Source organism: Myxococcales bacterium (assembly GCA_022563535.1).
Lineage (GTDB): Bacteria > Myxococcota_A > UBA9160 > UBA9160 > UBA4427 > DUBZ01.
Map to the genome: position 1 here is coordinate 1 of JADFNE010000028.1, position 54984 is coordinate 54984.

The following is a 54984-nucleotide window of genomic DNA, read 5'->3' on the forward strand; positions in this document are numbered from 1 at the left end:
AGTGATCGTCGCCGAAGGTTTGAGAGCCCCTTGACAACACGCAACGTCACATGGGCGGGAGTAAGTTTCTGAAAACTAGTTCGTTGTCGATGAGGCACCTGGCCCCGCCCAACCCGTTTGGCCCCAGCCCCCCATGCCCAGAGGTCATGCGCTTCTGCAAGACATAGTCAGCGAGTTCGAGCTGCTTGATTACTGCCATGCCTCTACTGTAGCAGGAACCATCGCCCTTATCAACCCAATAATGCGTCAGATAAACAAAATAAATACAACCACAACCCGTAAACTTTCATTCACCCCCTGTCCGCGCCACCTCCACACCCCGCACCAACCCACCACCCCCCAACCACCCTTTCCCTCATTGCCCAAATGGCACCCAACCCCCGCCAAGCAAACCCCCCCACGCCTCACCCCCAAAGTCCCGCAACAACCTCACCCCCTCAACCCACAATCAACCCTATTTCTCGATCCCAGCTACAAGCCAGCCTCAGCTGGCCTCACCGCGTGAGCTGTTCAAAGAAGGAGGGGTAGTTAACACTCCAATGACAGCCCAAATCCTTGTTCGTAGCGGGTTGGGACTCGGTATTTGTCTCGGATTGACTTCCAGTGTGACGATTTGCTTGCCTATCCCGGGCATGAACTGCTAACTCCCTGACACCTCCCTCAGACCCGCCACCAAGCATCTCAGTGCTGATTTTTCCAAATAGGAATAGAATGCCTATGAGTTCGGCGGTACAGACCCAATTTGTGCGCTTCCCGGTCATTCTCATCAAGCCCTCGCACTACGATGACGACGGCTATGTGATCCGGTGGAAGCGCTCGGTTGTTCCTTCGAACACGTTGGCCACCTTGTATGGGCTGATGACGGATTGCATCGAGCGGCGCGTGCTCGGTGACCACGTCGAGATCGAGTGCCACGCGCTGGACGAGTCCAATTCGCGCATCGATGTGCCAAAGATCATTCAGCAGATTCGCAGCGCGGGGGGTGGCCTGGTTGGACTGGTTGGTGTTCAGAGCAATCAGTTTCCCCGCGCCATGGATCTCGCTCGCGAATTTCGGGCGGCGGGAATCTCGGTTTCGATCGGCGGCTTTCACGTGAGCGGCTGCCTGGCCATGTTGCCGGGGGTGCAGCCGGACCTGCAAGAAGCCATTGACCTTGGTGTGTCGCTCTACGCCGGAGAAGCGGAAGGTCGTCTGGACGATCTGCTGCGCGACGCCGCAAACGGTGCAATGAAACCCATCTACAATTTCCTGAACGACCTGCCGGGACTCGAAGAACAGCCCGTCCCCTTCTTGCCCCGAGATGTCGTCGTTCGCGGCATGGGAGTACAGACTAGCTTCGATGCCGGTCGGGGCTGTCCGTTTCAGTGTTCGTTCTGCACGATCATCAACGTGCAGGGCCGGAAGTCTCGCCGCCGCAACGCGGACGACATCGAGCGCATCATCCGCTCGAATCTCTCGCAGGACGTTCACAACTTCTTCATTACCGACGACAATTTTGCGCGGAATCGAGACTGGGAATCGATCCTCGACCGACTGATTCAGATCCGAGAACAAGAGAAAATCAAGATCAATATTACGATCCAAGTCGACACGGTGTGCCACAAGATCCCTGGCTTCATTTCAAAGGCGAGTCGGGCGGGGGTCAACAAGGTATTCATCGGACTCGAGAGCATCAATCCAGATGCACTGAAGAGTGCTGGGAAGAGGCAGAACCAGTTTTCCGAGTACCGGGCGATGATGCAGGCCTGGCATGATCAGGGTGTAATCATATTTGCGGGCTACATCATTGGCTTTCCGGGTGACACGCCCGAAACGGTGGCCCGCGATGTCGAAATCATTCAGCGCGAGCTGCCGGTGGACATTCTCGAGTTCTTCGTCCTGACGCCTCTGCCCGGTTCTCAGGACCACAAAGAGCTCTTTGACGCGGGTATCGCGATGGATGCGGACATGAACAACTACGACACATTCCACGTGACCACCGCCCATCCACTGATGTCGCCAGAGCAGTGGCGAGAAGCCTATCGAGTGGCTTGGAGTCGCTACTACACCCCCGAGCACATCAAGACATTGTTGAGACGCGCACGTGCATGCGGCATCAAGACCCGAAAGCTGTCCAACATGGTGCTGTGGTTTCACGGTGGCTTGTCGATCGAAGGGCTGCATCCGCTCGACGGCGGCTACTTTCGCATGAAGTCACGCCATGAACGGAGACCGAGTCTGCCGGTCGAGAGCGCAATTCGCTTCTATGCTCGTTATGGCTGGGAGATCGTGAGCAAACACGCTCGCTATCTGGTGCTCTTCGCGCAGCTGCGGTGGTTTGTCTGGAAGCTCAATCGCGACCCAGACGCGGTGAACTATCGCGACGCTTCGAGCGCGGTGTAGGACCCTGCGTCGGCTTCGAAGTCAGCGCTCAGCCGGAATCATCAGTATAGGGGCGGGGTACTACGGAAAGGCAGAGATAGAGAGTCAGCGGACAGAACGCCACTTTTGCATGGATGATTGCAGCTGCGATGTCTGGCGTGGGCGGAGGGACGCCGACACCTTCTCTGGGAATGATGACGGTTGGGATACCAATTTCCATTTTGACCGCCAGCTGCTCTAAACACCGAGTTTTGATGTTGCCAGCGATGATGTTGCAGAGTTCACCAAACGCGTCGCGAATCTCGGGGTCGGTCAGGTCTTCGTGTTTCTCTGCCTGAAGGAGTGCTCGACCGATATGGCCGGCCAGGGCTTGCGACGCGTGTAAGGAGATCAGTCCAGAGACCTGGCCCGAAAGCGTGATGACGCTGGCGATGGAAGATTCGGGGGAGCGGTCGATTCCCACCTCGCTCTGGTGGATCCTGACTGGAACGTCTTCAAACAGGCCCTCGAGGGATTCTACCGTCGCCGCTTCCGCTGCTTCGACCACGTACCGCAGGGCGATCGAATTACGCGCAAATCCTCCCCCCGTCATGCTCACGATATGTCTCCAGACACTCCAGTTCAATCCTCATTGATCGGAAGTACCGTATCCACGCTTCAACACCTAACTCGGGGGTGTCAATGGCTGGTGGAGTCCAAAGTAGTCTCGGGGGAGACCGGGATGGATTCTCGAAATGAACGGCCTCTTTGCTGTTGTCCGAAACGGCCGCCGCGCTGGCAATGAGAACGCTAGAAGCGCTTGTGGTGTTTGTTTTGCAGCGGATTGGCGTCGCCGCGAGAAAGCTCCACGGTCTTTTTAACGACGGTTCGCGCGGCTTCGGCGGCGGACTTGAAGGATTCGCTTGCGAGTTGCTGCTTGGCAGCGCGGAAGTCGTCGGGTCGAAACGAAGTTCCGACCCGGGGTCGCAGTGCGAAGACATGGCCCATGTTGACAGCGAGGGATGAGAAGCCGGATTTTGCTTCCTGCTTTGCAGCCTTTGCCCTTTCGGCTGGCGCCTTGCTGGCTGTCTTCTTCACAGCCGTCTGCTTTTTGCTCGCCGACTTCTTGGCCGTCTTCCTTGGCGCTTTCGTAGCTGATTTCTTCGTCGCCTTCTTGGTCGTTTTTTTCGCGGCTTTTTTCGCGGCTTTCTTGGCGGTCTTCTTGGCTGTCATGTCGCCGAGCTTAGCGCGAACTCAGGCGATCGGGGTCCACTCCCCGCGTGCGGCCACGCCGATGGGCCGGTTCAAGGCGGCAAGTCCATCCAGGGGATTGCCGTCGACGATCAAGACATCGGCACAAAGTCCTGTCCGCAGGGCGCCCGTCTCGTCAGCGAGTCCGAACGCATTGGCGGACTCGGAGGTGGCGCTGCGCAGTACGTCGACCGGCGAGCCCCCCGTGTACTTGGAAAATACCGCCAGTGCTTCCGGTAGCTTGTGATGCATCACGCCTGGGATGCCGGCGTCGGTCGATGCGATCAACCGCACACCCCCCGCGATGAGCTGTCGAAGTGCGTGGGACATTCTTCGAAAAAAATCGGTCGGCGCCCCCTCGTGCTCAATTCGCTTTCCCCAGCCCGAGTTCACGGTGGGGGATACCCAGAGATTGGCAGCAGCCATCCGCACCACGAGTGCCGGGTCGAACGCGCTGCCAAAGCCGCCCGCTCCGGCAAACGAGCAGTGCTCGATCGTGCGAGCGCCCGCTGCGATTGCAAACGCGATTCCCTCACTACCGTGACAGTGCGCGGCCACGGGCCGGTCGTGCTGACCTGCCAACTCGACGAGTCCGCTGAGTGTTTTCAGATCGAATTGCGTGCCGCGCGGTGACGAACCCGGTGTAAACACGCCTCCAGTCTCCATAACCTTGATCCAGTCGACCTCATGCTCGACCTGTCGTCGAATCACCCGTTCGATGTCCTCGAGGCCGAGCGCTTCTCCACCCCAGAAGTGGCAGTGTCCTTTGGGCGTCGTGATCGGTTGCCCCGCGCAGAGAAGTCGTGGGCCGGGCAGTTTGCCGGCGAGTATGCGGTCGCGTAGCGCGATCTCCGACCAGTCGCCGCCGCCGAGATCTCGGGCCGTGGTAATCCCAGCCGTGAGCATTTCGGCCGCCCGTCGCTCCATTGCCTTGCGCCGTACGTCGGGTGCGACCGCCAACTGCTCGTCGGGAGTTTTGAGTTGTGGATCGAGGTTCAGGTGCACGTGGGCGTCGATCAGGCCCGGTATCGCCGTCGCTCCCTCAAAATCCAGAACGCGAGCATTACGTCGAAGTGAGGCATCGGTCCCGATCCCCGCGATGCGATTGCCCTCGATGCGCAGGGTCTGAAGCACTTCGGTTGCGTGCTCGGCAACACCGTCCCAGATCCTCACTCCCGCGATTGCGATTGCCACCCCTGAAGCCTAGCAGTCCGTCCTCGATCCCCCGCGGAGACGAAGCCCAACGAAGGCTATTCTGTGCGACAACGATGTAGAACGGATTTAGGCATGTGGCGCAGTGATGCCTTGACGAGCTTCGCTCGTAGATAGGAAGTCCATACGAGATGAGGAAACCCAGTGAAGTACGACCCCTACGATTGCGGAACTGGATGCGAGTCCTGTCTGCGTCGGGTGTCAGGGATCGCTCGATTTGAGCGCTGATCAATCAACCGCTCTGCCCGAACCCGGTTGGCTCGAGCGCTTCCGCGGGCGCGATCACACCCAGGGAAGTATCTATGGCTCGCTCGCGGTGCTTTCGCTTCCCATGGTGGCAACGAGTCTGTTCGGTGGAGTGATCTTCCAGATCGGCGACCTCAAGCTCATCAGTGGTCTCGGCACTGACGCGATGACGGCGATCATCATCACCAATCAGACCCTGCGACAGGTATTCATCATGGTGGTGATGGGGGCGAGCTTTGGAGCCCAGGGAATGGTTGCCCGTGCGATTGGCAATGGAGATCAAGAGGCGGCCGATCACGTGGCGGGCCAGGTCATTCTTCTCGGAGTCGCACTGTCGGTTGTCATGGCCAGTCTCGGGATCTTCTTTCCCGCGGCAATGTTGAGGGCGATGCACGTTTCTCCTGAAGTTCTCGAGGTTGGCATTCCATACGTTCAACTCGTGATGATCCTGAACTTTGGGATGATCTTCGTTTTATTGACCAATTCAATTCTGACCGGCGCGGGCGACACCACGACCCCCTTCATGGTGTCGGTGACGCAGGCTTTGGTCGCGCTCTTTGCCGAGTATTGCCTGATCTACGGAAACTTTGGTCTGCCGGCGTTTGGCATCAGAGGTGCGGCGCTCGGTCTGATCTGCGGCCATCTGGTTTCGACTGCGATCATCGCCCGCGTCATCTTCCGGGGCAGAGCCCGGATCCATCTTCGGCGCAGACACCTGAGACCAGACGCCAAAGTACTCAAAGACATCATCAAGCAAGCCTGGCCCCCAGCCATGCAGATGCTCAGCGCCTTTCTCGTCACGATCTACTTCGTGCGCATGATGGGAAGTTTTGGGGACACCGCACAGGCAGCCTATTCGATTGGCCTGCGCCTGGGTATGGTGGGTCCCATGATCGCATTTCCGCTCGCGGGTGCGACCGCGACTCTGGTTGGGCAGATCCTCGGGGCGGGGAATCCAAGGCGAGCGTGGAAGTCTCTCTGGGTGGGACTCTCGATCCACGCGACATTGATGATCACGATGGCGATGGCTCTTTTCTTCTACCGCATTCCGTTTTTGGAGGAGTTCAGCAGCGACGCAGCAGTGGTCGAGATCGGTGACGAGATGCTCTTCTATCAATTGCTGAGTTTCATCTCTCTCGCCAACTCGATATTCAACGTGGCGCTCGGGACGTATCTCGCCGTGGGTCTCGACTACGGACCCAGCGGGATCTTCATTTCAGGCCTCGTCAGCTCGGTTTTCGTCACCATCACTACGGCGGGTTGGATCGCGACGGGACGCTGGACACGGAGAGGCGCGCAGCCGTTCGATGCGCCTTGTTAGCGGTCCCAGTCCGCCCCGGGCGATGAGACTGCTCTGGTCTCGGCATCGCTGCCCGGGCTTTGTTCTTCAACCCAACCGCGAAGCCAGGCAACGGTTTCGGGACTGATGGATGTTCCGTCGGCGGCCGAAGTCTCGGGCGCCTCGAGCCACACTTCCATCGCCGACAACAACTGGCCCGCCTTCTCGCGGTCGAGCGTCCGGAGTCGTGTGTAGCTGTGGCTCGCATCCTCGAATCGGCCGAGGGCGAGATAGGCTTCGGCTCGGTATTCGAGGGCTTCGGGGTAGCCCGGTTTCAATTTGAGTGCGAGATCATACGAGGCGATCGCTTTGTCGTACCGACCGAGTTTGCGCAGGGTATATCCGAGGCTCGAGTGTGCCTGATAGTACTTGGGCAACTGCTTGATCGCGGCCCGATAGTATTTTTCCGCCGCGGACCAGTCCTTGACCGCCTTGGACAGCTGCTTGTCGCGTTTCTTTTCAGAACTGGCGCTGATTGCCCTGGCTTCGTGCTTCAAGGCGCTGTCGCGTCTGCGCAACCCTCGGTTGTAATCCCTTTCGGCGAACCTTTCTGGACCGCGAGCGGAGCTCTTGTTGCCGCCGGCAGATCCAACACCACCATATCCCCCCCCGGCCGCGAAAACTGAGATCGGTGAGAAACACAGAGTGAATGCCACGACCAAGAGCAGGGATCGAGACGAATCTATCCGCATCATGGCTTCAGTACTCCCTGGGCGCCAACGCCTGCGAGTAGCTGATTATGCCAGAATCGACATCCGATCGCGATTCATTCGCCTGCTGCCCTGTGTCACTCGCTCGGATCACCCGAGTCCCCCATGACATTAATGAGCGAGATGAGCAGATCGTCCTTGCTGATCGGCTTGGTCACCACCCCGCCCATTCCCGCTTCGAAGCAGAGATCGTGATCCTCCGCCATGGCATTGGCGGTTAGTGCGATGATGGGCACGTCGCATGTCGGGCTGGGCAATTTTCGAATTGCGCGAGTGGCGCCGTAGCCATCCAGGACCGGCATCATGCAGTCCATCAACACCACATCAAATCGCACTCGCTTGACGAACTCCAGCGCCTCACGTCCGTCATCGGCAGTATCCACCCGACAATTCCAGCGTTCGAGAATGCGTCTTGCGACCGTCTGGTTGACGGTGTTGTCGTCCACCACCAGCACCCTCAAGCCGTCCACCTTCTCGTGCATCCGATCGGTCTGGAGCTCCGCGGCGACATCAGGTGACGCTTGACCCCTGCCCATGGTCAAGTCGATGGTGAATGTCGTCCCTCTGCCCGGAACGCTTTCAGCACTGATCTCGCCCCCCATGAGCTCGACGAGTCCCTGGGTGATCGCCAGACCTAATCCCGTACCGCCGAATTTTCGAGTCGTGGACCCATCCGCCTGGGTGAACCGCTCGAAGATGTGGCTGAGGGCTTCAGCCTCAATGCCGACTCCTGAATCCGATACTTGAAAGGACATCCGCACCAGGTCGTCGGCCAGGGCCTCTTGCCGGAACTGTATGGTTACCGTTCCCTCTCGCGTAAACTTGAGTGCGTTGCTCAGCAAGTTGCAGAGTATCTGCTGTAGTCGCGTGCCGTCTCCGCGAACTAGGCAATGGGATCCTTCGTCCGGCAAATCCAGCGAAAAATCGATTCCCTTGGATGAGGCTTGTCGTTCGAATAGGCTTGCGACATCGTGAAGCGTCTGAACCGGGTCGAAGTCTCTGACTTCGAGGTTGATGAAGCCGGCTTCCATCTTCGAGTAGTCGAGGATGTCATTCAGAATGGCGAGTAGAGATTTTCCGGAGTCTACGATGGTATCGAGGTCGGCCTTCTGTTCGGGCCGATCTTCGATTTCGGCAAGGGACTCCGCGAGGCCCAGCACGCCGTTCAGTGGTGTTCTTATTTCGTGGCTCATGTTGGCGAGGAACTCGGATTTCATTCGATTCGCGATATCTGCCTGTTCGCGCAGCTCCTCCGAATTTATCAGCGCGGCCTGGAGATCTCTCTTGGTCGCCAGCAGTTCATCGGTCAGCCGGAGGAATTCGGGTTGCATGGCGTCGACGGAGACGGTCGCGTGAAAAATCCCAAAGTGGGTCTCGAGCGCGAAGGTCTTCAGAACCACGTTGGGGAAGCGAAGAGTGCCGTAGAGAATCTTGGGGGCGTACATGGTCACGAGGGAGTTTTCGCCGACCTGCAAGAGCGAAAGGCACTCTCCCGCGGCGGTGTTCATGGCTTCTGCAAAGAGGCCTTCGTATTCTGCTCGTTCGGCTTTCCGCTCATGAATGGCCGGCAGATCATCCATGCTCAGAATTGAAGCCAGCGTCTTTTCGTCAGTAGAGACCATGAGGTTTCCGGTTTTGGTTCCGGTAAAATCAATTATGGTGGCGAGGGGTTCTGTAAACTTTTGTTCGACGTCGGACGAGATTGTGCCGACTGCACCCATGTCGACACCGGTCATGCCGGAAATGCACTGAACGAGCTGGACAAGCAAAGCTTTGCCCAGTGCGTCGAGATCATTTTCTTCTGCCGGCATGCGCTCTTTCAGTCCAGTCGTACGCGATCAAAGCAAAAAAAGACATTTGATTCTTCCCGCCGACGTTGCCAGAGCCGACCGGCGGATCTGTAGGCGTCCGTAGCTCATCTTTCCGTAGCTCACCCGCGGTGTGCCAAACTTGAGGATTCCGAGTTCTTCGAGTTGAATTACTGCTTGGCCCACTACGCTGTTCAAGAGCTCCGAGAAAGCGTTGCTATATTCCTCTCCGACCGATTCAACCTGGGAACTCGTCGCATCCGGAGAAGTGATTGCACACGATGCCGCGGCCACGCGTTCGTCTGTGGCGATGATGTACTCCCCGGTTGTCAAGATTTCCTTCCCGATTCCGGTGAACTGGATTCGCACAGAAAAGGGCATTTCGGTCAGATATTTCTTGCTGGCCTGCTCAGCCTCATCCGTTGTCACCTTGGCCCCACACGCGAACATGTCTTCCAGTGCATCTTGCGTGAGTTCTCGGAAATAGCCGACGTGCTGGGCGATGACATCGTCGATGGTCATTTTTCGATGGCCTCCAGAATGACCCTGCGGAATTCGTTGCAGAAGGCTTCGTCACTGAATTTTAGTGGCTTTTCGATAAAGCCTCTTGCACCGAGATTCAGACAGCTCATGATCATCTTGCGATCTTTCACCGCAGAGACGATCACCGCGCGTGCGCGGTCATCCGCTTGCAAAACCTCTTCCAGGCATTGGCGACCGTCCTTGTTGGGCATTGTGATGTCCAACAAAATCAAATCGGGTCGGTGTTCGAGATAGAGGTTGACGCCCTCGATTCCGTCTTGACCCTCGGCGACCACTTCGTGGCCCTCGGCTTCGAGAAATTTCCTGATCTGCTTCACCAGGAAGGGGCTGTCATCCATCAACCAGTATGATACGTGCCAAAATCATCTCCTTTGTCTTTATGTGCTACCCGCTCGAAAGCGTGTTCGCGTTCTTCATTCATAGACTCCGGGCAGTTCGGGCTTTCGAATGGAAAGCCGAATGGTGACTTCGACCCCTTCACCCAGACGTGATCGAACTGCAATGGTGCCGCCCTGCCGCTCTACGGTGTGTTTCACTGCATCCATCCCCACTCCTCTGCCGCTGAGTTCATCCACGCTTTCACGCGAACTCAACCCGACTCGGAATACGAGATCTAGCTTGTCCTGATCGCTGAGCGCTGAAGCCTCCGTCTCGCTGAGGTGCTCTGCTTCGAGGGCCTTTTGGACGAGGCGTTCGGTATCGATGCCGGCGCCGTCGTCTGACACCGAAAGAACTGCCCATTCGTCGCCGATCTCCGCCGAGATGTCGATCTTTCCCCAACGGGATTTTCCGCGTGATGCTCGAGTCGCGTCGTCTTCGATTCCGTGGGCGATGGCGTTACGAATCAGGTGGACTAGACAGGTATCGAAGACTCGGACGATCGAGCGGGGTATCAATTGCTTGGCGCCGTGAATGTTCAACTCCGGTTCGGTCTTGCCGAGTCGTTCGGCCTGAGATTTGAGTAGCCGCGGATAGTGGGCACAACATCTGCTGAAGGGCACGGCGTCGAGCGCTTCCAGGCGTAGTGCAGCGGTCGGTCCATCGATACCTTCAGCGTGAAGCAGGCCGAGGATCGAGTCGAATCGCTCGCGATTGACCGAGAGTGATCCGGCAGAGCCTTCATTGCGCTTCTCCCGCAGGCCCTCCAGGCGCTCGATTGCACCTGCCAACTCGGGGAGTAGTCCGCGCCATTTCTCCCAATCGCCGGGATCCGGATGGGTGCGAACGCTGGCGAGCAGGTCTTCGAGGGCGCCCGCCGCACTTGCCAGGTGATCAAAGTCCAGGGTCCCAGAGTTGCCCTTCAGGGTGTGGAGGTCTCGGTGGAGCTTGCCCCCGGGATCTGCGAGATCTTCCGAGGTTCGCAGCCCTTCGGCCTCGCGCAGGGTTTCCTTGGCGACATCGGCCAACTGCTCGAGAATGGCGGGCTCAGTGCTGAAAGCACTGTGGAGTTCGCGCACTTTCGTGTCACGTTGTTGACGGGGCTTCTCGAGTGCAACTTCTGCCAGCCGAGTCTCGGTGATGTCGGTGGTGAGGATGAGGATTCGGGCCAGCTGCCCGTCCTCGAGCACCGGCCGGTACTCCAGGGAGAGCGTACGCGTCTGATCCCCAGATTTGATGGTGCGCTCACGCAGGGGGTTGAGTTTTTCGTATTGGTCTCAGCGCTTTAAAAAACGCGGTTGCTGGACGAGTTCAATCCAGTTGTCCAGCTCCTCTCGTTCGCTCTGGTTCGAGTTGAGCAACTCCGCGATGTGCACGCCGTGCAAGTCGCGTCTACCCAGCATGGAATTGGCCTTGCGCGAGTGTACGGGGCCTACGTGACCGGCTTTGTCGAAAGTCAGCACGCCTTGCCCGAGGTTGTCGAACATGAGTGAGAGCTCACCCGATACCGAGCGAATTTCTCGCTCGCCCTTCTGCAGCTGTTTTTCCATCCAGGATAGGAGCCAGGCAATCAGGGCCGTCACCGGCAAGAGAAGTGCCAACCCGAGCTTGGCGGTAAATACGAGAGCCTCGGCTGCATCTCGATGAATCTGCTCTTCGCTGAGAGCAATCAAAAAATGCCCCATGGCTTCGCCTTCGTGACTGAGAGAGGCTACCCGATAGGCGATGTCTTCATCACGACCGGTGCCTTGCGAAAGAGTCGAGCGAAGCATTTCGTCGCTCAAGGTAAAGCTCGAAGGTACGGAAAGGATGGCGTCTCCATCTACATCTAGCAGCAGACCACCGGCGAAAGCGGCATCGGATTGCAGGCTCAGGAGGAAGGCTTGGACCGCCTGGATGTCTCCGCTCTTGAGCCCCAGCTCCACGTTGGCGGTGGTGAGGATCGCCATGGTTTCTTGCCGATCTCTCGCTGAGGCGAGTGCGTCGCTCTGGCTGCGCTTGGCCAGGATTGTCACGGTGGCGGTGGACGCCCCGACCAGGAGCAAGAGAATGATTACGAGGATCGCACGGCGCACTGCGCACACTCCTCGATTCGTCGATGAAAGATCGAACGGTTGAAGCCATGTGCTGCCGGTAGCAACGCGGACACGACTTGCCTCTCGTTTGCGAAAGAAAAAAATCAGGCAATCCAGATCTTTCCAACCCGGTATCGCCTTCGCGCTCTCTCCAATATCGACGTGAGCCGGATGGGGCTTGAGATGGCGAAGCGATCGAATTCGATCTCGTCGTCCTGCACAGTTCAGTCTCAATCGGTCCTGAAGCAGGTGCTCAGGTGTTCTACCGAGATAGCCAGGATGGTGTGCCGCGGTTGCGAACGAAAGCTGGGAAACCCAGGCAACAGGCTGCTAGGGCAGCACCCACACTCGGACAAAACCGAATACCCAGCGGAACAAGTCGCCAAACAAGGTCCATGCGAGAAGCAGCCCAATCCACCCAAACATTGGGCGGCGCATCGCATTTTGAACGCGGCGCGCGTTGTCGTCCGAGAGCAACAGGGCAATGGCCATGCTGCCGTCGAGCGGGGGCACGGGCAGCATGTTGAAGACGAATAGAATCAGGTTCATCGAGAACAAGATGCTCAGCACGTGTGCGACGGAGGGCCAGATCCCCTCGTTCAGGGCCCCTACGAGGTGACCCAGCTGCAGTGAAGCACCGGAGACGAACAGTCCCGAAGCGGCGCCAGCCTGAAAGCACAGAGCACAGAAGACAACGATCGCGAGATTGGCCCCCGGCCCGGCCAGCGACATCCACGCCGCGCGTTTTGGGTGGCGATATGCCCATTCGAGGTTGTATGGCGCGCTTGCAAATCCGAGCGGCCAACCGATGTACATGATCGACAAGATCGGCATCACCACCATGCCAATGGGCGAACGCCGAATATGCGGCTCGGGGTCGAGCGAAACTTGCCCGCCCAGATAGGCTGTCGGGTCGCCACCGCGCAACGCCGCCCAGGCGTGCGCTGCCTCGTGACAGGTCACGGAGACCAGGAAGGCCAGGTACCACAACACCCCATCGCCCCAATTATCCAACGCCACTCTCCGGGTTCAACATCATGGGTGGAGACTAGTCATGTCCGGGGGAGTCAGGGGGAATCCCGGATTGCGTCAGATCGGAGTGTGGATCCGATTTACGGCTCCCGAATACGCGCTTGAGAATCCCCCCCGCTCCGATCAACAGTACGATGGCGTACTTTTTGAATACCAGGAGCAGCGGCGCAAACTTGGCCAGGAGTCCCGCCTTGGCGGCCAGCTTGCCCGCGACCAACGCGCCAATTCCGTATGCGGCGACGGTGTCGACATCCGGGTCGAAGTCGACATAGCGACTCCCCACATCAAACTCGATCAACGGCAGCAAGCCCTGCATGGCGCTCTGCACTTCCCATAGCTGGTCCGTCGTAGACACCGCGTTCATGACCAGCACGCCGCGTCGACTGAGCGCGCGAATGTTGTAGTTGAGGGTGTGTCGCTCCGCATCGCCAAAGACCAGTTCTTTGGCCCAGTACAGCTGGTGGGTGTCGACGTCGTAGTACGGTGGTTCGGCCCAACCCACGAGTTCGATCCGGCTGTAGCCCGCGTGCTCTCGTTCGTCGCTCGCGGCCCGGGTTTCGGCTTGCATTTCGACCAGGAGTTCGTCGTACCGAATGTCGGCCGCGTCCTCGTCGGAGACGTAGCCATCCTCGTCGAACGAAAGGATGACGGCCCAGGTCTCAGAACCGAATACTGAAAACTCCGCTGGAACGATTGCGCCGAGGGTCTCGGCACCGGGCGGGTTGCCCCAGGCTTCTACGAGTATGCGCGCAGTTTGTTGCGGGTCGAGATAGCGATACGCGGAACTGAGGTGCAACTGCGCGTTGGCAGCCTCGAGTTCGATGTCACCAGACTGATACTCGAGCGCTGCTTCGAACTCTGCCGCCCAGCGCTGCGCTTCTTCATCGCTGGGTTGTGCCGCAGCGACGAGAGGTGCTGCGGCCATTCTGCAGAGCAGCAGTGCCGCGAGCGCGGCTGCCGCCCAGCCGTTGCAGGTGAGAGATCTATTGATGTCGAATCGCTGCATCAAAACTCCAATCGTAGGGTCGCGGAGTGTAGGCAAAACGGCCGCCGACCTCGCACCGGACTTTTCACGGACCGCATTTTCTCGGCGACTCGTTCGATGACCGGCAACCCCCCGTCGTTACTACTGAAAATCCCTCGAGAATCAGCTCAAGATAGACTCGGTCGCGCCGATCCTCGGAGGCAGATGGCGCACGAGAAAATCACGGCCCGCGGGTCGTGGAAGCTGTCGCAGTACTCGTAGACATAGGTCGATTTTCTGATCGGCGTACCCGTCGATGTTCTTGTCGAGATAGGAGGACGCTCTGTCGTCCGCGGTTCGCATAAAAAGCCTGGTCGAAGCCCTGATGTTCGCCACCCTCATATTGGGCGCGCTCGAACTCGCAGGTTGGGGTTACAACCGCTACGCCCGGGCCGTTGCCTACGGCGACATGGGGCAGGAGAAGATTCAGCTCCTGGCTCAGCTCCCCAATGCACAGATTGAAGACTTCAAGTTTGACCCCGTGATCGTGGTCGGGGCGATTTCGCGCGAATTGCATCCCTACTTTGGTTACGTCACTGGCCAGGATACCCCGGGGATCAACAACCAGGGGTTCCGCAGCGACGTCGACTATCCCTACCGGTCCGCGCCAGGTGAGTTTGTCGTCGGAGTCTTTGGTGGCTCAGTCGCGATGCAGCTCGCCGGGGACGAAGCCAGTCGAGAACGTCTCGAAGCGGGGCTGCTCGAAATGCTCGCGGGTCGCGGAATTGAGCGCGTCACCGTGCTCTCGCTTGCCAACGGTGGTTGGCGTCAGCCACAGACCTTCAACACCTTTGTCTACTTCGTCGATCTACTCGACGCGGCGATCATCCTCGACGGCTTCAATGAGATCACTCCGCTTTACCGGCCTCATGCCAATCATTGGCCGACACGTTTTCCCTGGAAGAAAGTCTTCTCCCAATTTTCCCAACCCAATACCACCCCAGCTCAACTCATGCTGCTCGGCGAGCTAACCCAATTGAGTCATGCCGCCAAATCATGGACGCGGCTATTTCAACAGCCCGTTCTAAAGAACAGTGCCATGGCACATGCGATTTGGAACGGGCGGGCGAGCCGGTATTCGCAGCGCATTCATGAAATCCGCAAAGCGCTCGGCAACAACGACGAGGTTGAAACTGGGTTCGCGCGGCTTGCGCCTCAGGACGAGGTCGAAGCAAAGCAGCAGATCGACGACTACTACGCGCTCTACGCTCGACTGTCCAGGTGGCAGGGGCTGATCGCCAAGGATCGAGGAGTTTCGCTATTTCATTTCATCCAGCCCAACCAGTATGTGCGAGATTCAAAGTCGTTCAGCGACGAAGAGCTCAAGCGCTTCGTGACACGCAGCGCGGTTTGGACCGACCACGTGACTGAGAGCTACGAGGCTCTCGATCGCGTACTGGCGGAGTTGGAACAGGCTGGGATTACCACCCAAAACCTGAAGAACGTCTTTCGGCCGCATTCCGAGACGGTCTATTCCGACGATTGCTGTCATCTGCGGAGGGTGGGGTTGGTGGCCGTCGCAGACGCGATGCTCGTGCGCATAGCCGAATCGGGGGCCCTGACCGACGAGACGATCGCCCGGTCGCCCAAGATCGCCTCACGGGGACACCAATAGACCGGCATTAGAGCCTCCATTGGCCGGAAAACCCTCAGAATATTCCTAACATCGGGGGGCAATTACGCCGATGTTGGCTAGACGATGGTCCCCGGCGAACCCACACTTTGGCGACGTTTGCGACGTGCCGCGCTGACCTCACTGCGCGGTTCTCACGCCTACTTCCGCTTCGAATCTCGGCATGCCCGGATCAATCCGGAACTCGCCAGCCTGCGCGGGAGTGGGAAGGGCAAGCGCTGCGTGATCATGGGCGGAGGCCCATCGCTGAAGGCCGTGGACCCCGATCTCTTGAAGGACGAGGTGACCTTTGGCGTCAACGGCATATTTCTCATCGAGGACTGGCTCGGTTTCCTTCCCACCTATTACGTCGTAGAAGACGCACTGGTCGTCGAGGATCGCGCCGACGCGATCGCTTCGCTCGAGGGCCCAACCAAGATTTATGGTTCTGTTTATCGCAACAGAATTAGAGAAACGGGGGACGTGCGCTATGCGAACGTCCTCTACGACTATTCGGCCTATCCCGAGTTTCCCTATTTCAGCGCAGACGCATCCCGTTGTCTCTGGGTAGGGGGGACGGTGAGCTATCTCTGTCTCCAGCTCGCCTACTACATGGAATTCGATCCTGTCATCCTGGTGGGCTTCGATCACAACTACAGCGAACCCGCGGATGTGGTCAAGGGCAGCAACCAGAACGAATGGACTTCTCAGTCCGACGATCCCAATCACTTTCACCCCGACTATTTCGGCAAGGGCAAGCGCTGGCACGCACCGCGCACCGACCGCATGGAACTCGCCTATGAGAAGGCTAGGGCGGAGTTCGACAAGGTCGGGCGCAAGGTCATCAATGCGACCGAAGGGGGCAAACTCGAGGTCTTTGAGCGAGTGCCGTTCGACATGTTGTTTGCCCGAAAGGTTGGCCAGTGAAGGATCCTGTGCTCAGCCTGTGCGTGTGCACTCTCGACGGAGCCTCTCGCATCGCCGACACCCTCTGGAGCCTCGTCTGCCAGAGTGCCGACCCGGATCGCTATGAAATTCTCGTCATCGAGAACGATGTTCAGGCCCAGGCCGCTACGAAGCGTGTGGTCGATGACATATGTGGGACGGGACGTGAGATCCGACTGGTCATAGAACCCAAGCTCGGTCTGTCGAACGCGCGCAACCGCGCAGTGCTCGAGAGCCGAGGCGACTTTGTCTTCTTCATCGACGACGACGCAACCGCGTCGCCCCGATTGGTCGAGAGTTACATCCGTGCGATCGAGGAACAGAGTCCAGACGTGATCGGGGGCAATATCCAGCCTTTGTTCGAACAGCCACCTCCCCCCGAGCTGGAGTACAGCTGGTGGCCCCACTGGTCTCTCAAACACTTTGGCGCGCAAGACCGTTGGCTTGCCACCGACGAGTATTTCTTGGGTACCAACGTCGGCGCCTCGCGCACGTTGCTGATGGAGCACGCCTTTGATGCGCGGCTGGGGCGCACCGGTGAGGATCTGACCGGAGGCGAAGAGTGGTATCTCGGCGATCAGCGCTTTCGCCGCCGCTTCGTCGCCGCCGCAACCGTGTTTCACCAGGTTCCAGTGGAACGCATGCAGCCGCGATATTTCGTGAAACGCATGTACTTCGGCACGATCTCACGTGCGCGCATTACAGATCCGAATGCAAGCCTCCCCACGCTCCCACGGGTCGAGCGTTTGCGCCGGCACTTGCGTCGACCCGCTGGGCAGGCGGCACTGCTATTTCGCAAACTCGTCTGGGCTGCGCGCATCGCCTTTGAGCGCCGCCGCTTCATCCGAGAGAAGATCCGAGAAAAGAACGCGAGCGAAGAACGCGGAAACGGAGGTGTGAAGTGAGCGATCCTTCGCTGCCCCGCCCCGATCCCGAACTCCAGGCATTTCTCGAACGCTTTCGCCTTGCGAGTCCTACGGGGATGGATGATCTCGCCGCGCGTTCAGCAGCGTCGATCGGAGAATCCCCGATCCGTCGAGCTGCGAAGGGCGGGATCGAACCCTTGGTCGAATGGGACCACTACCCGATCAGCATCACCTTTGATCCGACTGGCCGCTGCAATGTTGTCTGCGAGATGTGCGATTTCCATCGCGTTCGCAGCGACAAGGGCTGGAAGGTTCGACAGATGCCCGAACTCGATCCCGAAGTTTTGCGTGCGCGTTTGCGCGAAGAAGTACCCATGCGTCAAGTGATGTTCAGCGGGGGTGGGGCTGAGTTCTTCGTGCATAAGCGCTGGCCCGAGCTCGTCGAAGCGGCCCGGAGTCGGGCGCGGGAGATCGCTGTCATCACCAACGGTACGGCGATCACCGAAAAGGTGCGCGAGCGAATCGTCGATCTGCAAATGGAAGTGATTCGAGTTTCGCTCCACGGCGCAACAGCCAAGACCGCGATGGAGATCATGCGCGGTTCGCAGTTCGAGGCCGTAAAGGAGAACCTCTCCAAACTCGTGCGCCTGCGCGACGAACGCGGCGTTCGCTATCCGCGCCTGCATATCTCGTTTGTGGGTATGAAGAAAAATATCGCCGAGTTCCCCGACTTTGTGGAACTAGCAGCGGATCTCGGCGCCGATTCCGTGACCCTGAGCAGCTTGATGGAGCGCCCGGCCGACGGCATGGAACACACCCAGGGCCAAAGCCTGGTGCACGATCCAGATCGCCTGCGTGAAATCTGGCGATCGGCGTCGGCCAACGCCAGCAAGCGCGGCATCTCGTTGCTCGTCAACGAACCGTATCGAAACCTCGTCGAGCATGTTGCGGAAGGCGTGGCCGTGAGTGACGACGACGACTTCGACGACGAACCGCATTCTCCGGTGAGTCGCGGCGAGACGAAGCTTTGCCTGTTTCCCTTCGAGAAGCCCTTCGTAGGCTTGAACGGAAGCGTAGGCTTGTGCTGCTCGACCACGGGTCGTGATGTCGAGATGGGCAATGCCGACGTTTCCTCCTTCGGTGCGGTATGGCACGGAGAATCCTACACGGCGTTGCGCCGTTCGCTCTTGACCGGAGAGAACCTGCCCGGTTTTTGTGCGCAGTGCCCTCGCGCCCCAAATGTAAAGCCCAAGACGATGGAGCTGCACGCAGCACTTCTCCACGCGCGCACGACCGGGAGGTTTACCGGCATTGCGATTGCATTGCGGAACCTCGCTCACTACCGCCGCTACCGGAGCGAATTGGCGCAGCTCCACATGCCACACATCCGCGTGATGTCGATTGCAAAGTCGGTGGTGCGTCGACTGCTCGGGATGGAGGTGTAGACCGTGGCTGAAATCCCCATTACCTACATCAACCCTGAATCGGTCTCGGCCCGGCACTTCCTGGGCGAGTACTGGCACTATCGGGATCTGCTCTACTTCCTTACCTGGCGCGACGTCAAGGTGCGGTACAAGCAGACGCTGCTCGGCGTAGCCTGGGCGGTGCTCGTTCCCATGATGCAAATGCTGATCTTTGGTGTGATTTTTGGCAAGGTCGCAAAACTTCCGTCAAACGGTCTCGACCCATTTGTCTTCTATTTGTGCGCGCTAGTTCCCTGGCAGTTCTTCGCCAATGCCCTCACCGCGTCGAGCGGTTCATTGGTCGCGCAGTCACATCTCCTCACCAAGGTCTATTTCCCGCGACTCTTCATCCCAGTGAGTGCGTGCGTGGCGAGCAGTATCGACTTCGCGATCTCTTTTGTGATGATGCTCCTGGTCATCATCGCTTTCGGCATCGTCCCCGCCGACACCATTGTCCTGATTCCCCCGATCATGCTCCTCTTCTTCTTGAACGCGGTTGGGGTCGGGACGCTGTTTGCCGCACTCGCAGTGCGCTACCGGGACGTTCGCTTCGTGGTGCCCGTGCTGGTGCAAACCTGGATGTACGCGTCGGTGCTCCTTCCTTTCAATCAATTGCCCGAGAGTTGGGGAGTCTGGCGATATCTCTATGCCCTCAATCCACTGGTCGGCGAGATTGAAGCCTTTCGCTGGTGTCTCGTGCATCACGAAATGACGGATGCCAGCCCGCCCTGGATGCTGCTGGCGTTGGGAGTGCCCGCCAGCGTGTTGTTCATGGTCGTCGGGCTCCGCTATTTCCATCGGATGGAACGGAAGTTTGCCGATGCGGTCTGATCTCGTATAGGAGTCGAGCACGCGATGAGCAATGACATCGCCATTCGCACCGAAGGACTCGGGAAGTGTTACCGGGTTGGAGAAGCTTCCGACCTCACCCTGAGCTTTCGCGAAGCCGCCATGGGTCGGCTGTGGGGCCAACTCCGCCGGTTCGTTCCGTCGATCGGTGGCAATGCCCACGCTGCGGTCGAGCGCGAGCTCTTCTGGGCATTGCGAAACTTTGATCTCGAGGTGAAGAAAGGTGAGGTCATCGGGATCCTCGGTCGCAACGGTGCGGGCAAGTCGACACTGCTCAAGGTGCTCTCGCGCATCACGGCTCCAACTGAAGGCCGCGCTGAAATTCACGGCAGGGTGGGATCGCTACTCGAAGTGGGAACCGGGTTCCATCTCGAGTTGACCGGACGCGAAAATGTATTCTTGAACGGGGCCATCCTCGGGATGCGCAAAGCCGAGATCAAGGCTCGCTTCGACGAGATCGTCGATTTCTCCGAGATCGGAACCTTTATCGATACGCCTGTGAAGCGCTACTCGAGCGGCATGCGGATGCGCCTCGGATTTGTGGTCGCGGCTTTTCTCGAGCCCGAGATCCTCTTTATCGATGAAGTATTGGCGGTGGGAGACGCCGAATTTCGACGCAAGTGCATGGGGAAGATGGATTCCATCGCCGGGGAAGGGCGGACCATCCTCTTCGTGAGCCACAACATGTCCGCAATCTCGAATCTCTGCACTCGTGCGATCCTGATCGAGGATGGACGCTGTGTACTTTCTGGCGAACCCCAGGGCGTCATTCAGGATTACCTCGATCGGTCGGCCGCGGAATCGAGCGAACTCACTCCCGGCAGCTTCGATCTATCGGCTCGCAAAAACGCTTGGTCGGGGCCCGATCTGATCATCCGCAAGCTCGAGTTGCTCGATGCTGAGATGAACCCGCGCAGCAGCTTCGCAATGGGAGAGAAGCTGTTCGTGCGCGTCCACCTCGAAGGAATGTCGGCTTCCAAGGGGGCGAGCGTCAGTTTGATCGTGAAGGACGGTAATGACCGCTGGCTCTGCGACCTCAATACGGCGATGAGCTGCAGCGGGATCAAGGAACCGAGGTCCTGGTCGGAAATCGCGACCCTCGAAATCGACCGCATTCCCTTTGTCCCAGGGCGCTATCCCCTTGCGATCAGCGTGGCCAGCGTCGGCACGAAAGGGCGGCTCGATTATGTCGATCGGGCAGCTGTGCTCGAGGTTACCGATGCAGATGTCTACGATAGCGGCTACAGCCTGAGCCGTTCGAAGGGCGTTCTCTATCTCGAGGGTCGCTGGAGCATCGAGGGCGCGCAGGACGACGAACCGTCCAGCGAGTAACCGCCTCTACCTGAGGGCGGTTTGCTAACCTCGCACGTGCATTGGGTTGCCAATCCGGCAACTGCCCAATCAATAGACATCAATAGACTCACAAATATGAACGGCATCAGAACGGAGGGCCGACCGATTCCGGAAGCCAGGGACGACAGCGATCGAAAGGTGATCCACGACGTGAATACTCACGGGTGGCACGTTGTGAACATCTTGCCAGAAAACGAAACCCCGGGATGGGCCTTCACGATCGGCCTTGAGCAGAGCCTGAAACATCCCGAGATCGTGGTCTTCGGCCTCGACTCGGAACTTGCCCATCCGCTCCTCAACGATCTTGGCGATGCAATTCGCGAGGGCCAGGTCTACGAACCGGGGCGCGAGTACGCAGGACTTCTCGAAGGCGTGCAACTCACCTTTCGTCCAGTGCTGCCGGTCTGGTACCGGCCGTTTCTCGGAACCGCCCTCTGGTTCAACGACGGACCGTCTTTTTCCACTCTCCAGCTACTCTGGCCCGACAAGGGCGACCGCTTCCCCTGGCAGGACGGCTTTGACCCAGACTGGACCTGGGCGCAGCCCATGCTCTTCGAGTCCGATCCGGTCAGCGCAAATGTCGAAGCACTTTTGCGTTCACTCGGAGACCCGCAGTAGGGTCGTGAGTAGGGTCGTGCATTCGGGGTTTGGTAACGTTCTGGTGGCGCGCCGATCGCCAGCGCCACACTGCGCATTGGAGGTGTCATGCCAGAAGACGGACCAAAAGACGGACGACCTGGCGTGTGGATTGGCCACGTTGAACTCCCGACCCAGGACGTCAAGACGATGTCCGAATTCATGGTTCAACTCGGTATGCGGCTGCTGATGGAGGGCGATGAGTTCGCAATTCTCGAGCTCCGCGGTGGGACTCATCTGGTTCTCACGAACTGCGACGAGCCCGCATCGGGTGAGGCTCCCTTCGATCTGATGGTCGAAGATCTGGACGCCAGCTACGAGCGAATTCGCGCGCTCAATTATGTCACGTCGGAAATTGAGTCGGGGGAAATCCACAGTTCCTTCACGGTTACCGCACCATCCGGACACACGATCAAGTTCAACTCAAACCACGTATCCGACCAGCCGGTCTAGACGCCAACATGGCCGAGAACTGATTTATTCACGAGCGTATCGAGGCGGGCCATGTCACCTTTGAAACTCCTGCTGGTTGAAGACAACGAATCACATTCGGTGCTCATGACTGAGCGGCTCACGGGACTTGGGGCAGAGGTTGTCCCCGTGCGTACGATCGCAGGCGCGATCCGGTTGCTCGAGACTGAATCTGCATTTGACCTCGCAGTTCTCGATCAAAACTTGCCCGATGGGTCCGGGTTCGAAGTGCAAGACTTCTTGAGCAAGCGCTCGAACCCCTTGCCCGTGCTCTTCGTAACCGCTGACGACCATGCGGAGCATGCGGTGCGGGCGATGAAACGGGGAGCCAGGGGATACGTCGTCAAGAGACCCGAGTATCTCAGCGAGCTGAGCGAGGAAGTTTCTTCGATCATCGATCTACACCAACTACACGAGAGACAACCCACAAGTTTCGTGTCCGAAACTCGTAGCGAGTACGAAATACAAGAGCGCGGCAAGCTGGCCGAAGCTCTCCAGCGAAATTGTTGGAACGTCTCGGCCACAGCCCGAGAGCTGGGCATCGGTCGAGGGAAGTTGCGCAGTCGCATGTCTACGCTGGGACTGGACGAGTAACGCCAGCCGGCGACGTACTCGATCCTGCGTTCGTTCAATCGACCAAGCCACAGCCAATCCGAGCCAATTGCGACCAGACCCGACCAACTGTGGAGCAGGGCGCTCGAGCCCGCATCCAGGCATGTTATAAGCAACACGCGCGAAATTTCCGGGGGGGGGGCGTGACTGCATCGGATGCCGTGTCACCGAGTTTGCTCATCGTTGAGGATGATCCCACTACAGCAACCTTGATCACCCAAGCGCTGTCCGCGATCGACATTCGGCCCGAGATTGCTTCCAACTGTAGAGATGCATACCGCGCACTTCATCGCAGAGAGTATGCCTGTGTGGTGATCGACCTGGGCCTGCCCGACGGCAGCGGGCACGATATTCAGAAAACGATTTCTCGCAAAGGGAACCCACCGCCAGTTGTGTTCGTTTCTGCAGATGATCAAGCCGAATCTGCAATTCAGGTTCTCCAGGCGGGTGCCGCGGAGTATGTGGTCAAACGTCCTGAGTACCTGGATCTGCTCCGAGACACGGTGATCAATCTGGTGAATCTCAACGTAGACGATCGAACTTTCGCTAAGTCTCCGGGTGAACAGAGGAGCGGCGGTTCTGCCTCATGCACACTGATTGGAAACAGCAGGCAGATGCGCGAGGTGCGAAGCCGGATTGATCGCTGCGCCAACGGTGATGTAACGGTGCTGATCACCGGCGAAACCGGAACCGGAAAAGAATTGGTTGCCCGCGCAATACACCGCGCCGGACCCGGCGCCGACGCGCCGTTTGTCGCCGTCAATTGTGCGGCGATCACGGGAAGTCTTTTCGAAAGTGAACTCTTCGGGTCGATTCGCGGCGCCTTCACCGGAGCGGTTCGCGACCGACGGGGGCTATTTGCGGCCGCGGGCCGCGGCACGATCTTTCTGGACGAAATCGGAGAGTTGCCCCTCGACGCCCAGGCAAAGCTTTTGCGGGTGCTCGAAGACAAGAGCTATCGACGTGTAGGAGATACGCGAGAAATCCACTCCCAGGCTCGAGTCGTCATTGCCACGAACCGCGACTTGCTCGAAGAAGTCGAGCAAGGAAATTTTCGAGAGGATCTGTTCTACCGGCTCGATGTCATGGGCATCGCTGTCCCGCCCATGCGCGAGCATCTGGTCGATCTACCGATGCTCGTGGATCACTTTTTGGCTGCCGAAGCCGGGGATTTCGGATTGCGGCGCGCATCCACACCGGCGCTGGACCAGCTTCGAGTTCACTCCTGGCCGGGCAATGTTCGAGAGTTGCGTCACGCGATCACCCGCACCTTGTTGTGGACCGACGAAGTGGAGATCCAGCGTTTCGAACTTCGCTCCGGCGGCAATTCGCAGGTTTCCTCCCAGAACAGACGGGGGTTGGGATGGAGCCAAGTGGCTGCGGCCCTGTGCGCGCACAAAGGTCGCCTGGGGCCAACGTCCGAAGCCCTCGATGTGAGTGTGAGGACGCTTCAGCGGCGCATTCGCGATCTCAGAATGAACACGCGAGATTTTCGCTAACGGTTTCCGCGCGTGAGAGGGTCGGGCGCTTCGGTGCGACGGTAGATGGCCATCCAACTCGATGACCTGGGCGGCCAGATCGTGGGTCTACCCCAGTGAACAGCTGACGCTTTGGCGCCCGCTTCAGTCCACCCCACGATCTGATAGCGGTTCCTGTACTCCGAGAGCCAGTCGAAGATCAAAGTGGAAGATCGCCTGTTCATCATCCACGAACTGGGATCGTGGACGTAAACGAGATATTTTGGAGAGGCGGCTTCGATTTCGCGCGCCATTTCCAGCTGCATCGTCGCGGCCTGAGGACGGTCTTCCATCAAGGGATAAGTGAAAATATGACCCGTGGCAGATTTTCGCTGGGCATAGAAGTAGATCTGCGGTTCGGAGCCGATCACCGCAATGGTTTCGTCCCATTGGGTGTGCTCTCGCAAGTAACTGCCAATCGAGACCGCCTCGGAAAAGGAATTGATGCCATAAGTCCTGCGCAACAACTGGTCGGGGGTGGCGTGGAGCAGGTCGCCCTGGTTCACCGCAAGCGTGACCAGCACGACGATCAGCGCGATGGCGCCGGGCAGGGCACGAAGCAGACTGTTGTGAGTGAAATCGCAAAGGATTTGATAGCAACGATCCAGACTGGCCCCGGCGAGCATTGTCGCAGCAGGCAACAGCAAGACAAAATCGTGGGGCCGAAAGAAGAGCCCCGGGCACACTGCCAAGAACGACAATAGAGCGAACAGAAGAAGGCGCATCGAAGCAAAACGACGAGCCGGAGACCAGTCGAGACACAGCGGAGCTACTGCAGCCAAGAGTCCCACAGCGGTTGCCTGCTGCCAGACCGCTCCGCCCGTGTGCAAGAAATTGAACCAGCCGCGCTCGAAGCTGTTGCTGACAGTGTACGGGGACGCGAAGTCGGTCGTCCAATACAAGAATTTGTCAAAGCTACCCAAGGCCAATGCGATCAACGCCATCAGTGCAATGGGAAGCGCAGCGCCTCCTGCGAGACTGGAAAATGCACGCATGGCGGTTTGCCACTGGCCCGTCCGCGTGACGAAGAGCTTCCATCCGAGGCATAGTCCCACAAACAACAGGAACGCGGCGCCCTGCTGTTTCATCAAAATGCCACAGCCGAGTAGCAGGCCCGAGATCAGCAGATCTCGGTATCGCGAGTCGTCCAGCCAGCGGAAGTACGCCGTGATTCCCGCCAGCGCAAAGGGCAGGACGAAGTGTTCGGCGTTGGCCCACAACCCCTCGACTGCGGGCAATGTCGAAGTTACGGCGAAGAAAGCCGCCGCCGAAATCCCGGAAAATTTTCCGATCAGCCGCCGGCCCACTGCGAAGATCAACCAGCCCGTCAGGGCATTGATCAGGAGCAGGCCGAAGTGTATTCCAACGTGAGTCTGCCCAAATGGCAACATCATGCTGGCGTAGACCGCCGGCACGCTGGGAAGTTTCATCGTGTATGCGAGTTCGTAGGGTGAGATGCCCTGGAGCATGAGCTGCCCCGCGTAGGCGTACTCGCCCTCGTTTCGTTCGAAGGGCAGCGAGAGCAGGCGAAAACGTAGCGCGGCGCCCAGGGCGATGGCGGCGGCCAGTAGCCATGCCGTACCACGAGCGCTCACGAGACGCCGGATTCGCTCGCTCCTTGGCCGCCCCCAATCGCCCGTCATCCCGTTCTCTGCTCCTCACTTCCGCGCGCTCATGTGATCCCGGTTGCTAAAGATCCGTCCCCGTCGCCGCACTCGCAATTTTCCACAAGCGCAGAGAGAAGTTGGTATCGAAGTCGAGGGGGTTTTCTCGCAGCTTCATCGAGCGGTAGTAGCCACCGCTCGCATCTTTCAGGCTGGGATCGGTCGCGAGCATCATGGCAGTGCGGGCAGCGCGGTCGGCGCTCGGAAACAGGTACTTGATCATGGGCTTGGCGATTGAATAGAGGAGGCCCGGGTTGTTGGCTCCGATGTTCGAAGCGACCGGTCCCGGGTCCACGGCGTTTACGGTGACGCCCTGTCCCGCGGTGCGCAGCGCGAGTTCTCGGGTGAAGTAAACCACCGCGAGTTTCGAGCGCGAATAGGCGTTGGCCACCGAATAGGGTTCGAGGGCCAGATTGTCGAGGTCGAGGTTGCCGATCTTGTAGGTGTCGGAGGAGAGATTGATCACCCGGGCGGGTGCGCTTTCGACCAATCGCGGCCAAAGGCGCATGGTCAATTGGAACATTGCGAAGAAGTTCACCGCCAGCACGAGTTCATGGCCGTCTACGCTCTCCTGACGCTCGAGACTCACCATGCCAGCGTTGTTGACCAGAATGTCGAGAGGGCGCCCGCTTGCGAGGTACTGCGCGGCCGCTGCATCGATCGATTCTCGAGAGGCGAGATCACAGAGTAAGACCTGGGGAAGCTTGCCGCCACTGTGCGCGGCAATCTCTTGTTGCACGGCGGCGCACTTTTCGGGGTTGCGACCGTGGACGACGACGTCCGCGCCGAGCTTTGCGAGTTGCCTGGCCATCGCGCGGCCGTGGCCGTCCGTGGCTCCTGTGACGAGACAGACTTTGCCTTCGAGTGAGTTCATGACTCGATCGGTACCCCGTAAAGGTCGCGATACGCCCTGAAGTGAGAGTCGAGGGCTTCGCGATCGAGCCCAAAGTCCGCCAGCTCATAGCCGTGCACGCCGTGTTTTGTCTGGGTGTTGACGCGCAGCCATTGTTTCATTGCGCCTTCGGTCGTCGGTTCGAGTTCCATGCCGATGAAGTCGTAGACGCGCCGCACCTGCTTGAGCGGGTCGCTGACCAGATCCTGATAGAGAACGTCGAGAAATGCGCCCGGGTCGATGCGTCGCCGAGCTTGCATCGATCGCTCAACGGCGCGAATGGCCTTGGCGCTGAATTGCTCGCCAATTTCCACGGGATCGACCCGGTCGGCGAACATGGCCCGCGAATGACCCATCATGCTGCAAAAGCTTGCCACAGTCCGCGTTGGGTCTCGGTGGGTGATGATGACCTTTGCGTCTGGGAACACGGTCAACAGCTCGTCGAGGTACTCGAGGTGGTGGGGGGTCTTGCCCAGCCAGCGACCTGGACGTTGCCACAACAAGAATTGGATGAGTCGGCGCATGTATCGGTAGGCGGGGAGCTGATCCACTTGACAAAACCAAGCCTGGTAACTCGGCACCCGAGCGATGGCGTCGACCGCTGGACTCACAAAGCTCAGGTCGAGCAGGTGAATGTCTTCTTCGGGTTCTTCGGCCTCGATGGGATGAATGGCAAAGAGTTCCGGGGAGAGATAGCGAAGCGCCCGCTCTGCAATCTTTGCCAGTCGGATGCGAGGATCCGGTCCGCCCGGATTGGCGGAGTCTGGAAAGGGGGCGGGGTTGAGTCCTTCCCAGGCTGGCATTGCACGCAGGCGCGGTTCACAGGTCAGTAGACGCTGCAGCATCGTCGTGCCCGTGCGTTGGAGACCCACAACGAAGACAGGATTCTCCACTGGTGTTGCGCCGATTTCCGGATGACGGGCACTCAGGTCTTCGAGCCGCAAGCGGTTTACCAATGCGCGAATCAGGCTTTCGCGCATCGTGGCCCGGCCCAGTGGATGGAGCGCTCCCTCGTGTTCGAGCGAGTGCAACATGAGCCGCATGGGTTCGCGAAACGATTCGTCGACGAAGTCGTGCAGTCCTGCAGACTTACGAGCCGCGCGGATGAGATTCTCCTGGTTGAGGGAGACCCGTCCGATCCCGATGCGCGACAATCCTCGCCAGCCGGCGAGAAGGGCCCGCGCTGGCAGCGGAAAGGGTTTGGTTTCGAAGCTCACGACAACTCCGACAGCTTGACGACCCGGCACTTCGGCTGGGGATGTTCAGCAGCCCGAATCCAGCGAAAGCACATCGTGCCCTGGGCGTGTCCCGCGGTCTCGATCCAATTCGGAACTCCCGGATCGCGATGGGCGACAACGATGCGTACAGACCCGTCTTCTTCGTATACCGCCGTGTGTTTGTTGACATGGATCTTGTGAAAACGGTAGTCGAGAGATTCCATCCAGTGATTGTTGAGTTGGAAGTTCCACGCATCGCACTCGGGTGGCGTGGCTTCGATCACCAATGCTTCCTCCGGGCCGAGGTTCCAATAGGAGTGGTAGTAGCAGATGTTGGGGTCGCCCCCGGCTCCCATGGAAACCGAATCGTCGAACTTGGGCAGTTCGTTGGTGTGATCTTGAAAGCCGCGAGCCCAACTCGAAAACAAGGCAGCGCACGAAACTACGAGCCCCGATGCCCGAGCGAGTCCGGCGTCGAGAGCTTCGGGGGTGAGCTGGGTGGGCTTTCCGTCTCCGCCGATGCGCTCGATGGTCAGGTCGGCGGGGATTTCCGTGTCTCGATCGGCGAAGGTCTGCCGCACCAGTAGCGCAGTGGTGTCCGGAGTCATGCGCAGCCAGTTGCCCGGCTTTTCGTCGCAGCTGATCTGAATGGTGAAGCACCCCTCGTCGTCCATGACGAGACCGGAGCTGTCGAGGTGTCCGCCCTGTTGGGAATCACCGCTGCTCGCAATTCCGTCGCTCTGGGTGGCGAAGTCGAGATACTGGATCGTGTTTCGCTTGCCCTTGATCAGGTAGTCGTGCGCTCCGGATAGGGTTGCGTGCTGGTAGTAGTTGTCAGGGTTGTCCGCCCCGATCTTTGCCGTTTCGTGGATCGGTCGATTGAGTACCGGTGCCAGTGGGTCAGAATATTCGAGGAAGGTCTCGAGCGCGGCACGGGTAAGCCGACTCAAATAGCGAAAGCCCTCGGCGCGGTCGAGGGCGGCCTCGGGCTGGCCCTCGGCGAGGATCGTCTTTCCCGCGCTCTTGAGGGTGTCGCAAAAGTCGTCCCAGGTTTCGCCACTCATCAGACGATCGTGTGGGGTATTGCTCTTCGGGTCGGTCATGTACTTCTCCGGGTGCGGGGCGGACGCTCGCGAGGTTCAACCTTCGGCGCGTTTCTTCAGTGCGAGGGCACAGTCTTCGAAACCTCGCTGCATCGCGGGGCCAAAAAAACGAATCACTAGAGGTGTCAACAAGCCACTGATCGCGTCGGTGCAAATGTAACGCGTGCGCCCACCCGCAAGGGGTTCGAGGGTTTGGCAACGATCCGCGCGGATCAAGAAACGCCACGGGATATTCGCGCCCCAGCAAAGTCGAACAGGGCGTTGGTTGGCGGTTACGTATTCCACCTGACGCTTCAGCCGGGAGCCGGTGCCGAGACGGACCTGCATTCGCACCGGGGTTCCCACCTCGAGGGTCGATTCGATATGCGGCGTGAAGGGATTCCACTCGGAATACTTCGCCAGGTCCGTGAGAATATCGAACACGACCTCGGGCGACGCGTCGATCTCGATTTCGGCTTTGACGATCTGAGGAGTCGGCATATTCTCAAACGCTACAACGCCGCGCGGCGTCCCACCTCGCCCAGCGAGCAATTTTCTTGGGTCGCGGCGAATTTCGTCAGATCTTCGTGCGGCCCGCTAGTGGGGTTTCTGGGCCTTTCCGGTCATCGGGACGAAGCGCACGGGAAAAATCGACTCGCGCTCGATTCCGCTGGGTGTCTTGGTGTAGACGACGAGTTCCTGATCCCAGGTACCGACCGGAACGATCAGTCTTCCCCCCACAGCGAGTTGTTCGAGCAAAGGCTCGGGTACCGAGGGGGGCGCTGCCGTCACCAGGATCGCATCGAATGGCGCGGCTTTTGGCCAACCCTGGTAGCCGTCGCCTTGGCGCAGGTGAACTTCGCCGAACCCGAGTCGCGGCAGCCTCTTGAGGGCGAGTTGGGCCAGCGCCTCGATGATCTCGATGCTGTAGACCTCACCCGCGACGAACTGGAGGATGGCGGCCTGATAACCCGAGCCCGTACCGATCTCGAGCACCCGCGAGTTTTTGTCGAGTCGGCCGAGTTCAGTCATGATGGCGACGATGTATGGCTGGCTGATGGTCTGGCCTTCTTCGATCGGGAGAGGCCTGTCCGAGTATGCAATCTCGCGCAGTTGCTCGCTCACAAACTCGTGGCGCGGAACCTGGCCCATGGCGGCCAACACGTTTTGGTCGACAATGCCTCGCGCGATGAGCTGATCCTTGACCATGCGGCGTCGGGCCTCGCGATGGCGGTTCTCTGAGCGTTCACTTGCGATTCCAGGATTCGATTCGCGTGCGGGAGTTTTCAACGGCGCATCGGAAAACGCTGGGCCCGGGTAGAGTAGCAGCCAAGCCATTGACGTGACTGCCACGGCTGAGAGAATCACGCGCTCCCTCCTCTGCCACCCGCTGGCGGTTTCGCGCGGGCAGTGTTGAACAACCGAACAAAGCGCCCAGATTCAGGGTTCCAGCAACGCCCGAATGGCGCTCGCGAAGGACTTGAAACCGAAGGGCTTGGCGAGCATGCCAGAGTAATGGAGCCCTTTGCAGCGCTTCTTTACTTCGGCTTCGGTGTGTCCGCTACACAATAGGACCGGAACTTCTGCGTCGATTCTTCGGATCTTCGCGAGAGTTTCCGCTCCATCCATGCCTGGCATTGTCAGGTCCAACACGATCAGATTCAGGCTGCCGGGCGGAAGTTGCTTGATGATCTCGAGGGCTTCGTTGCCGCCTTCCGCCGTCAGTGGCTGCAGGCCGCATCCAGTCAGGATTCGATGTGTTGCTCTGCGCAGGCCCGGATCGTCGTCTACCACGAGTACGGTACCACTGCCTCGCCATTCGTCGATCGCATCGAATTCATCTGGAGGCTTGGGTCTTGCTTGCGCCTCGAGGACCGGGATCAGGATCCGGATCTGCGTCCCGACTTCGAGCTTGCTCTCGACCTCGATGGCTCCACGATGACCGCGTACGATGCCAAGGACCGCTGCAAGTCCCAAACCTCGACCGGTGAACTTGGTGCTGTAAAACGGATCGAATAGGTTGGAAATGACTTCTTCGTTCATTCCGCTGCCGGTGTCGCTGACTTGTAAGAATGCGTATTGCCCGGGCAGGAGCTCGTCGTCGATGTAACTCCCAGCGAGGGTCTCGGTATCTGCATAGACCACTCCGGAACTGATCGTGATCGAGCCCTCGCCCTCCGGCATGGCCTCCCAGGCGTTTGTGATCAAACTCATGATGACCTGGCGCAATTGGCCGGGATTACCCTGAACTGGGGCCATCGATGCTTCAGGATCGAAGCGCAGACTGACCGAAGCTGGGAGTGTATTGTCGAGTACGTCCGACAACTCCTTTGCGAGACTCGAAAGGTCAACCAACTCGAGCTCGGTGTCGGCCTGGCCCGAGTAGTCGAGCATCTGACGGCAGAGTACTGCCGCATTCTGTGCGGCGATCTCAATTTGACGGAGCTCTTCATCGACCGCCCCACCGTTATTCAAATCAAACCTGACGATGTCGACGTTGGCCATGATGCTGACCAACAAATTATTGAAATCGTGTGCGACGCCGCGCGCCAACATTCCGAGGCTTTCGAGCTTTTCGGATTGCATCATGCGCTGTTCGAGCGCTCGCCGCTCTGCTTCGACCGTCTTCTGCTCGGTAATGTCCACAGAAAAGGAGTAGAAGCCAGATACGGATCCATCGGAATCAAAGCGAGGTACATAAACCGAATCAAAGTAGAGAGGGTGGCCGCCAGCTTCCGGGTTCGGAAACTCGACTTCGAAACGGACTCGTTCGCCTCGCAGTGCCCGGCGAATGTAGGGTTCAACGATTGCGAAGGCTGACTCTCCAATCGTGTCGAGAATGCTGGCTCCGACGAAGCTATGCGCAGGACGCCCGTGTTGATCTTGCTGGGCACGGTTTGCGTATTCGAAGCGAGCTTCCGCGTCGACCACGCAGATCAGCGTGGGCACCGAGTCGAGGAGGGCCCGCATATCAGATTCGAATATTGGAAGATCTGACGACTCGGGCGAACGCTTTTCGGGGCTCGTTTCAACTGGCCGTCGCAGACCCGAAACGAAACCAAAAGATGAACCAAGAGATGAACCGGTAATTGAAATCGCGGCCCAGGCTGCGCCGGCCGCGAACGCCCACAGCCACGCTCCACGGGAGAGCGCCACGCCCAAACCCAGCGCGAGCAATCCCGCGATTCCGTTTGCCGCGAAACCTGTCCATTTACCGTGCATCGTCCCGCAGCTCCCGTGTAGCAAGTCGTCGGACGACAAGAATAGACTGCGTTTCGGCTTTCGAGAAGAGGCAGGCGAAGGCATGGTAGACTAGGCCCCGAGAAAACATGGTGCGTTGAACCCAACACGAGTCCCGGGAATGCGGTCGAGCGGAATCAAATTGTGGCTATCGGTTGCGGCCGCAATCGCCTTTGCCATCACAACCGTATCCTTCTGGGGGACGGCGACAGGGTTCGGCGATGATGGACCCGAACTCGGAAATGCAGCGTCGCCATCCAATTCGAGATCTGCGGAGGGTTCGCCGCGCCCACCCAACATCTTGATGATCATCGCAGACGATCTGGGCGTCGATCAAGTTGGGGTCTACGGCGAAGGCACTCAACCCCCTCGAACCCCCACGATCGATGCTCTCGCGGCGCGAGGCGTCATGTTTCGAAACGTCTGGTCGAATCCCGTTTGTTCTTCGACTCGCGCCACCATCTTGACCGGCCGCTATAGCTTTCGCACTGGAGTGGGCTTCGTGGCCCGAACGGGTGCGGACCTGAAAGATCGGGAGCACACGCTCCCCGAAGTTCTGGTACGTCATCCCAACGCCCACTACGGAACTGCGGCCTTCGGCAAATGGCATTTGAACGCTGGTGCAACCAGCAGTAATGACCGCAGGTATTTGGCGGCTCCGATTCGGGCGGGCTTTTCGTATTTCCGAGGAGTGTTCGAGAACATTCGATACAGCTATTCGCACTGGAGCGAAATAAAAATCGTTTCAGTCGCCAACGATTCCACGAGAATCGAGGGGCCGATGATCAACTCGAAATACAATACGAGCGAGATCGTCAGTCACGCAGGGCAGTGGATTCGCGACTTCGAAACGCAGCGTCCCGACGATCCGTGGTTCGTATGGCTCGCGTTCAATGCCGCTCACAGTCCCTTCCACAAGCCTCCGGCCGAACTTCACCGGGGTGATTTATCGGACGCAAAGCTCACCTGTAGTAATTTTCCTCTGTATGAACATCCCGAGAACCTCATTCCGTGTTACCACGCGATGATTGAAGCGATGGACAGCGAAATTGGTCGGCTGCTGAACCGGGAGATGTCTGCAGAATCCCTGGGTCGAACGACGGTGATTTTTGTCGGAGACAATGGGACGATCAAGGAAGCTGCGTCCGACAGTTTCCTTGCAAGTCGTGCCAAGGGCACGCCTTATGAAGGCGGAATCAATGTTCCTCTCGTGATCGCGGGTGCGCGGGTCGAGAATACGGCTCCGACAGGCGGAAGGGAAAGCCAGGTGTTGGTCAACACGACCGACCTGTTTGCAACCGTTCTCGAATTGGCGGGGCTCGATGTCGACGCCAGCGTGCCGAGTAGATATCCATCATCCATGCCCGAAATATCGAGATCGCAAGAGAGCGCGATTTTGGATGTTGAATCCGAGGTCGTGTTGGACTCGCACAGTCTGCTGCCGGTTCTCCAATCGTCAGATCCCGACGTTTCAACGTTTGCGAGGCGCTTCGTATATACAGAGCTCTTCTTCAGGACAGAGGAACCAGAGGACCAGTTTCCCGTCGCAAACGCCATTCGGGATGTTCGAGGCTTCAAGCTCATTCGCTTCCAAAAAGAGAATCCCCGCGAGTGGAACGATGAGCTGTACGATCTCGCAAACGACCCCCTCGAACGGAACAACTTGATCGGGCCGGAAATGGGTGAAGAAGCTCGACGCGCCCAATTCGCGCTGCAAGAGCAACTCGATGGGATCGTGGCATCCGGCTGGAGACCCCACGGCGAGTGACGGTCCGTTAGTTCGAGCAGTGCCCACAGAAAAACCGAGCTAGGAGCCTTCTGCCGCGCAGACTCCTAGATGTCGGATTCGACGGGTTCCGCACAGGTCATCAGTGGCCGTTGATCGCGCTGGTGATCGATCCAGTCTTCCGCGGCCTGGAACCAGAAAGTGCAATCTTCCGGCAGCTTCATCCCCGGCGGCTCTTCGTAAAGCGCCGCGCTCATGGTCTCGAGGACGTCGGGTCGAAGCGGCGGCTGGTCGGAGGTTCGCAGCAGAAAACGCAGCCAACTCCCCCGGCGCAGCTGTTCGATCCGTTTCTCTCCGAACAGGTCCTTTGCCAGCGAACGCAGGACAACCGAAATGCCAACGGCGCAACGAACGGGGTCTCTGTGTACGTCGTATCGCGCACGAACGAGCGTGAGTTCTTCGAGAGCGACGTCGCGGAGCGCGCGGTTGAGCGTAGCCGCAGAGAGATCGAGAGTGGGTAGGGAAAGCATATCCCCGACCAGGTATAACTCCGAAGCGGCGTCCATATTCGCGAGGTCTCGACCGGCAATCTCGTACTTGGTGGCTGAGTTCGTGACTGACATGATGAACTCCAACTCTTGGCGACTTTCGACGTCCCAGCAGTTATTTCGGAGCTTCGACCCCAAAGCCCTTGTCCGGCAGGGGCGACTCGGGTGGCAAATTTCACCGACGCAATTCTCAATAGAAATCGGCTGCATCAGATCGCCGCCTACTGATAGCGTTCTGCGGACATTGTGGTAGTCGCACGAAGAATTATCTTCAAGAAATTCGCTCAATCAAGATGTTTATCGCACACCCAGGAGGGTTCTCATACGCGATTTCGTTGACACACTGTTCGAGCGAAGAACTCGCGACGGCTAATACACTGTTTGATGTACGATGATGTCCACAATGGCTCCGTGGGAACCAGTCAACCCTTGGTTCGCTATCCGAATTGGAGGTGTAGCAATGAGAATTCGACAGATCGCACTCGTCGCAAAAGATCTCGAACCCACGGTACACACGCTCTGCTCAGTTCTGGGTCTGGAGGTCGCCTTCCGAGATCCGGGGGTCTCGGTCTTTGGGCTTTCCAATGTGGTCATTCCCGTTGGCGATACGTTCCTCGAAGTGGTGTCACCCGTGGAGGAGGATACGGCCGCGGGGCGATTGCTCGACCGGCGTCTCGGCGACGGTGGCTACATGGTGATCCTTCAGACCGAAGATCTGGATGTTCATCGCAAGCAACTCGCTGAGATCGGAGTGCGCATTACCTTCGAGCACGCACTCGAAGACATTGCGACGATTCACCTGCACCCCAAGGACGTCGGTGGGGCGATCCTGTCCCTCGATGTTGCGAAGCCCCCGAGCTCATGGCATTGGGCCGGTCCGGATTGGGAATCGCATCGGTTGACCCATACGACTTGCTGGATCGACGGCGTCCAAATACAAACGAGCGCTATGCGCGAGACGGCCGAGCGCTGGTCTCGCATCACCGGACATCCGATCATTGATGCGATTGACGGCGGTATCGAGATCCCACTCGAAGCGGGGTGCCTGCGTTTCACTCGAGCACGCGATGGCCGAGGAGATGGTGTGTGTGCGGTAGATCTGATCGTCCACGATGTGGACGAAGTCATCGGTCGAGCCAGGCGCCACGGACTCGAAACCCATGCCAACGAGTTTACGGCTTGCGGTACGCGCATGGTGCTGCGCGAAGCCTAGCGTGCTCTACGGCCGCGCCGGTTCAACTCGCGATGATATCGAGATCGTCGGAAATGGGAACCAATTCGGCATCGCCGCCAGGGTCTGAGCGATCGACGGTTTCACGCTCGCGTCTGCGGAAGAACTGCAGCCAGTCATCCAGAATGACATAGCCACACGGCACCAGGAACAACGTCATGATCGACGCGTAGAGCACGCCATATCCCAACGAGATCGCCATGGGGATCAATGGCCGCGCGGGAGCCGCCTCTTCGAACATCAAGGGCAGAAGACCCAGATAGGTGGTGACAGAGGTCAGCGCGATGGGCCGGAAGCGCTGAATGCTCGCCGTGGTAACGGATTCGAGGAAGCCCATTCCTTGGTCGCGTCGTCGGTTGATCGTATGCACCAGGACCAGGGACGCATTCACGACGACTCCGGACAGAGCCACGATCCCGAGAATCGAAAAGAACACGATGTCCCAACCCATCAGGAAGTGTCCCAAGATGGCGCCGACCGCTCCAAAGGGAATTACACTCATGATGATGAAGGGCTGGACATAGGACTTGAGCGGGACTGCAAGCAAACCGTAGATGATCAACAGCGCGAGCAGAGCGCCCCGCATCAGGCCGAGCATTGCCTCGTGGTGATGCTCTTGTTCACCGCCCAACCGGTAGGTCACGCCTGGAAACTCGGCGAGCAGCTCGGGAAGCTTCTCTTGGACGCTTGCCAAAATCATCTCGGGCGTTGCGATGGCTCGGTCGACATCGGCGGTCACGGTGACGACGCGCTGTCGATCCGTGCGCTGGATTGTCGCAAATCCCCGGGTCAATTTGACGTCCGCTACGGCGGCGAACGGTACTTCAACGCCTTCTGATGTTCGGATGCGCATGTCGTCGAGTGAACTGAGGGAAAGGCGCTCTGCTTTCGGATACCGCACCATGACGCGGACTTCGTCTCGGCCTCGTTGAATGCGCTGAACTTCTTCTCCATGAAACGATTGGCGAACCTGGCGTGCGAGATCCTGCTGGGTGATGCCAAGCAACCGAGCTTCGTCGCGCAGGGCGAGCTGGACTTCCTGCTTGCCCGCGCGAAACGAGTCGGCGATGTCCGATATGCCGACATAGGTGGCGAGTTCGGCCCGGAGCTTCGCGGCCGCCCGCGCCAACGTTTCAATCTCGCCACCCCGGAGTTCGATGTGGATCGGTATTCCCACCGAAAATGACATCACGTTGAACGACAACTCGACTGCGTCTGGCACCGGACCACTGAGCTCCCGCCAGCGCTTGGCCACGTCCACCGACTCGATTTCTCGCTCCATCGCCGAGATCAGTTCCAAGCCCACCTCGGCGATGTGGCTGCTTCCCGCATTGGCATCGGGCGGTTGTGGCCCCTCACGTGCCAACCGGTCGCCGATTGAAACCAAAACGTGGGTAATCACTGAGGAGCCTGGAGTCGACTCGTCGAGTTCGAGCTTCAAGCGGGCAGCCGCGTCCTGGAGCTGGGCGACGGCGGCTTCAGTGCGCTCGAGGGGAATGCCCTGGGGCATCGTCAAGGTGGCGTAGATCATGTCGCCATCCATCGGTGGAAAGAACTGATACCGCATACGCCCGCTCGAGAAGAGCGCAACGGTCAGGATCAGAATACCTACGGCGCCCGCGCAACTCGCGTAGCGCCAGTCGATAGCCCGGTCGAGCAAGTTCCCATAGCCATTGCGAGCGAACCGCTCCAAACCATTTGCCATGCCCTGCTGAAACTTTTGCCAGCGCGCTACCAACGGGTTGGGCTGGCCGTGTTTCGACGATGTGCGTCGGTGGGCGAGATGGGAGGGCAGGATCAGCTGCGATTCGATCAATGAAAAAACCAGGCAGATGATTGCCGCGTACCCGATCACTCCGAAGAACTGGCCCATGCTTCCCGGCACGAGAATCAGGGGCAGGAACGCCGCCACCGTCGTCATGACGCCGAAGGTCACGGGAACGAAGACTTCCAGGGTTCCGTCGATCGCCGCATCTTCCTGGGACTTGCCCATTTGTTCGTGGGAGTGGACGCTTTCGCCGATCACGATCGCGTCGTCGACGAGAATGCCCAGCACCAGGATGAACGCCATCACTGTGAGGGTCGAAATCGAGATGTCATTCGCGGGGAACAGCATTACCGCGCCGAGCAACGAGATGGGGACACCGGCCGCCACCCACATGGCGAGCCGAAAGCGCAGGAACAGCGTGAGAACCAGGAGTACCAGGAGAATGCCGCTGCGGGCATTGCGGGTGAGCGCCTCGAGACGGATTACTAGGTCAGCTGCTTCGTTGTTGAAGATCAGCACTTCGACGCCTTCGGGTACCGACGCCAAGAACGAGTCCACCCAACCTTCGACGTCCCCGGCCGCTCTGAGAATGTCCTCATCTCCGATCAAACTCACCTCTACAATGAGAGCCGGTCGACCGTTGAACTGGGCCCGCAAATCGGAGTCTTCGAAGCCGTCAACGATCGTGGCAATCTCGCCGAGGCGAACCAGGGTGCCGTCGTTGCGGGTCAAGACGATGATTTCTTCGAACTCAGCCCCTGCGTACGCCTGTCCGATGGTGCGCAGCAGAATCTCGCCACCTCGGGTCTTGACCGACCCACCCGGCAGATCGAGCGATGATCCCCGTACCGCGTGGGCAACCTGATCGATCGTGAGGCCGTGTCGCCGCAGGGTGTCTTCCGAAATCTCGATCGAAATTTCGTAGCTTCGGTCGTACTTGAGTTCGGCCTGGGACACGTTCGGGAGGTCGGCAATTTCGTCCCGCGCGCGTTGGCCCAACAGCTTCAGGTCGCGTTCGTCCACATTGCCGGAGATCGCCACCTGAAGCACTTTTCGCTTCATGACGAGCTTTGAGATCACCGGTTTTTTGGCATTCGCTGGAAACGTATCGATGGCGTTGACCTTGCTTTTGATTTCGCTGACGGTGGCATCGATATCTGCACCCACCACCAACTCCAGCGTAACCACACACGCGTCCTCGACGGCCCGGGTATTGATACGCAAGATGCCTGGCGTGCCGTCGATCTCCTCTTCGATGCGGAGACAAATGGACTCTTCGATTTCGGCCGGCGATGCGCCCAGATATTCGACGGTGATCTGGGCGGCGTCGGTATCGATTGCTGGGAACTCTTCCTGACGAATGGTCGGCAGGGTGAGGAGCCCTCCGGTGACCATCAGGAACATCAGTAGATTGGCCGCGACCGGATTGTGGACGAACCACGCGATCATGCGACTCACGAGCGTGTCTCCCGGTCCGGTGCTTCATCGTCGGCTATCGGTATCACCCGCATGCCGTCCACTACGACCTGAAGCGGCGAGACACAGAGGCGCTCACCTGGTTCCAGCGCTCCCACGATCAGCACGTCATCGCCGTCAATTCGCAGGATCTCGACTTTGCGCTCGCGCAGTCGATCTTCGCGGTCAATCACGAGGATGTGGTCCTGATCGCGCATCGCGTAGCGAGGAACGATGATGATGTTTTCCACAACAGGGCCCTCGATCTCGGCTTGCACGAACAAACCAACCGTGAGGGGCGGCTTGTCTTCGTTTCCCGGTTCGACCGCATAGGGATCTGCGACCCGCGCGATTACGTGCACCATGCGGCTCTTCGGATCAATTTCGCCCTCGGTGCGGACCACGGTCCCGCGCCAGGTGTGTTCCTTGCCTGCGAACCGCGCGCGCAGATGCACGGTGGGGAACTCGACGTCTGCGGCCATGGGATGGCGCGGAAGATCGAGGTACGCGAGCTGGTAATCCGCGATCGGCAAGCGAATCTCCGCGTAGTCGGTTGCGTATAGAGTTGCCACCGATGCGCCCGGGCTCACGACTTGCCCGACATCGACTCGCTCTTCGCGCACCCGCCCGTCATACGGCGCTCGAATTTCGGTTCGTTCGAGATCCCACTCGGCTTGCTCGAGTGCGAGCTTGGCGTCGGTAAGGTTGGCTCGTGCCACCTGATCATTGCGCCGCGCCTCACTGAGCTGCACCGCACTGGCGACGCTTCGGGCCGACAGGCTCTGCTGGCGCTCGAGTTCGTCCGCTGCAAACTCGACTTCGCTCGCGGCACGCGCCACGGCCACCCTCGCTCGCGCCACAGTCATGTTGTAGCCACGCTGTTGAATGCGAAGCAGCGCTTCACCTTCTTTGAAGAATCCACCCGACACCAGTACCGGTGATACCCACACGACTCGCCCCGAAACCTCCGGCACCAACGTGCTCTCGGTGCGCGGAGCGACGGTTCCCTGGGTGCGCACGAGCATCTGCACGCTCTGGGGTTGTGGATCGCGGACCCTTACCGCGGTCACCGCGTGCTCGGGGACGATGTTCTCGACCGAAGGCGCAGTGGCGACCAGGAGAAAGGCTCCCAGGCTGGACAAAATCAGGACGAGCGCAGGTACCAGCAGTTTCTTCTTCACGACGACATCCTTTCCAGGGACAGGCGCTCTCGTTCATTCGTCATGGCCGCAATGGCGTGGATTCGAAGTTCGAGGGTTAGTTCAATTACCGCGTCTGACGCGGCTGCTCCGTCTTTCGCATCGATCGCCTCTGCGAGCTTGTCGAACAAGGCTTGATTCGGAGAAATCGGAGGTAGGAGGTGCGGGTGGCGCCTGTCGAGCTCTTCAATGAAGCCGGTCTTGACGCCTCTCCGCACCAACGTCAACACGAGATTGTCGCTGGCCTCTACGAAGAGATCGACGAGTTGATGCATGAGTTCGATGTGATCGGGGTTGGAAAGCTTCTGCTTGGCTCTGGCGAGAAGCTTGTGGATATCGACTCGCTGCTGTTCGGTGGCGCGTTCGGCGCACAATCGAGCGGCCGTGCTGAACAGCCCGCTCATCACCTCAAACACCTGGTCGACAATTTTGGGATCGGGGGGATCTTCGAGATTGATCAGGTGTTCGACGACGTCGAGGCTGGCCTCCTCGATCGGCGCAACCCGTGCTCCGCCGGGATGAATTTTGGCGACCCCGAGTTGCTCCAGGCGTTTCAACGCCTCGCGCACCGCTCCTCGGTGCACTCCAAAGCGTTCGGCCAGATCTCGCTCGGAGGGCAGGCGTTCTCCGCAGCGATACTGGCCGCGCAGAATTTCGTCGCGCAACTCCGCAGCGATTGCCGCGCTTCGAGAAATCGATTGCATCTGTAAATTGCTCCGGCGGGCGCGCTGGAGTGCCTGTCTCGGCCTTGGCTTCAGCCTGGTCTGGTCATGCCAGGGCGCTCGATTGGTCGGTCCATATTGGTCTGACCAAATTTTGATCGGGCAATGATAGCCAGCGCCGAATCCACGTCTAGACCGAGAAGCACAAATTTACGCGTCGGAGAGGATTGAAGTGTATCCCCGCGGGGTGACGTCGATCGGATTCGGAAACTCCTGCCCAGCGGGCGGGCTATGCGAACAGGCACCCAAATCTCACTGCGACCTGGCGCGCTGGTTTTCAGTATTCCGGAACGTAGATCTCGCATGCGAGCTTGTCCCCGCCAGCGATCACCAGCAGGCGACCGAGAGCGAGGTATTGGCCGATCATCATGCCCAGTTCCGCGATCTCAGCATCTGCAAAGCACTTGCGAAGTTCCGCTTTGAAGGCCGAATCCACGGTCCGAAAGTCTGTTGCGAGCTTCTCTGCGAAGCGCACAGCCAGGGCCTCCCGGGGATCGAGTTTGCGCTCTGCTTCGGGCAAGTGAATCTGTGCAATGGTCTCTTCGTCGAGTCCCTGACGCGTCGCCGACGCGTACCGAGCGAACAGTCAGGTGTCGCATCCATTGAGGGCGGCAATCTTGAGGCGTGCGAGCTCCTTGATGCGACAGGGAACGACTCCCTCCAGATGTCCTGGGCGGAAGAACTCGAAAAACCGGGCGAAGTGCTCGGGGATGAGCTCCATGAGGTTCAGGCTTTCATCGGCGGGATTCGAGTTCGCGATGGGTTGCATGCTGTCCATGTTGACTCCTTGCAGCACTGGGGTTCGGCCCGAAAGTGTATCAACCCGCAAATCGGGTTGCCCGCGCCGGAGATTCTCAACCCAGCCCGATCGATATTTGTATATATAGAAGCAAGAGTTGCACTCGGGTCTGCGCAGGCCTCCCCAAGCGGCTCATGGCAAGACCCAGAGCGACTCCGACTGTCTCAGGGAGCCAGGGCCAACGCCCTGTCGCGAGGCACATCCGTGCGGATGGCGACCTGGTGGGCCGCAAACAACTTCCGGTCGTTGATGCGCCGCAACTGGTCCATCATTCGTAAAGTCCGATCTTGGAGGATCAGGTCTACATCGCGTCTGGTGTTTTCCGCGAGTTTCTTCAGGGTCGCTTGCAGCAATGACGTGTCCAGCTGATGACCGAGTGTTTCAATTGAACTGGGGGCAGAATTGACAGCACCCGCTGCAACGTCGACAGAGTGCGGAACGGTCTTCGGCAGTTCGTCTGCCGTGCTGGGGATTGCGACGACGAGACAAAGCGAACAGAGCAGCCCGCGCAGTGGGCGCAAATTTCGGGAACGCATTGCAGTGGTCGGGTGGGGGCGCGGCAGCTGGAACATCGGTTGCTCTTCTCCTGGCGAAAGCTAGGTAGAGCTATCGGTAGCCACTCGCTAAAGTTGACTGCAATTCATCACGCTGCCAATCTTTTGTACCGGCGGCCTCCGGGACCTTCGATCTTCCGTACCGAGCAGTATGGTTGAGTTCCCGCGCGATGAACTCTTGATCGCACGCACTCCGCGTCGTCCTTCTACTATTCTCCCTCGCCCGGTTGCATGGTGCTAGAGTGGTCTATCCGAATTTTTTTTGACGGCAAATGCTCCCGCCGTCTAGAATGACCCACGGTTGCTGAAAAATTTTCAAAAGGAACGAGCATGAACTGGATGGCTCCCCCGAATCGCTATGTGGCTATATGCGCGGCGCTTCTTCTCTCTCTGGTGGTTGTCCCCGTGGCAGCTCTGTCGGAACCGCTCAACGAAGCCAAGTCGGTCCGCCGTCAGGGCAACGTCGACGGCGCCGAATCGCAAAAGCGAATCGATACGGTGAGCGCCGAGACCGAGAGTTTGTTCACGCAATATCACAATGCGTTGGCGCAGATCGATTCAATTCGCATCTACAACGGTCAGATGAAGAGATTGATCAGCGACCAGGACAAGGAGATCGCGTCGCTGCGGGAACAGGTGGATCGTGTCGAGGTGGTCGGCCGCAGCGTCACCCCTCTGATGCTTCGCATGATCGAAGCCATTGCCGCGACCGTGGAGCTCGACATTCCGTTTCTCGCAGATGAACGTGCCAAGCGAATTGCGGACCTGCGCGAGTTGATGGGCCGGGCCGACGTGAGCAACGCTGAGAAGTACCGACAGATCATGGAGGCCTATCAGGTGGAGAACGAGTACGGCCGCACGATCGAAGCCTACCGCTCGACCTTGGAGGTGAACGGCGTTGAAGTGAAGGCCGACCTGCTTCGCTTCGGCCGCATCGCCCTCGTGTATCAGACCCTGGATCAAAAATCGGCTGGGGTGTGGAACCAAAAACTTGGCGTTTGGGAACCCCTTGATGCCGGTTACCGATCGGCGATCAAGGAAGGACTCAAGATTGCGCGCAAGCAAATGGCGCCGGATCTGATCCGGTTGCCACTCCCAGCCGCCCGGGCTCTGGGAGGAGCAAGCTGATGCGCGCAGCTACAACGACTCGGTTGCTGATTTGCAACATGGCTCTGGCAATAGTCTTCGGCTTCGCGGCGGTGTCGACCGCGCAAGACCAGCCCAAGTCCCCCGAACCCAAGACCCTCGAAGAATTGCTCGAGATGGTGAAAGAGGGTTTCATTGCCGAATCCGACGACAACGCCGCGCGCGAGGCGCGGTTTCTGGCGGCTCGGAACGATCAGCAACGCCTGCTCGACGATGCCCTCGCAGTGCTTGCTGGCGAGGAAGCGATCAGCCAGGCCCTCGAATCCACCTACAACGACAACGAGCCCTTGATCGGCACGCTCCAGGAAACGTTGACAGAGCGCCTGGGACAGATGGGTGAACTCTTTGGTGTCGTGCGTCAGGTCTCGAACGATTTGAGTGGGCAGGTCTGGGAATCGCTGACGAGCTCACAGCTCAGCGATCGCACAATACTTCTCGACAGACTCGGTCGCAGCAAGGAACTCCCGTCGACCAAGGATCTCGAAGGTCTCTGGTTCGAAATGCAGCGGGAAATCACCGCCCAAGGCGAGATCGAACGTTTCGTCACGACGGTTTTGACTACAAAGGGAGGCGAGGTCGAGCGCGAGGTCGTCCGAGTGGGTCCGTTTACCGTGATTTCGAATGGCGGCTACCTCTTGTGGGATCCCAAAGCACAACAGCTGGCAGAGCTACCGCGCCAACCTCCTGCCAAGTACCTCGACACTGTGGAGGGTTTCGAGACGGCCACCACCGGTTTCGTCAAATTGGCGGTCGATCCATCAAAGGGCGCACTGCTCGAATCCCTGCTCGAAACACCGAGTCCGCGTGAACGCGTCGAACAGGGCGGTGGCGTCGGTTACGTGATCATCTGCCTCGGTGTGGGGGCATTGCTCGTGGGTGTCTGGCGCTGGTTCCTGATCTCCGCGACCAGTCGCAAGGTCAGGGCCCAGCAGAAGAGTAGTAGGACCAGCTCCGACAACCCGCTCGGTCGCATCTTGGTGATCCCCGAAGCTTCGAAGGACATGGACAGTGAAGTGCTCGAGCTGAGGCTCGACGAGGCGGTGCTCAAGGAAAGCAGTGATCTCGAGCGCTACCTGTGGGTGGTCAAGACGGTCTCGGTCGTATCGCCGCTGCTCGGCCTGCTCGGCACGGTGACGGGCATGATCAAGACCTTCCAGTCGATCACGTTGTTCGGCGCCGGCGATCCCAAGATGATGGCGGGGGGTATTTCCGAGGCTCTGGTCACCACGATGCTCGGGCTCATCGTCGCGATTCCCCTGGTGCTGCTCTACGACATACTCAGCAACAGTGCCAGTCGCATTATCGACATTTTGGATTATCAGAGCGCAGGCCTGATCGCGTCACGAGCGGAGGGGATCGATGTGGGAGATTGAGGCCTTCGCAGCCGTCCGCGGGTTCATTGAAACCGGCGGCAATGTGCTGCTGGTCATCGCCTTCGTGACGGCCACGATGTGGACCCTGATCATCGAGCGGATCTGGTACTTCCGCCTGGGATATCGCGTCGATGCCGCAAGGATCGAAGCCTTCTGGAATGCCCGGACTGACCATTCGTCGTGGAACGCGCACATGCTTCGCGAACTGCTCATGTCTCGAATGGAACTCAAGCTGACCGATAGCTTGAGCATGATTCGCACCTTGGTCGCCGTGTGCCCGATGCTCGGCCTGCTCGGCACCGTGACCGGCATGATCGAAGTATTCGATGTGATGGCCAGCGGCGGTGGCAACACCCGTGGGATGGCGGCCGGCGTGTCAAAGGCGACGCTCCCCACGATGGCTGGCATGGTGGCCGCTATATCTGGGATGCTGCTCAGCACCCAGCTCGATCAGTTCGCCGATGGCGAAACATCTCGAGGCCAAGATAGCCTCGAGATCATTCACACTCCAAAGCGAGATCGAGAGAGTCATGCGACGTAGAAGAAACAAACACAGACCGGAAAACGAAGTCAACCTGACCCCAATGCTCGATGTCGTGTTCATCATGTTGATCTTCTTCATCGTTACGGCATCGTTCGTGAAGGAGTCGGGGATCGAGATCACTCGGCCCAGTGCGGCGACCGCCACGCGCAACGAAAAGGGCAATATCCTGATTGCCATCACCAGCACCAATCAGGTGTGGATGGATCGCCGACAAATCGATCCCAAGGCGCTGCGCGCGAACATCGAGCGAATGCGCGCGGAAAACCCCAACGGCGCAGTAATTATTCAAGCCGACGAAAAGAGCGAAAACGGCTTGCTGGTCAAGGTCATGGACGCCGCAAGGCTCGCCGGAGTCAAGAGCATTTCCCTCGCGGCCGAGATCATCAAGTAAATGATTTCGCGGCTTCCGCTCGCGCTCGTGATTGCTTGCGTGGTCACGTTCGGTCTGTTTTGGACCATGCAGGCGCTAGTGAGTACCGACGCGCAACTGATCGACAGCAAGCCGTCGCCCAAGATCGAGTTTGTGCGCTTGCGTCGCGACACCACGCCCGAGATCAAGAAGCGCGAGCCTCCCAAGCGACAAAAACCCGAAGAAGCTCCGCCTCCGCCGGAAATCAATGTGTCCAAGGCCAGCCTCGAACCTTCGGGAGATCTATCGGCATTCACCGCAAACTTCAACGCGGGTGATGCGCTCGTGGGCGGAGTCGGCATGGGCAGTGGGTCGGATCGGGACGCTACACCGCTGGTGCGGATCGAACCCGAGTATCCAATGCGAATGCGCCAGCGAAGAATCGAGGGCGCCGTTGGAATCACCTTCACAATTGCAAAAGCCGGTACGGTAAAGGACGCGCAGATCGATTATTCGCAACCTCCCGGCGTATTCGACAAGGCCGCTCTAGCCGCTGTACGCCGTTGGCGTTACAACCCAAAAATCGTGGATGGCAGGGCAGTCGAACGTCCGGGTCAGAAGGTCTGGTTCCCGTTCTCGATGGAGGACAAGTAGTGGAACCCGTGCGGAATGGCGAGGGGCAACGCGCTGGTGCACGGATGAACTCGGCGGCGCTCGTGCTCGCTGTCCTGTTTTGGACGGCGGGGTGCGTGTTCGCTGGGAATGCTCTTGCGCAGCGAGACGGCGAGCAGAAGAGCCGCAGTTGGGCGCGCAAACACGAAATCGACCAACTGACCGGGAGGCGCCTGCTGAAGGCGCAGGAATTCCTGGTTGAGGACAAGTGGGACGAGGCCGAAGCAGCTCTCGGCAAGCTGCGCCTCCGCAGTCTGAACGCAGCGGAAAGAACCAAGTTCTACACCCTCAGTGGGTACGTAGCGATGGGACGGAAAGATCTATCCCGTGCGCGAGAACTGTTCGAATTGACGATTGCTCAGGATTTCTTGCCCCTGGAAGAACGGGCTGATTTCCGTTTTATCATCGCGCGAATCTGCATGGAGCAAGACAATTGGGCGGACGCGATCGTGAACCTGAAAAGGTGGTTCCTGATCGAAGAGGAGCCCAATGCTTCTTCGTATTACTTGCTGGCCCTGGCGTACTGGCAGGCAAAGGACACCGACGCGGCCCTGGCACCCGCATTGAAGGCGGTTGCGATCGCGAATGCGCCGCAGGAAAACTGGCTCAAACTCTTGCTTGCAATTCGCCTCACTCGCAAAGAGTACAAGGAGACGATTCCGCTTCTCGATCAGATGATCCGGAGCTATCCGAACAAGACCTATTGGATCCAACTTTCCACACTTCACGGCGCGCTGGGCAACTACCCAGAGTCATTGATCCCGCTTCAGCTCGCCTATACCCAGGGCCTGTTGACCGAAGACCCGGAGATTCGCCGCCTGGCCGAGTTGTTGCTTTACCTCGAACTACCCTATCGCGCAGCGGATGTAATGAAGTTCGGTCTCGAGAGCAGTGTGGTGGATGAGGACTCCGAGTATTTCGAACTCTTGAGCAACAGCTGGATCATGGCGCGGGAGTACGACAAGGCGATCGATCCGCTGATTCGCGCCGCCGAACTTGCGGAAGGGGGGCGCATCTACCAGCGCCTGGCGGAAGTCCACATTCAGCAAGAACGCTGGCAGGAAGCGGCAGAAGCCTTGGGTCTGGCGCTCGAAAAAGGGGACTTGCCGAAACCCGGTCAAGCCACACTGTTGATGGGAATCGTCCTCTACAGCCAGAAGAAGCCAGACCAGGCGCTCCCGTGGTTCGAAAAGGCCAAAGCGTTTTCGGATTCGGAGCAAGAGGCGAATACCTGGGTCAAGCACATCAAGCGTGAAATGGCCGCGAGCTAGCGACTCAGGTTAGCGGTTGCACTCAACGCTTTTCGCAGCTCCGGTGTCGCCATGCCCGCTCTCAAGTTTCGGGCTTCCGCAAAGGTGAAAACCGGCAGCCGGGCGATCTTTCCAGCGAGCTTTTCTTCTGCCCCTTCCTCGGTGGTTCCCTCAGCGGCGATTCTGGCGATCTTTCCCGCCGCTTGAAGCAGGGGATCTGCCTGGCCTCGCAGGGGTCGAAATTCTGCCAGCTTCACCGCGTCGGCGAACGCCCCGACGCGCAGTGAACACCAGGCGAGTCTTCTGCGCGCAATTGAAACATCTGGGAATTGTTCGAGCAGCCCGCGGTCGATCTCGATCGCTTCGTCGTAGAGTCCGAGCGCGCTGTAGAACGAAGCGAGCAGGCTGAGAGAACGCAGGCCCTGCTGCGACTTTGCGTCGCTCGAATTTGCGACGAGTTGATCGTAGTAGGTCGGGATCACTCCGTTTGTAATTGCCCAGCTCCGGGCGTCGCGGATCACGCGCGCCGTGTCGAAACCGCGAGCTGAATCGAACGCCACACCCCGGTCGCGATAGTAGACGGCGACCCGCGCGAGGTTTTCGGCGTTTCGCCGATTGTCCCTCAGGTACACCGAGGACGTTATGTTTCGAAACACGAGAATCCAGCCCGGCGTATTCTCGAGATGGGCAGTGGTGTGATACCAGGGACGGTTGCCCAATTTGAGACGGGGCAGGCCCATCCCCAAGAAAACGTCTATCCCCTGGCGGTCGAGAAGTTCCAGGAAACTTTCGCCGGCCAAAACGCCTCGGTGCTCTCGGATCGGGAGATTCGCGTCCATTGCGTCGCGCGAGACATTCAAGCTGCCATTGACGAAGGTTCGCAACCGAGGTGCGAGCCAATATCCGAGAAACCCTCCCATGTAATACTCGTTGAAGAGGTTTCCCTCGAGGTTTGCATCGTCGAGCATCCATGCCGCGTGGGCCTGATACTTGGCTGCGAAATAGGGTTGGGCAAATTGTTGCAGGGTTGGGGGAATGGAACGCGATACCCCGGGCCAGTCCCCGAACTGAATGAAGCCAACAAGGAGTACGAGTGCGGCCGCGGTGCTGCATCCCAATGCCGCGAGAGATCGTGTTTTGCCTTCGGGGGTTTTCTGCGCTTGGTGAACGGGGTGCGAGTTCAGCCACGAGCCCAAAGGCATACTCAGCCATGAGCCCAAAGACGTGCTTAGCAACAGCAACGGAAAGATCCCCAGCCAGATAAATCGCACTGCAACGAGTGGGGCGACGACACCGAGAGCCGAGAGTGCGAGTAGCACGGGGTTGACGTTCAACGGTGTGCCACGCTCATTGCGGCCGAGATGTTTCAGTGCCCCAATCCCTGCCAGCAGGGAACCCGACAAGAGCAGCCAGAATATGATCCAGGCCATTGGCGTGGGTTGGCTCCCCGCTTGCGGAAAGCGAAATGCGGCGAGCGCAACCCATTCGTCGGCAACCCGGGTCAAGCTGGGTGTTTCGGAACCGGCGACCAGGTAGGCCATGTGGGGATCGATGCCCGCCGGGTTGAACCCCGTCGCTAGCGTCCCGAGCACGAGAGCGATACCGAGCCACAAGACCCTCGGAGTTCTGACGGGTGCGAAACTTCGCGCAGATCCAATCTCATAGATGACAAGACCTGCAATTCCGACCCCTAGCAAAACCGGGCCCAGCAAGAAGCCAGCGTGAAGGTTCGCCCATAATGCGCACAGCGCGACGGCCTCTATAACCCGGCGGCGCGAGGGGCACTCTTTGGACTCGAGCAGCAGCCGGTAGAGAATCAAGCTGAACAGGATCGTCAACAGATGGGGCCGGAGTTGAATGAGTCGATATGCGGACAGCACGATGAATGCGCCGGTGCAAAGGCTCGCAGCGACCCGCGAATGGCTCGTGCGCCTGAGCAGAGACCAGGCCAGAGCCAGAATCGCGGTGACGAGCAGTACGTGAGTCAATCGAAGAGCGGTGAAGCCCCAAAGGTTTGTGATCGAGGCCAGGCCGAGATCGGCGAGCCATGCCGCCGCGACCGGTGGACCCGACGAAGTAAACAAGAGAGGGTCGTGGGCCAGCCAGGGACCGCCTTGCGCGTAGGCATCTCCGAGGGCGAGGTGCCACCAAAGGTCGTCGGTCATGATGGGTTGACCCACGGCTACCAGAACCAGGGCCACGAGCAAGCCGATGATGATGTGAGGTAGGAGTTCGAATCGCCGATTAGGAATGGACTCGGTGAACATTAGACCCCTACCGCGATGTGATTCGGATCGCTATTCGGGAACCAGTCGTACGCGAATTCCGAAGAATCCCTGGTAGGACCACCGTGCATTCGTGTAGTGAACTTCAAATGTTTCGTCGTACTCGCTTGTTGCTTTGACGTCGATGTCCATGTTTCCGAGCATTCGATATACGCGAGCGCCCATGAACGTCGATACCACGAAGGGGCCGGCGCGTTTTGAATCTACTTCGATTTCCAGTCCCGGTCCAATTCCGTTCAATACTTTGGTGTTGTGCCCCGCCAGGATGATCTGGCGGAATCCATCTATTTTTGGGGTAGGGAGAGGGCTTACCAACTTGACGAGTCGGCGTACATCTCCGATCACTACGATCTTCTCGCGAATCCATTCAACGGACGGCTTGATTCGTATACGTCGGTCGAAGACGTCGAACGTGAGAGCGAGACCTCCACCGGCCGACCAAACCAGGGTGTCGACATAGGCTTGACCGCGACTCCCCTGACCCAGGATGTCGGTTTCCGCTGGGTTTGCGAGATTCGGAACGTCGAACTCGCCGACCTCTCCCTCCTTCGCAAGATCGTATTTTTGCGAGAAACTCGCGGCGACGTCTCCGTGCACAAAGAGCCGGGGGCGTCCGGGGATTGCGATGTCCGTCACGAACGGTACGTAGAGCAGGCCGGGCGTCATCAGTTCTATAGAGGCGTGGGCGATTGGCGCGAACATGAGGTTTTTGCCGCTGGCTGGCGGCCTGATCGCGGGTTTCGACGTCCCAAAGGGTAGGGGGTCAGGTTCTAGAATGTCGCTGGACTCGGAGGCGGCACTGCCGCGTTGCAGCAACATGCCCAGTGAGACGGAGAGTGCGGGAACCCATCGTTCGAGCTCATCTCTCGCAGGTTCGATCTCTACCTTTGCTCGTTCTTCGGCAGCAGAGAAGCTCCCCTGCGCGAGCACGAATAGAAGAATGAAGAACATGCCCCGCAATCTCTTGACTGGAAATAACATCGGAGCGAGGATCGCTCATTGGGGTGCCACAGTGCAATAGTCTCTACGAGCTGACTCGAGCTCTGGGTCAATATTGAATGGATCGATTCGCGGGGTTCGAAGAGTGTTGCACGTCTATCAGCAAACAGCGGATCGCATTGCCACCGGCCGCTTGATGTCAGCATGTTGCGCATCGGGTTCCTATTTCGTCCGTTGTTGCGCACTAATTCTATTGTTCATGTTGCCGGTCGCCCCAAGTGCGAGCTGGGCGCAGGAACCGACCGAGAGCGTGACCGGCGAGGCGCAACCGGGTCCCGTCGAGAGCGAAAGCGTACCGACCGTCACGGACCCACAGGGCGATGATCTCGTTGAGGGAGATGATCTGGACGAGGTTGAAGCGATCGCAGCACCACCGGCGCCGACCGGCCCGATCCAGCCACCAGAGGGCTACGAAGTCATCAAGATCAAAGGCCGCGCAGTCAGCGGTATTGAAACGGATGTTCCCGAGTCCGTGACGCAATTTGATGCCGAATCGATCGCAGCCCTGGGCGCCGGGAACATTGCCGATCTGGCGAAGGTAACACCCAACGTCGAGATTGTGGTCGCGGGGGCGACGGCGGCCACGTTCTTCATTCGCGGCGTGGGACTCGCTGATTTCAGCGCCAATGCGGTGGGCGCCGTGGCCATCTACAAAGACGATATTGTCATGAACTCACCCGCAATTCAGCTCGGGCTGCTGTTTGACTTGCGCGCTGTGGACTTCATCCTGGGGCCGGCGGGTATTGGCCCGCATCGAAACGCGTCGGCGGGCGCAATCAAGTTATACGGAAACAAGCCGACGCTGGAGTACGCGGCTCGGGTCAAGCAGAGTGTTGGCAGTTTCTGGAGCAAGGATGCCCGCGACGCGTTCATTCGCGACACCGAGGGTTTCATCAATCTTCCGTTAATCGACGAGATGTTGGCCATGCGCGTTGCATTTCGCGTGTCCAAGGTAGATCCGTTCATGACCAACGGTTGTGGCGATGCGCTGCCCTTCGCCGACCGGATAGGACCACCGCTTCTTTTTCCTCCGGGCATGAATCCAGCTGCGGTCTGCAGCGAAGGTTTGATCCGCCGCAATGCCATTTCTCCAGTGCCAGAGAATCTGCCAAAGAAAGTGGGCGGAAGAGGAGCCTGGGCAGCGCGTGGAGCGCTCCGGTTGCAACCTCCTGGCACGGACATGGACTGGCTCGTCAGTTTTCATGGCAGTCGCCTGGATCAAGATTCAACCCTCGGACAGGCGATCGGCGTCGGCGGCACCATCGATGCGTTGGGAGGAATAAATTCCCTAGCTTATTGGGAACCCGATACTTTGGCGGAATACAGCGAGACTAAATGGTTTAGTGCGGGGGTCACGAGCGAAGCGCAATTTCGTCTGCTACCCGCCGCCGACAGACGTGACGCAGAAAACGAAGCCAAAGTGGTGCTGGCCAAAAACTTGGCGGACCGGCCGTTGGATAGAAACCCATACCGCGGTGACTACAATCGCGTAGGGAAAACGACCCTTGATATCTGGGGCGGGCATCTGCGAGGAGAGTTTTCTCTCGGGCGGATCGATGTGACGACGATCACCGGATTCGAAACATACGAACGCTTTCGGGACCAGGACCGAGACTTTACTCCGGATTCGCTCTTCGAGGCGATCTCGACCGACGAAGCGAAGCAGTTCACCCAGGAGTTCAATCTTTCGGGTCAGCTTTTTGATTCTGCAGTTCGCTGGAACCTGGGTGCTTCCTTCATTCAGGAGAAACTCCACAGCAGTAGAATAGACTTTCAGATAATCGCCGGCGGACCGCTTCCGTTCAAACTCACAACCAAGACGTTTGTCTTCGACGTTGATCAAAACACCTCCAGCTACATGACCTACGGTGACTTCACCTGGGACTTCTTGGAAGATTTTAGTTTGCAGATGGGCGCTCGATTGAACGTGGAAAAGAAGGACTTCCACGTAGGCCGTACGTCACAAGCTGGGTTCCTGGAGCGCGACCGTTCGGAACGGTGGAGCGAGCCGACGGGGAAGATCGCCCTCAGCTACCACGTGAGCGATGCCGTGACGTTACACACCAAGTACACCCGCGGTTACAAAGCCGGCCACTTCAATTCAGGCAATGTTGATTTCAAGGTGGCAGCAAAGCCAGAATTTGTGGACGCGTTCGAGTGGAGTCTCAATCTCAACGCATTCGAGAGCCGGTTCATTGCCCGGGCGGGTTTCTTCTTCTACAAATACAAAGATTACCAGGTCTTCCTCTTTACCGATGAGCCTGCAGTATTCAACACCCCCAAGCTTGTCATCGTCAATGCGAGTCGGGTCCAACAATATGGATCCGAGGTCAACCTCACGCTAAAACCGCTACAGGACTGGGCGCCAGAACTGTTGGACGGCCTGAAGCTCGCCGTTGAATTCGGCTGGCTTGCAAGTGAGTACCTCGATTTTACGAATATCGTCTTTCGTACCAACGTCACGGGCGGAAATATTCAAATCGCGGACGATTTTTCCGGGAATCAACTGATCAACTCTCCGAAATTCAAGGTCAGTGGCAACGTCGAGTGGCCGCTCGATTTTGGCGAATGGGGCGAGATCACGCCGCGCTACGGTTTTATCTGGGTCGACGATCTCCCCTTTGATGCAAGCAAAGGACGAGGGTCGCCGGGTCTGAACTTCACCACCCGGGAAACCTTCGACAGGTTGCCCAAGCACGCCGTGGGACAGAAGGCGCACTGGATCCACAATGTTCGACTCAGCTACAAGACGCCCATGAGGAATGTCGAAATCTCAGCGTGGGTCAGGAACGTCCTGGACGCTCGGTACAAGACCTACGCGTTCGATGTGTCGAATTTTTTCCATACCACGATCAACTACGTTGGAGATCCGCGCTCGTTTGGCGTCGACATGGTCATCACCTGGTGATCGGTACCCGAAGGTTCCTGTACCGGTGTGACGCTCTACCACCGTGTCTCTACCTGGAGCTCAAGGGATCTTGTAGCCGAGCGCGCGGAGTTGATTGAGTTGCATTTCGTCCATTTCGAGGTCGGGGGCATCGTCCTTCCAGGTAGGTCGCTGCTGCATGTAATCGATCGCCAGCTTGCGCAAACGGGTCATCACCTCGGGTTGGTCGATTTCCGTGAGTTCGCCTGGGTCATCCCGGTTGTCGAAGAGCTGTTCGGAAGCCTTGCCCTCGGGGCCGTTCCAGTTGACGACGTAGCGGAAGCTGTCTTCCACCACCGCGACGGTGGGTAACTCGGGCATTCCTCGCTTGCCCCAATTCTGGTCCAGGTACGCGATTGCGACGTTGCCATCGTCTGCCATTGGCTCGCCTCGCGCGGCGGCGAGGATTTCCGGAACCCGAGACTGACCATCGACCCCAGCCATCTCGGGCAGACCGAGCAAGTCCAGAATGGTCGGCCAGATGTCGATGTTGCGGGTCCTCTGCGAGACGACGAGACCGGGCTCGAGCCGGAATGGAAAGCTCATGATGAGGGGAACTTCGGTGGTTTCTCGAAACACTCTGCGCGCGTGTCCCTCGAATCCGCGCTCCGAGAACGCCTCACCGTGATCCGAGGTGATTACGATGAGGGTATTGTCCAGATGCCCCCCGTGATTGAGTTGTCCCAGGAGTTCTTCGAGTATGAGGTTCTCGCGCAAGATCGCGTTGTCGTAGATATCGCCGTAGATCGTTCCGAACTTTGCCGAATCTTCGTCGTAGAGATACTCGTGCAGATCCATCATGTGCAAATACAAAAACCAGCGACGATCTCCGTTGATCCTGGCGAACTCGACGGTGGCTGGAATGAGAGCGGCGTCGGTGTTGGTGGTTTTGAGCGTCGGGTTTTCTCTGCGCACTGCGGCCGACGGGCCCGAGGCCATCGGACGCATGTAGACGTCAAAGCCCTGATCGAAGCCGAAGTAACCCTCGACCCAGCCGTTGCGAAACAACCCGACCGTTTGAAATCCGGCATCGCGCATGATCTCTGCCGGACGTGTGGCTT

Annotated in this window: 49 protein-coding genes; 21 read left to right on the plus strand and 28 right to left on the minus strand. The window is 58.8% G+C overall.

The window, feature by feature from the left end; all coding sequences use genetic code 11:
* Positions 1-717: 717 nt before the first annotated feature.
* Complete coding sequence (locus tag IH881_10555; protein MCH7868125.1) at positions 718-2382, plus strand: radical SAM protein; 1665 nt, start codon at positions 718-720, stop codon at positions 2380-2382.
* A gap of 28 nt (positions 2383-2410) precedes the next feature.
* On the opposite strand, the gene IH881_10560 is transcribed toward IH881_10555, so the two are convergent.
* The 3 genes from IH881_10560 to IH881_10570 all read right to left on the minus strand — a co-directional run bounded on the left by IH881_10560 (position 2411) and on the right by IH881_10570 (position 4785).
* Positions 2411-2959 carry a chemotaxis protein CheX gene (locus IH881_10560; GenBank protein ID MCH7868126.1) on the minus strand — a complete coding sequence of 183 codons (549 nt, stop codon included), beginning with the start codon at positions 2957-2959 and terminating at the stop codon, positions 2411-2413.
* A 191-nt stretch (positions 2960-3150) separates the two neighbouring features.
* Entirely contained in the window at positions 3151-3573 is a 423-nt protein-coding gene (locus IH881_10565; GenBank protein ID MCH7868127.1) for a hypothetical protein, read from the minus strand.
* 21 nt (positions 3574-3594) lie between these two features.
* Positions 3595-4785, minus strand: a complete 1191-nt coding sequence (locus IH881_10570; protein MCH7868128.1) for an amidohydrolase family protein — start codon at positions 4783-4785, stop codon at positions 3595-3597.
* Between the two features lie 235 nt (positions 4786-5020).
* Between IH881_10570 and IH881_10575 the strand changes: the two genes are divergently transcribed.
* Entirely contained in the window at positions 5021-6370 is a 1350-nt protein-coding gene (locus IH881_10575) for an MATE family efflux transporter (protein ID MCH7868129.1), read from the plus strand.
* Here the strand turns inward: IH881_10575 and IH881_10580 are convergent.
* The 8 genes from IH881_10580 to IH881_10615 form a co-directional block, all read right to left on the minus strand.
* Positions 6367-6906, minus strand: a complete 540-nt coding sequence (locus tag IH881_10580; protein MCH7868130.1) for a tetratricopeptide repeat protein — start codon at positions 6904-6906, stop codon at positions 6367-6369. The two genes, IH881_10575 and IH881_10580, sit on opposite strands and share 4 nt — an antisense overlap.
* 269 nt (positions 6907-7175) lie before the next feature.
* Positions 7176-8909, minus strand: a complete 1734-nt coding sequence (locus tag IH881_10585) for a response regulator (GenBank protein MCH7868131.1) — start codon at positions 8907-8909, stop codon at positions 7176-7178.
* Between the two features lie 27 nt (positions 8910-8936).
* The gene (locus IH881_10590; GenBank protein ID MCH7868132.1) at positions 8937-9428 is read right to left on the minus strand and encodes a hypothetical protein; all 492 of its coding nucleotides are present in this window, start codon (positions 9426-9428) and stop codon (positions 8937-8939) included.
* Positions 9425-9787 carry a response regulator gene (locus IH881_10595; protein ID MCH7868133.1) on the minus strand — a complete coding sequence of 121 codons (363 nt, stop codon included), beginning with the start codon at positions 9785-9787 and terminating at the stop codon, positions 9425-9427. The genes IH881_10590 and IH881_10595 overlap by 4 nt, the downstream gene beginning before the upstream one ends.
* Before the next feature lie 75 nt (positions 9788-9862).
* Positions 9863-11017: an Hpt domain-containing protein gene (locus IH881_10600; GenBank protein ID MCH7868134.1), complete on the minus strand. Its 1155-nt coding sequence runs from the start codon at positions 11015-11017 to the stop codon at positions 9863-9865.
* Between the two features lie 87 nt (positions 11018-11104).
* Positions 11105-11902, minus strand: coding sequence for a hypothetical protein (locus IH881_10605; GenBank protein MCH7868135.1), 798 nt, complete (start codon positions 11900-11902; stop codon positions 11105-11107).
* A gap of 330 nt (positions 11903-12232) precedes the next feature.
* Positions 12233-12916 (minus strand): site-2 protease family protein, encoded by a 684-nt coding sequence (locus IH881_10610; protein MCH7868136.1) that lies wholly within the window; start codon positions 12914-12916, stop codon positions 12233-12235.
* Between the two features lie 34 nt (positions 12917-12950).
* Positions 12951-13940, minus strand: a complete 990-nt coding sequence (locus IH881_10615) for a DUF2167 domain-containing protein (protein ID MCH7868137.1) — start codon at positions 13938-13940, stop codon at positions 12951-12953.
* A gap of 343 nt (positions 13941-14283) precedes the next feature.
* Between IH881_10615 and IH881_10620 the strand changes: the two genes are divergently transcribed.
* The 10 genes from IH881_10620 (at position 14284) to IH881_10665 (ending at position 24264) form a co-directional block, all read left to right on the plus strand.
* Positions 14284-15573, plus strand: coding sequence for a hypothetical protein (locus IH881_10620; GenBank protein ID MCH7868138.1), 1290 nt, complete (start codon positions 14284-14286; stop codon positions 15571-15573).
* A gap of 84 nt (positions 15574-15657) precedes the next feature.
* Positions 15658-16497, plus strand: a complete 840-nt coding sequence (locus tag IH881_10625; GenBank protein MCH7868139.1) for a motility associated factor glycosyltransferase family protein — start codon at positions 15658-15660, stop codon at positions 16495-16497.
* Positions 16494-17420 carry a glycosyltransferase gene (locus IH881_10630; GenBank protein MCH7868140.1) on the plus strand — a complete coding sequence of 309 codons (927 nt, stop codon included), beginning with the start codon at positions 16494-16496 and terminating at the stop codon, positions 17418-17420. Before IH881_10625 ends, IH881_10630 begins: the two co-directional genes overlap by 4 nt.
* Positions 17417-18826 carry a radical SAM protein gene (locus IH881_10635; GenBank protein ID MCH7868141.1) on the plus strand — a complete coding sequence of 470 codons (1410 nt, stop codon included), beginning with the start codon at positions 17417-17419 and terminating at the stop codon, positions 18824-18826. The genes IH881_10630 and IH881_10635 overlap by 4 nt, the downstream gene beginning before the upstream one ends.
* A gap of 3 nt (positions 18827-18829) precedes the next feature.
* Entirely contained in the window at positions 18830-19675 is an 846-nt protein-coding gene (locus tag IH881_10640; protein ID MCH7868142.1) for an ABC transporter permease, read from the plus strand.
* A gap of 24 nt (positions 19676-19699) precedes the next feature.
* Positions 19700-21025, plus strand: a complete 1326-nt coding sequence (locus IH881_10645; protein ID MCH7868143.1) for an ABC transporter ATP-binding protein — start codon at positions 19700-19702, stop codon at positions 21023-21025.
* A 96-nt stretch (positions 21026-21121) separates the two neighbouring features.
* Positions 21122-21664 (plus strand): DUF4262 domain-containing protein, encoded by a 543-nt coding sequence (locus IH881_10650; protein ID MCH7868144.1) that lies wholly within the window; start codon positions 21122-21124, stop codon positions 21662-21664.
* 87 nt (positions 21665-21751) lie between these two features.
* Complete coding sequence (locus IH881_10655) at positions 21752-22135, plus strand: VOC family protein (GenBank protein ID MCH7868145.1); 384 nt, start codon at positions 21752-21754, stop codon at positions 22133-22135.
* A 51-nt stretch (positions 22136-22186) separates the two neighbouring features.
* Positions 22187-22747, plus strand: a complete 561-nt coding sequence (locus IH881_10660; GenBank protein MCH7868146.1) for a response regulator — start codon at positions 22187-22189, stop codon at positions 22745-22747.
* A 161-nt stretch (positions 22748-22908) separates the two neighbouring features.
* Complete coding sequence (locus IH881_10665; GenBank protein MCH7868147.1) at positions 22909-24264, plus strand: sigma-54-dependent Fis family transcriptional regulator; 1356 nt, start codon at positions 22909-22911, stop codon at positions 24262-24264.
* Here IH881_10665 and IH881_10670 read toward each other — a convergent pair.
* The 7 genes from IH881_10670 to IH881_10700 all read right to left on the minus strand — a co-directional run bounded on the left by IH881_10670 (position 24261) and on the right by IH881_10700 (position 32107).
* On the minus strand, positions 24261-25877 hold the full coding sequence (locus IH881_10670; GenBank protein MCH7868148.1) for a glycosyltransferase family 39 protein: 1617 nt from the start codon (positions 25875-25877) through the stop codon (positions 24261-24263). The genes IH881_10665 and IH881_10670 overlap by 4 nt on opposite strands.
* Positions 25878-25971: 94 nt before the next feature.
* Positions 25972-26820: an SDR family NAD(P)-dependent oxidoreductase gene (locus IH881_10675; GenBank protein ID MCH7868149.1), complete on the minus strand. Its 849-nt coding sequence runs from the start codon at positions 26818-26820 to the stop codon at positions 25972-25974.
* On the minus strand, positions 26817-28055 hold the full coding sequence (locus IH881_10680) for a sulfotransferase (GenBank protein MCH7868150.1): 1239 nt from the start codon (positions 28053-28055) through the stop codon (positions 26817-26819). Before IH881_10680 ends, IH881_10675 begins: the two co-directional genes overlap by 4 nt.
* The gene (locus IH881_10685) at positions 28052-29158 is read right to left on the minus strand and encodes a DUF1214 domain-containing protein (GenBank protein MCH7868151.1); all 1107 of its coding nucleotides are present in this window, start codon (positions 29156-29158) and stop codon (positions 28052-28054) included. The genes IH881_10680 and IH881_10685 overlap by 4 nt, the downstream gene beginning before the upstream one ends.
* 36 nt (positions 29159-29194) lie before the next feature.
* Positions 29195-29638, minus strand: a complete 444-nt coding sequence (locus IH881_10690) for an SRPBCC domain-containing protein (protein ID MCH7868152.1) — start codon at positions 29636-29638, stop codon at positions 29195-29197.
* 96 nt (positions 29639-29734) lie between these two features.
* A complete protein-coding gene (locus tag IH881_10695; protein MCH7868153.1) occupies positions 29735-30475 on the minus strand; it encodes a protein-L-isoaspartate(D-aspartate) O-methyltransferase in 741 nt (246 codons plus the stop codon).
* A gap of 102 nt (positions 30476-30577) precedes the next feature.
* Entirely contained in the window at positions 30578-32107 is a 1530-nt protein-coding gene (locus IH881_10700; protein MCH7868154.1) for a response regulator, read from the minus strand.
* A gap of 391 nt (positions 32108-32498) precedes the next feature.
* Between IH881_10700 and IH881_10705 the strand changes: the two genes are divergently transcribed.
* Positions 32499-34145 carry a sulfatase-like hydrolase/transferase gene (locus tag IH881_10705; GenBank protein ID MCH7868155.1) on the plus strand — a complete coding sequence of 549 codons (1647 nt, stop codon included), beginning with the start codon at positions 32499-32501 and terminating at the stop codon, positions 34143-34145.
* Positions 34146-34210: 65 nt separating this feature from the next.
* Here the strand turns inward: IH881_10705 and IH881_10710 are convergent, their stop codons facing one another.
* Positions 34211-34726 carry a DUF4381 family protein gene (locus IH881_10710; GenBank protein MCH7868156.1) on the minus strand — a complete coding sequence of 172 codons (516 nt, stop codon included), beginning with the start codon at positions 34724-34726 and terminating at the stop codon, positions 34211-34213.
* A 385-nt stretch (positions 34727-35111) separates the two neighbouring features.
* Here IH881_10710 and IH881_10715 point away from each other — a divergent pair, with 385 nt between their 5' ends.
* A complete protein-coding gene (locus IH881_10715) occupies positions 35112-35864 on the plus strand; it encodes a VOC family protein (protein ID MCH7868157.1) in 753 nt (250 codons plus the stop codon).
* Positions 35865-35886: 22 nt separating this feature from the next.
* On the opposite strand, the gene IH881_10720 is transcribed toward IH881_10715, so the two are convergent.
* From IH881_10720 to IH881_10745, 6 genes are all read right to left on the minus strand, one after another.
* Complete coding sequence (locus IH881_10720) at positions 35887-39108, minus strand: efflux RND transporter permease subunit (protein MCH7868158.1); 3222 nt, start codon at positions 39106-39108, stop codon at positions 35887-35889.
* Positions 39105-40286 carry an efflux RND transporter periplasmic adaptor subunit gene (locus IH881_10725; GenBank protein MCH7868159.1) on the minus strand — a complete coding sequence of 394 codons (1182 nt, stop codon included), beginning with the start codon at positions 40284-40286 and terminating at the stop codon, positions 39105-39107. The genes IH881_10720 and IH881_10725 overlap by 4 nt, the downstream gene beginning before the upstream one ends.
* Positions 40283-41008: a FadR family transcriptional regulator gene (locus tag IH881_10730; protein MCH7868160.1), complete on the minus strand. Its 726-nt coding sequence runs from the start codon at positions 41006-41008 to the stop codon at positions 40283-40285. Before IH881_10730 ends, IH881_10725 begins: the two co-directional genes overlap by 4 nt.
* 295 nt (positions 41009-41303) lie before the next feature.
* The gene (locus IH881_10735) at positions 41304-41546 is read right to left on the minus strand and encodes a hypothetical protein (GenBank protein MCH7868161.1); all 243 of its coding nucleotides are present in this window, start codon (positions 41544-41546) and stop codon (positions 41304-41306) included.
* A 66-nt stretch (positions 41547-41612) separates the two neighbouring features.
* On the minus strand, positions 41613-41804 hold the full coding sequence (locus IH881_10740) for a hypothetical protein (GenBank protein ID MCH7868162.1): 192 nt from the start codon (positions 41802-41804) through the stop codon (positions 41613-41615).
* Between the two features lie 185 nt (positions 41805-41989).
* Positions 41990-42397, minus strand: a complete 408-nt coding sequence (locus IH881_10745) for a hypothetical protein (GenBank protein MCH7868163.1) — start codon at positions 42395-42397, stop codon at positions 41990-41992.
* Between the two features lie 387 nt (positions 42398-42784).
* On the opposite strand from IH881_10745, the gene IH881_10750 reads away from it, so the two are divergent.
* The 6 genes from IH881_10750 to IH881_10775 are packed head-to-tail and all read left to right on the plus strand — an operon-like array spanning position 42785 to position 47734.
* Positions 42785-43507, plus strand: coding sequence for a DUF3450 domain-containing protein (locus IH881_10750; GenBank protein MCH7868164.1), 723 nt, complete (start codon positions 42785-42787; stop codon positions 43505-43507).
* Positions 43507-44898, plus strand: coding sequence for a MotA/TolQ/ExbB proton channel family protein (locus IH881_10755; protein MCH7868165.1), 1392 nt, complete (start codon positions 43507-43509; stop codon positions 44896-44898). Before IH881_10750 ends, IH881_10755 begins: the two co-directional genes overlap by 1 nt.
* Positions 44885-45439: a MotA/TolQ/ExbB proton channel family protein gene (locus IH881_10760; GenBank protein ID MCH7868166.1), complete on the plus strand. Its 555-nt coding sequence runs from the start codon at positions 44885-44887 to the stop codon at positions 45437-45439. The genes IH881_10755 and IH881_10760 overlap by 14 nt, the downstream gene beginning before the upstream one ends.
* Entirely contained in the window at positions 45429-45833 is a 405-nt protein-coding gene (locus IH881_10765) for a biopolymer transporter ExbD (protein ID MCH7868167.1), read from the plus strand. The genes IH881_10760 and IH881_10765 overlap by 11 nt, the downstream gene beginning before the upstream one ends.
* Positions 45834-46445 (plus strand): energy transducer TonB, encoded by a 612-nt coding sequence (locus IH881_10770; GenBank protein ID MCH7868168.1) that lies wholly within the window; start codon positions 45834-45836, stop codon positions 46443-46445.
* On the plus strand, positions 46445-47734 hold the full coding sequence (locus tag IH881_10775) for a tetratricopeptide repeat protein (GenBank protein MCH7868169.1): 1290 nt from the start codon (positions 46445-46447) through the stop codon (positions 47732-47734). Before IH881_10770 ends, IH881_10775 begins: the two co-directional genes overlap by 1 nt.
* Here the strand turns inward: IH881_10775 and IH881_10780 are convergent.
* A complete protein-coding gene (locus tag IH881_10780; GenBank protein ID MCH7868170.1) occupies positions 47731-49980 on the minus strand; it encodes a tetratricopeptide repeat protein in 2250 nt (749 codons plus the stop codon). The genes IH881_10775 and IH881_10780 overlap by 4 nt on opposite strands.
* Positions 49981-50010: 30 nt before the next feature.
* Positions 50011-50949 carry a hypothetical protein gene (locus IH881_10785; protein MCH7868171.1) on the minus strand — a complete coding sequence of 313 codons (939 nt, stop codon included), beginning with the start codon at positions 50947-50949 and terminating at the stop codon, positions 50011-50013.
* A 298-nt stretch (positions 50950-51247) separates the two neighbouring features.
* On the opposite strand from IH881_10785, the gene IH881_10790 reads away from it, so the two are divergent.
* Complete coding sequence (locus tag IH881_10790; GenBank protein ID MCH7868172.1) at positions 51248-53905, plus strand: TonB-dependent receptor; 2658 nt, start codon at positions 51248-51250, stop codon at positions 53903-53905.
* A 60-nt stretch (positions 53906-53965) separates the two neighbouring features.
* Here the strand turns inward: IH881_10790 and IH881_10795 are convergent.
* On the minus strand, positions 53966-54984 hold a 1019-nt coding region (locus IH881_10795; GenBank protein MCH7868173.1), incomplete at its 5' end, for a sulfatase-like hydrolase/transferase.

What these genes read in the sequence shown, in the direction of transcription:
- IH881_10675 (MCH7868149.1), bottom strand. Translation starts at nt 26,820, where the DNA reads ATGAACTCACTCGAAGGCAAAGTCTGTCTCGTCACAGGAGCCACGGAC.
- IH881_10745 (MCH7868163.1), bottom strand. Translation starts at nt 42,397, where the DNA reads ATGTTCCAGCTGCCGCGCCCCCACCCGACCACTGCAATGCGTTCCCGA.
- IH881_10655 (MCH7868145.1), top strand. Translation starts at nt 21,752, where the DNA reads ATGCCAGAAGACGGACCAAAAGACGGACGACCTGGCGTGTGGATTGGC.
- IH881_10595 (MCH7868133.1), bottom strand. Translation starts at nt 9,787, where the DNA reads ATGGATGACAGCCCCTTCCTGGTGAAGCAGATCAGGAAATTTCTCGAA.
- IH881_10740 (MCH7868162.1), bottom strand. Translation starts at nt 41,804, where the DNA reads ATGGACAGCATGCAACCCATCGCGAACTCGAATCCCGCCGATGAAAGC.
- IH881_10730 (MCH7868160.1), bottom strand. Translation starts at nt 41,008, where the DNA reads ATGCAATCGATTTCTCGAAGCGCGGCAATCGCTGCGGAGTTGCGCGAC.
- IH881_10770 (MCH7868168.1), top strand. Translation starts at nt 45,834, where the DNA reads ATGATTTCGCGGCTTCCGCTCGCGCTCGTGATTGCTTGCGTGGTCACG.
- IH881_10615 (MCH7868137.1), bottom strand. Translation starts at nt 13,940, where the DNA reads ATGCAGCGATTCGACATCAATAGATCTCTCACCTGCAACGGCTGGGCG.
- IH881_10760 (MCH7868166.1), top strand. Translation starts at nt 44,885, where the DNA reads ATGTGGGAGATTGAGGCCTTCGCAGCCGTCCGCGGGTTCATTGAAACC.
- IH881_10785 (MCH7868171.1), bottom strand. Translation starts at nt 50,949, where the DNA reads ATGTTCTTCATTCTTCTATTCGTGCTCGCGCAGGGGAGCTTCTCTGCT.
- IH881_10690 (MCH7868152.1), bottom strand. Translation starts at nt 29,638, where the DNA reads ATGCCGACTCCTCAGATCGTCAAAGCCGAAATCGAGATCGACGCGTCG.
- IH881_10685 (MCH7868151.1), bottom strand. Translation starts at nt 29,158, where the DNA reads ATGACCGACCCGAAGAGCAATACCCCACACGATCGTCTGATGAGTGGC.
- IH881_10565 (MCH7868127.1), bottom strand. Translation starts at nt 3,573, where the DNA reads ATGACAGCCAAGAAGACCGCCAAGAAAGCCGCGAAAAAAGCCGCGAAA.
- IH881_10715 (MCH7868157.1), top strand. Translation starts at nt 35,112, where the DNA reads ATGAGAATTCGACAGATCGCACTCGTCGCAAAAGATCTCGAACCCACG.
- IH881_10650 (MCH7868144.1), top strand. Translation starts at nt 21,122, where the DNA reads ATGAACGGCATCAGAACGGAGGGCCGACCGATTCCGGAAGCCAGGGAC.
- IH881_10765 (MCH7868167.1), top strand. Translation starts at nt 45,429, where the DNA reads ATGCGACGTAGAAGAAACAAACACAGACCGGAAAACGAAGTCAACCTG.
- IH881_10585 (MCH7868131.1), bottom strand. Translation starts at nt 8,909, where the DNA reads ATGCCGGCAGAAGAAAATGATCTCGACGCACTGGGCAAAGCTTTGCTT.
- IH881_10695 (MCH7868153.1), bottom strand. Translation starts at nt 30,475, where the DNA reads ATGGCTTGGCTGCTACTCTACCCGGGCCCAGCGTTTTCCGATGCGCCG.
- IH881_10555 (MCH7868125.1), top strand. Translation starts at nt 718, where the DNA reads ATGAGTTCGGCGGTACAGACCCAATTTGTGCGCTTCCCGGTCATTCTC.
- IH881_10625 (MCH7868139.1), top strand. Translation starts at nt 15,658, where the DNA reads ATGGTCCCCGGCGAACCCACACTTTGGCGACGTTTGCGACGTGCCGCG.
- IH881_10700 (MCH7868154.1), bottom strand. Translation starts at nt 32,107, where the DNA reads ATGCGGGCCCTCCTCGACTCGGTGCCCACGCTGATCTGCGTGGTCGAC.
- IH881_10710 (MCH7868156.1), bottom strand. Translation starts at nt 34,726, where the DNA reads ATGTCAGTCACGAACTCAGCCACCAAGTACGAGATTGCCGGTCGAGAC.
- IH881_10705 (MCH7868155.1), top strand. Translation starts at nt 32,499, where the DNA reads ATGCGGTCGAGCGGAATCAAATTGTGGCTATCGGTTGCGGCCGCAATC.
- IH881_10590 (MCH7868132.1), bottom strand. Translation starts at nt 9,428, where the DNA reads ATGACCATCGACGATGTCATCGCCCAGCACGTCGGCTATTTCCGAGAA.
- IH881_10780 (MCH7868170.1), bottom strand. Translation starts at nt 49,980, where the DNA reads ATGTTCACCGAGTCCATTCCTAATCGGCGATTCGAACTCCTACCTCAC.
- IH881_10660 (MCH7868146.1), top strand. Translation starts at nt 22,187, where the DNA reads ATGTCACCTTTGAAACTCCTGCTGGTTGAAGACAACGAATCACATTCG.
- IH881_10620 (MCH7868138.1), top strand. Translation starts at nt 14,284, where the DNA reads ATGTTCGCCACCCTCATATTGGGCGCGCTCGAACTCGCAGGTTGGGGT.
- IH881_10645 (MCH7868143.1), top strand. Translation starts at nt 19,700, where the DNA reads ATGAGCAATGACATCGCCATTCGCACCGAAGGACTCGGGAAGTGTTAC.
- IH881_10755 (MCH7868165.1), top strand. Translation starts at nt 43,507, where the DNA reads ATGCGCGCAGCTACAACGACTCGGTTGCTGATTTGCAACATGGCTCTG.